The organism is Shewanella maritima (assembly GCF_043643735.1).
GTDB lineage: Bacteria > Pseudomonadota > Gammaproteobacteria > Enterobacterales > Shewanellaceae > Shewanella > Shewanella maritima_A.
In genome coordinates this window covers 1-44,166 of record NZ_JBHZSM010000023.1, presented here as the reverse complement: position 1 = coordinate 44,166, position 44,166 = coordinate 1, and the positions used below count along the sequence as shown (strand labels likewise).

The 44,166-nt window shown below is 41.3% G+C and carries 41 protein-coding genes, 2 tRNA genes and 1 rRNA gene; 16 read left to right on the top strand and 28 right to left on the bottom strand.

The window, feature by feature from the left end; translation table 11 throughout:
- Positions 1–193: 193 nt before the first annotated feature.
- The 10 genes from ACHUGF_RS17610 to ACHUGF_RS17565 form a co-directional block, all read right to left on the bottom strand.
- A tRNA-Lys gene (locus ACHUGF_RS17610) sits at positions 194–269 on the bottom strand.
- A gap of 55 nt (positions 270–324) precedes the next feature.
- Positions 325–400 (bottom strand) — tRNA-Lys (locus tag ACHUGF_RS17605).
- Positions 401–629: 229 nt separating this feature from the next.
- Positions 630–1,364 carry a tol-pal system protein YbgF gene (gene ybgF, locus ACHUGF_RS17600; RefSeq protein ID WP_394133195.1) on the bottom strand — a complete coding sequence of 245 codons (735 nt, stop codon included), beginning with the start codon at positions 1,362–1,364 and terminating at the stop codon, positions 630–632.
- Between the two features lie 48 nt (positions 1,365–1,412).
- A complete protein-coding gene (gene pal / locus ACHUGF_RS17595; protein ID WP_394133194.1) occupies positions 1,413–1,964 on the bottom strand; it encodes a peptidoglycan-associated lipoprotein Pal in 552 nt (183 codons plus the stop codon).
- 21 nt (positions 1,965–1,985) lie between these two features.
- Positions 1,986–3,314: a Tol-Pal system beta propeller repeat protein TolB gene (tolB, locus tag ACHUGF_RS17590; protein WP_394133193.1), complete on the bottom strand. Its 1,329-nt coding sequence runs from the start codon at positions 3,312–3,314 to the stop codon at positions 1,986–1,988.
- 25 nt (positions 3,315–3,339) lie between these two features.
- A complete protein-coding gene (gene tolA / locus ACHUGF_RS17585; RefSeq protein ID WP_394133192.1) occupies positions 3,340–4,272 on the bottom strand; it encodes a cell envelope integrity protein TolA in 933 nt (310 codons plus the stop codon).
- Positions 4,273–4,701, bottom strand: coding sequence for a protein TolR (gene tolR / locus ACHUGF_RS17580; RefSeq protein WP_394133190.1), 429 nt, complete (start codon positions 4,699–4,701; stop codon positions 4,273–4,275). It abuts the gene before it with no gap.
- Positions 4,701–5,390 carry a protein TolQ gene (gene tolQ, locus ACHUGF_RS17575; RefSeq protein WP_394133188.1) on the bottom strand — a complete coding sequence of 230 codons (690 nt, stop codon included), beginning with the start codon at positions 5,388–5,390 and terminating at the stop codon, positions 4,701–4,703. Before tolQ ends, tolR begins: the two co-directional genes overlap by 1 nt.
- The gene (ybgC, locus tag ACHUGF_RS17570; protein WP_394133187.1) at positions 5,380–5,781 is read right to left on the bottom strand and encodes a tol-pal system-associated acyl-CoA thioesterase; all 402 of its coding nucleotides are present in this window, start codon (positions 5,779–5,781) and stop codon (positions 5,380–5,382) included. The genes tolQ and ybgC overlap by 11 nt, the downstream gene beginning before the upstream one ends.
- Positions 5,782–6,790: 1,009 nt before the next feature.
- On the bottom strand, positions 6,791–7,660 hold the full coding sequence (locus ACHUGF_RS17565) for a flagellar protein MotY (RefSeq protein ID WP_394133185.1): 870 nt from the start codon (positions 7,658–7,660) through the stop codon (positions 6,791–6,793).
- 181 nt (positions 7,661–7,841) lie between these two features.
- Between ACHUGF_RS17565 and rnt the strand changes: the two genes are divergently transcribed.
- Positions 7,842–8,531: a ribonuclease T gene (gene rnt / locus ACHUGF_RS17560; protein WP_394133184.1), complete on the top strand. Its 690-nt coding sequence runs from the start codon at positions 7,842–7,844 to the stop codon at positions 8,529–8,531.
- 131 nt (positions 8,532–8,662) lie between these two features.
- Here rnt and ACHUGF_RS17555 read toward each other — a convergent pair whose 3' ends face one another.
- A complete protein-coding gene (locus ACHUGF_RS17555; RefSeq protein WP_394133183.1) occupies positions 8,663–9,268 on the bottom strand; it encodes a peroxiredoxin in 606 nt (201 codons plus the stop codon).
- 338 nt (positions 9,269–9,606) lie between these two features.
- Between ACHUGF_RS17555 and ACHUGF_RS17550 the strand changes: the two genes are divergently transcribed.
- Positions 9,607–10,929, top strand: a complete 1,323-nt coding sequence (locus ACHUGF_RS17550; protein ID WP_394133182.1) for a Na+/H+ antiporter family protein — start codon at positions 9,607–9,609, stop codon at positions 10,927–10,929.
- A gap of 118 nt (positions 10,930–11,047) precedes the next feature.
- Here the strand turns inward: ACHUGF_RS17550 and upp are convergent, their stop codons facing one another.
- On the bottom strand, positions 11,048–11,674 hold the full coding sequence (upp, locus tag ACHUGF_RS17545; protein WP_394133180.1) for a uracil phosphoribosyltransferase: 627 nt from the start codon (positions 11,672–11,674) through the stop codon (positions 11,048–11,050).
- Between the two features lie 241 nt (positions 11,675–11,915).
- On the opposite strand from upp, the gene purM reads away from it, so the two are divergent.
- Together purM and purN are read left to right on the top strand one after the other, a co-directional pair.
- The gene (gene purM / locus ACHUGF_RS17540) at positions 11,916–12,953 is read left to right on the top strand and encodes a phosphoribosylformylglycinamidine cyclo-ligase (RefSeq protein WP_394133179.1); all 1,038 of its coding nucleotides are present in this window, start codon (positions 11,916–11,918) and stop codon (positions 12,951–12,953) included.
- A gap of 1 nt (position 12,954) precedes the next feature.
- Positions 12,955–13,599: a phosphoribosylglycinamide formyltransferase gene (gene purN, locus ACHUGF_RS17535; protein ID WP_394133177.1), complete on the top strand. Its 645-nt coding sequence runs from the start codon at positions 12,955–12,957 to the stop codon at positions 13,597–13,599.
- A 74-nt stretch (positions 13,600–13,673) separates the two neighbouring features.
- Here purN and cysB read toward each other — a convergent pair whose 3' ends face one another.
- Positions 13,674–14,648 (bottom strand): HTH-type transcriptional regulator CysB, encoded by a 975-nt coding sequence (cysB, locus tag ACHUGF_RS17530; RefSeq protein WP_394133176.1) that lies wholly within the window; start codon positions 14,646–14,648, stop codon positions 13,674–13,676.
- A gap of 337 nt (positions 14,649–14,985) precedes the next feature.
- Here cysB and ACHUGF_RS17525 point away from each other — a divergent pair, with 337 nt between their 5' ends.
- From ACHUGF_RS17525 to ACHUGF_RS17515, 3 genes are all read left to right on the top strand, one after another.
- On the top strand, positions 14,986–15,768 hold the full coding sequence (locus ACHUGF_RS17525; protein WP_394133174.1) for a hypothetical protein: 783 nt from the start codon (positions 14,986–14,988) through the stop codon (positions 15,766–15,768).
- Positions 15,769–16,110: 342 nt separating this feature from the next.
- Positions 16,111–17,778, top strand: a complete 1,668-nt coding sequence (gene asnB, locus ACHUGF_RS17520) for an asparagine synthase B (RefSeq protein ID WP_394133173.1) — start codon at positions 16,111–16,113, stop codon at positions 17,776–17,778.
- A 149-nt stretch (positions 17,779–17,927) separates the two neighbouring features.
- Positions 17,928–18,431 (top strand): GNAT family N-acetyltransferase, encoded by a 504-nt coding sequence (locus ACHUGF_RS17515; RefSeq protein ID WP_394133172.1) that lies wholly within the window; start codon positions 17,928–17,930, stop codon positions 18,429–18,431.
- Between the two features lie 220 nt (positions 18,432–18,651).
- Here the strand turns inward: ACHUGF_RS17515 and ACHUGF_RS17510 are convergent, their stop codons facing one another.
- The 3 genes from ACHUGF_RS17510 to ACHUGF_RS17500 form a co-directional block, all read right to left on the bottom strand.
- Positions 18,652–19,002, bottom strand: a complete 351-nt coding sequence (locus tag ACHUGF_RS17510) for a VOC family protein (protein ID WP_394133170.1) — start codon at positions 19,000–19,002, stop codon at positions 18,652–18,654.
- Positions 19,003–19,100: 98 nt separating this feature from the next.
- Positions 19,101–19,799, bottom strand: a complete 699-nt coding sequence (locus ACHUGF_RS17505) for a DUF445 domain-containing protein (RefSeq protein WP_394133168.1) — start codon at positions 19,797–19,799, stop codon at positions 19,101–19,103.
- A 93-nt stretch (positions 19,800–19,892) separates the two neighbouring features.
- A complete protein-coding gene (locus ACHUGF_RS17500) occupies positions 19,893–20,270 on the bottom strand; it encodes a GNAT family N-acetyltransferase (RefSeq protein ID WP_394133166.1) in 378 nt (125 codons plus the stop codon).
- A 263-nt stretch (positions 20,271–20,533) separates the two neighbouring features.
- Between ACHUGF_RS17500 and ACHUGF_RS17495 the strand changes: the two genes are divergently transcribed.
- The 4 genes from ACHUGF_RS17495 (at position 20,534) to ACHUGF_RS17480 (ending at position 25,418) form a co-directional block, all read left to right on the top strand.
- Entirely contained in the window at positions 20,534–23,836 is a 3,303-nt protein-coding gene (locus ACHUGF_RS17495) for a DUF748 domain-containing protein (RefSeq protein ID WP_394133165.1), read from the top strand.
- Between the two features lie 74 nt (positions 23,837–23,910).
- Positions 23,911–24,267 carry a glutathione S-transferase N-terminal domain-containing protein gene (locus ACHUGF_RS17490; RefSeq protein ID WP_394133163.1) on the top strand — a complete coding sequence of 119 codons (357 nt, stop codon included), beginning with the start codon at positions 23,911–23,913 and terminating at the stop codon, positions 24,265–24,267.
- 122 nt (positions 24,268–24,389) lie between these two features.
- Positions 24,390–24,839 carry a hypothetical protein gene (locus tag ACHUGF_RS17485; protein WP_394133161.1) on the top strand — a complete coding sequence of 150 codons (450 nt, stop codon included), beginning with the start codon at positions 24,390–24,392 and terminating at the stop codon, positions 24,837–24,839.
- Positions 24,840–25,172: 333 nt separating this feature from the next.
- Positions 25,173–25,418, top strand: coding sequence for a DUF2986 domain-containing protein (locus ACHUGF_RS17480; protein ID WP_394133159.1), 246 nt, complete (start codon positions 25,173–25,175; stop codon positions 25,416–25,418).
- Between the two features lie 113 nt (positions 25,419–25,531).
- Here the strand turns inward: ACHUGF_RS17480 and ACHUGF_RS17475 are convergent, their stop codons facing one another.
- Together ACHUGF_RS17475 and ACHUGF_RS17470 are read right to left on the bottom strand one after the other, a co-directional pair.
- Positions 25,532–27,091, bottom strand: coding sequence for an MATE family efflux transporter (locus ACHUGF_RS17475; RefSeq protein ID WP_394133158.1), 1,560 nt, complete (start codon positions 27,089–27,091; stop codon positions 25,532–25,534).
- A gap of 8 nt (positions 27,092–27,099) precedes the next feature.
- Positions 27,100–27,948: an ion transporter gene (locus ACHUGF_RS17470; protein WP_394133157.1), complete on the bottom strand. Its 849-nt coding sequence runs from the start codon at positions 27,946–27,948 to the stop codon at positions 27,100–27,102.
- 231 nt (positions 27,949–28,179) lie between these two features.
- On the opposite strand from ACHUGF_RS17470, the gene ACHUGF_RS17465 reads away from it, so the two are divergent.
- On the top strand, positions 28,180–28,623 hold the full coding sequence (locus tag ACHUGF_RS17465; protein ID WP_394133200.1) for a L,D-transpeptidase family protein: 444 nt from the start codon (positions 28,180–28,182) through the stop codon (positions 28,621–28,623).
- 84 nt (positions 28,624–28,707) lie between these two features.
- The gene (locus ACHUGF_RS17460) at positions 28,708–29,283 is read left to right on the top strand and encodes a VOC family protein (RefSeq protein ID WP_394133156.1); all 576 of its coding nucleotides are present in this window, start codon (positions 28,708–28,710) and stop codon (positions 29,281–29,283) included.
- A 96-nt stretch (positions 29,284–29,379) separates the two neighbouring features.
- Here the strand turns inward: ACHUGF_RS17460 and ACHUGF_RS17455 are convergent, their stop codons facing one another.
- From ACHUGF_RS17455 to ACHUGF_RS17440, 4 genes are all read right to left on the bottom strand, one after another.
- On the bottom strand, positions 29,380–29,817 hold the full coding sequence (locus ACHUGF_RS17455) for a YtoQ family protein (protein ID WP_394133155.1): 438 nt from the start codon (positions 29,815–29,817) through the stop codon (positions 29,380–29,382).
- Positions 29,818–29,946: 129 nt separating this feature from the next.
- Positions 29,947–30,771 (bottom strand): hypothetical protein, encoded by an 825-nt coding sequence (locus ACHUGF_RS17450; protein WP_394133154.1) that lies wholly within the window; start codon positions 30,769–30,771, stop codon positions 29,947–29,949.
- A gap of 69 nt (positions 30,772–30,840) precedes the next feature.
- Positions 30,841–31,503, bottom strand: coding sequence for a hypothetical protein (locus tag ACHUGF_RS17445; protein ID WP_394133153.1), 663 nt, complete (start codon positions 31,501–31,503; stop codon positions 30,841–30,843).
- 680 nt (positions 31,504–32,183) lie between these two features.
- The gene (locus ACHUGF_RS17440; protein WP_394133198.1) at positions 32,184–33,446 is read right to left on the bottom strand and encodes a metal-dependent hydrolase family protein; all 1,263 of its coding nucleotides are present in this window, start codon (positions 33,444–33,446) and stop codon (positions 32,184–32,186) included.
- Positions 33,447–33,827: 381 nt separating this feature from the next.
- On the opposite strand from ACHUGF_RS17440, the gene ACHUGF_RS17435 reads away from it, so the two are divergent.
- Positions 33,828–35,894, top strand: coding sequence for a S9 family peptidase (locus ACHUGF_RS17435; protein ID WP_394133151.1), 2,067 nt, complete (start codon positions 33,828–33,830; stop codon positions 35,892–35,894).
- A gap of 84 nt (positions 35,895–35,978) precedes the next feature.
- On the opposite strand, the gene ACHUGF_RS17430 is transcribed toward ACHUGF_RS17435, so the two are convergent.
- From ACHUGF_RS17430 to ACHUGF_RS17415, 4 genes are all read right to left on the bottom strand, one after another.
- Entirely contained in the window at positions 35,979–36,824 is an 846-nt protein-coding gene (locus ACHUGF_RS17430; protein ID WP_394133196.1) for a M23 family metallopeptidase, read from the bottom strand.
- 18 nt (positions 36,825–36,842) lie between these two features.
- On the bottom strand, positions 36,843–37,724 hold the full coding sequence (locus ACHUGF_RS17425; RefSeq protein ID WP_394133150.1) for a 6-carboxytetrahydropterin synthase: 882 nt from the start codon (positions 37,722–37,724) through the stop codon (positions 36,843–36,845).
- A 149-nt stretch (positions 37,725–37,873) separates the two neighbouring features.
- Positions 37,874–38,569 carry a response regulator gene (locus ACHUGF_RS17420; RefSeq protein ID WP_394133148.1) on the bottom strand — a complete coding sequence of 232 codons (696 nt, stop codon included), beginning with the start codon at positions 38,567–38,569 and terminating at the stop codon, positions 37,874–37,876.
- A gap of 3 nt (positions 38,570–38,572) precedes the next feature.
- Positions 38,573–40,048, bottom strand: coding sequence for an ATP-binding protein (locus ACHUGF_RS17415; protein ID WP_394133146.1), 1,476 nt, complete (start codon positions 40,046–40,048; stop codon positions 38,573–38,575).
- 200 nt (positions 40,049–40,248) lie between these two features.
- Here ACHUGF_RS17415 and ACHUGF_RS17410 point away from each other — a divergent pair, with 200 nt between their 5' ends.
- Together ACHUGF_RS17410 and ACHUGF_RS17405 are read left to right on the top strand one after the other, a co-directional pair.
- Positions 40,249–40,518 (top strand): hypothetical protein, encoded by a 270-nt coding sequence (locus ACHUGF_RS17410; RefSeq protein ID WP_394133144.1) that lies wholly within the window; start codon positions 40,249–40,251, stop codon positions 40,516–40,518.
- Positions 40,519–40,549: 31 nt separating this feature from the next.
- Positions 40,550–40,873 carry a hypothetical protein gene (locus ACHUGF_RS17405; RefSeq protein WP_394133142.1) on the top strand — a complete coding sequence of 108 codons (324 nt, stop codon included), beginning with the start codon at positions 40,550–40,552 and terminating at the stop codon, positions 40,871–40,873.
- A gap of 97 nt (positions 40,874–40,970) precedes the next feature.
- Here ACHUGF_RS17405 and ACHUGF_RS17400 read toward each other — a convergent pair whose 3' ends face one another.
- On the bottom strand, positions 40,971–43,403 hold the full coding sequence (locus ACHUGF_RS17400) for a putative bifunctional diguanylate cyclase/phosphodiesterase (protein ID WP_394133140.1): 2,433 nt from the start codon (positions 43,401–43,403) through the stop codon (positions 40,971–40,973).
- A 686-nt stretch (positions 43,404–44,089) separates the two neighbouring features.
- Positions 44,090–44,166, bottom strand: a 5S ribosomal RNA gene (gene rrf, locus ACHUGF_RS17970); the annotation flags it as partial.

Below are 44,166 nucleotides of genomic sequence, written 5' to 3'. Positions count from 1 at the left end.
CGAACCTTCGACCAATTGGTTAAAAGCCAACTGCTCTACCAACTGAGCTAACGACCCATCTAGGTTTTGTATCATGTGAATGATAACTGGAACAAAAGCCAACTGTCTGTCTATAAAGACCAACTGAGCTAACGACCCATCTAGATTTGCATTCTGAATTAAAGCCTAACAGGCAATCTCACTTTCAGAAAAGTGGTGGGTCGTGAAGGATTCGAACCTTCGACCAATTGGTTAAAAGCCAACTGCTCTACCAACTGAGCTAACGACCCATCTTGTTTTGCATTCTGAATTAAAGCCTAACAGGCAATCTCACTTTCAGAAAAGTGGTGGGTCGTGAAGGATTCGAACCTTCGACCAATTGGTTAAAAGCCAACTGCTCTACCAACTGAGCTAACGACCCATCTTGTTTTGCATCATATAAATGATGACTGGAGCAAAAGTCAACTGCCTGTCTCTAAAGACCTACTGAACTAATGACCCAACATGTTATATAAATAACACTCAGCAGCGTGCCGTGCTGAGGGCGCTTATAATACCGTTTTCATTTTCGCTTGCAAGTGCAATTTTCTAATTTTTTGCCGTTTGCATGAAAAACGGCCTAATAGGCCGTTTATTGACTTTCCAACAACTTATAGTGAAGCTAATTGTTGTTTAGCCAGACGAGCAGAAGCACTGTCAGGGTATTCTTTCATCACCTTATTATAGAGTGCTTTTGCGCCAGCCTGATCGTTTTGTTTTTCGGCTATCATGCCAAGCTTCACAATACTATCCGCTCGTTTGCTTGAGTCAGGGTATTGTTCAACCACCACAATGAATGCAGTTTTGGCTTCATCCAATGTTCCACGGTTATACAATAACTGTGCTAACCAATAGTTAGCATTAGCAGCATAGCTTGACTGAGGGTATTGCTTGATAAAATTGCTAAACGCTGGAATGGCCTCTTCGTACTTACGTTCTTTAAGTACTAAGTTGACCGCTGCTTCATAGCTAGCAGTTTCACCCAGTGTCGAAGTGACTGGCGATGTAGCAGTATTACCAGTGCTGGCGGGTAACACAGCAGGAGTAGCACCTTGAGAGCTGAGGTTAGCAATATCTTCAAACAGCTGGCGCTGTCTTTGTAACATTTGCTCAATTTGATATTGCTGCTGCTCCGATAAACCACGCAGTTCAAGCACTTCACTTTGCAACTGGTCTAAACGACGCTGCATATCAAATTCACTTTGCTGCTTGGCTTGAAGTATGCGTTCAAGCCTAGCAATGCGATCGCTGTTCGAACCACCAGCGATTTCTTGCACCGGCGCAGGAGCAGCAACAGCTGTTCCGATTGTCATCAGCATTGCGGTCACTAAAACCGTATTTCTCATCTTCTACTCCTGACTTTTCCCATCATCACGGAAAATAACTGTGATTGATTAGTAAACTAATACACCACGACGGTTTTTAGCAAAACCAGTTTCAGTACGTGAAAAATCTAATGGCTTTTCTTCACCGTAACTCACTACACTCATTTGGCTTGGCATAACACCCATGCTTTGCAAGTACTTAGCAATGGCTTTAGCACGACGCTCGCCTAGTGCAATGTTGTACTCTGGTGTACCGCGCTCATCAGCATGACCTTCAATCAACACACGTACATTAGGATTTTCAACTAAATAGTTTCCGTGTGCACGTAAAATCTCAGCATTTGCTGTTTGCACTTCACTGCGGTCAAAGTCGAAATAAATAATGTTCTCACGACGCAGTTCTTGTTCTTTTAAGCGTTGTTGTTCTTGAGGAGTCAATACTGGCTCAGCACCACCTGTTTGTACACCACCATTGGCATATTCACCGCTTTGTCCAGACGTTGACCCAGAAGATGTAGAACTAGACGAGTCTGTTTCTGATTGTGATGTAGAGCCACAAGCAGTTAATGCAAACATTGGAACCGCAACTAACATCGCTTTGAATAATTTATTCAAATCCATGATAAATCCTTAATGTAATAATTATAAAAATGGAGACCAAGCCGGAGACTTAACTGCACCTTGACCCGCTGGCAATCTAGCCTTGAATCTTCCATCCGTTGAAACTGCTGCTAGCACCTGTTGGCCATTATGAGTCGTGCCATAAATAACCATAGTGCCATTAGGAGCCACACTCGGTGACTCATCTAACTGTGTTGACGAAAGAACTTGCATGAAACGCGTTTCCAAATCCATTCGAGCAATATTAAATCGGCCATTGGTACGATTAACAAAAATCATACTGCGGCCATCAGGTGTAATCGAACCACCTAAGTTCCATTCTCCCTCAAAAGTGAGACGAGAAATTTTGTTGGTTTGTAAATCAACCTTATAAATTTGTGGGCGTCCGCCACGCTCTGAAGTGAATAGCAGCGCTTTCCCATCCGGAAACCAAGATGCTTCAGTGTCAATCGCGTAGTGATTCGTTACACGGCGACTTGCCCCACTCTCAATGTCAATAATATAAATTTCTGGCTGGCCATCCTTAGATAAGGTGACCGCAAGTTTTTTACCGTCAGGCGAGAATGATGGCGCCCCGTTAATACCGTTAAAGCTGCTAACTTTCTTGCGTTGTTGAGTATAAATATCTTGAACAAAAATCTCAGCTTTACGGTTTTCAAAACTGACATAAGCTAAGCGACGTCCATCTGGTGACCATGATGGAGACATAAGTGGTTCAGGCGAACGTAATAACATTTGCTCATTATAGCCATCGTAATCTGCAATCATGAGATGATACGGCGACGCTTCACCTTGCTTCACTACCACATAGGCGATACGAGTTAAAAACGCCCCTCTAACACCGGTCAATTTCTCATAGACAATATCACTGATCCTATGACCATATTGGCGAAATTGATTAGCACTGATTACTGTTTCACGGTTTTCCAGAAGAAAACTATCAGCGCTTACAGGACCTTTGTTTGCTTCAAGCTGAGCTTTAACAATATCAATTAACTCAAACGACACTAAGTATTGGTCGTTGCCGTAAGGCTTAATTGACCCAACTACCAACGCATCTGCGGTAATGTTTTGCCAGCTGTTAATGTCAAACTTGCTGACTGAATCAATGTTGTTTTGTCCTAGCTCTCGTACATCTAACGGCGTAAAAGCACCGCTTCGAGCTAAATCAGACATCACCACATCGGAGATTGCTTCAGGCGCAGGGCCTTCACCTTGCCAAACAAACGGCACCACAGCAATGGGTCTTGCCGCATCAACACCTTCGGTAATAATAATATCAAGTGCTGCTCGCACGGGTAATGTAATGACGGTTAATGCCAATACAAAGCCTATAGCCAGTTTTTTCATGGGACTCCTTGTAAATGAATCTGCCCTAGTTGAACTCTGGAGACACGGTTAAATTAATTTCTTTAAGCTTTTCATAAACGTCAGCTTCTTGCGACACAGGTAAACGCCCAGCCTGATTAATTGCAGCTTTTGCAGCGCGGCACACCACTTGATCGCCATCAAGGGTTTGACTCGCTGTAACAAAGCCATCTCTGGCTAAACGAATAAACACCCGACAACTTTTTCCTCGCATCGACTCATTTACCACTAAGTGTCTTTGAATAGTTGAACGAATCATTGCCTGATAGCGTTGGGTCTCTGTCAACACTTGTTGGTTACGCGCTTTTGATAATGCAGCTTGCTCAGCAGCTAATGCCTCAGCCATTTCACGCTCTTGCTGTGCCTTAGCTTCTGCAGCAGCCTTACGTTGTCGCTCTTCTTCCGCTTTACGTTTACGCTCTTCTTCAGCACGCTTGGCCGCCGCTTCTTCTTGTTTGCGTTTTTCTTCAGCTTTTCTCGCTGCTTCTTCAGCTACTTTACGCTCTTGCTCTTTTTGTTTGCGCACAGCTTCAGCTTTTGCTGCCGCTTCTTTTTCCTGTTGCTGCTTTAATTTTGCAGCTTGAGCAGCATCATTGGCACGCTTGGTTTCTAACTCTTTTTGCTTACGTTCTGTTTCGAGCTGTTTAAGTCGTTGTTGCTCACGTTCGCGTGCTTTTCTCGCTTCTTGCGCCTGTCGCTCAAGCTCATCTTGTCTGGCTTTTTCTTTTCTGGCTTCATCTTCACGTTGTTGCTTAATGCGCTCAACGCGTTCATTAACTTGCTTTTGGTCAATGACCACTGCCTGCACCGCTGGCGCACTAGCCTGTGACACAACTTTTGGCTTGTCATCAAAACTAACGCTAGCGGCGAGCACGACTATCGCACCAATGTGAATACCAGCAGATATGCCTAGTGGCCATGTAAAATCAGACTTCGCCAACTATTTATCCTCCGGAGAGTCTGTCATTAAGCCAACGGCTGGAACGCCGGAACCTTGCAATGTCACCATTAACTGAATCACAAGCTCATAAGGAATCGCTCTATCCGCTTTTACAACAACCGGTCTATCTGGCTCTAACTGAATAAGCGCACCCACTTCGATACCCACTTGCTCTAATGCCATAGGCTGAGAGTTAGACCCTGTACCGACATTTAAAAAGTAATCACCCATAGCATCAATTGACGCAACAATAGGAGGCTTGCTTTCCGCTGGTAACGGCTCGGCTTCACCTTGTGGCAAATCGACTTTAACCCCTTGAGAAACGATGGGTGCTGTTACCATAAAAATGATGAGCAACACCAACATGACGTCGATATAAGGTACAACGTTTATCTCAGCCATAGGGCGACGACGTTTACGTTGATACATTAACTCGCTTCCCTCCCAGCATAGGCCTGACGTTGAAGAATGTTAGAAAACTCTTCCATGAAGTTAGCATAAGCTCCTTCAAGTTTATCAACCTGTGTCGAAAAGCGGTTATAAGCAATCACGGCTGGAATAGCAGCAAATAAGCCCATAGCGGTTGCAATCAATGCTTCAGCAATACCAGGTGCAACCATCGCAAGCGTCGCATTTTCAACCGCACCTAATGCGATGAATGAATTCATGATGCCCCATACTGTACCGAACAGACCAATATACGGGCTAGTTGAACCAATAGTGGCCAGCAATGGAATATTATGTTCTAGCTGCTCCATTTCCCGTGACAAGCTAACACGCATAGCTCTAGAGGTGCCATCCATCACAGCTTCTGGCGCTTGGCTGTTGACCTTACTTAAACGAGAGTACTCTTTAAAACCGGCTACAAACATCGCTTCAAGGCCCGTTGTTGCATCCCCTCTGGCATTGAGCTCTTTGAATAAGCGATTCAAGTCAACACCAGACCAAAATGTATCTTCAAATTTTGCAGAGCGCACTCTAGCATGGTTGAGTAACTTTCTGCGTTGCAGGATCACTGCCCATGAAACGATAGATAGGCCTAAAAGCGTAAGCATCACTAGCTTTACTAGAATACTGGCTTCAAGGAAAAGACCGATGAATGAGATATCAGCTTGCACGCGTAAACTCCTGAACTAAGGTAGAAGGTAAGGCTCTTGGGCGCATTTTTGAAAGTGAAATACACGCAACAGTAATAGTGGCTTCACAATAAAGCGTGCCGTTATCATCAATAAGTTGTTGCTTAAAGATTAACGACGCTTTCTTTAGCGATAATAAAGATGAGGTAACAATGAGAGATTGTTCGAAACGAGCAGCCATACGAAAATCAATATCAGCATGTTTCACTACAAATGCGATGTCTTGTTTGAGTAATGCCGTTTGGTTGATTGACAAAGATTTAAGCCATTCAGTACGGGCACGTTCAAAAAAGTTAAGATAATTTGAATGATAAACGACACCACCGGCATCAGTGTCTTCGTAGTAAATAGAAATGGGCCAATCAAAGGTCATTAGGGTCAACATTATTATTTATCAATTTTTGGCTTACTATACCGAGTCACTCTGAACTTGTGAACATGGTTAAGCTGTAAATGCAACTTTAAGCCGCTAAAATACAACATTCACAACGCACACGACTTATATATGAATGATTATTAATCTATATAATGGACTTTTTGACAATGGCTAATGAGAAGTGTTCCAACATCATTAACAAAAGCTAGCATAGAACCCCTTTCATATTTGGCTAAATCGACTCCAACATACTCAACTAACTTACCGCCGCTAGCTGAGAGTGATAAATATTGACTGCTATAAATTGGGTATGACAAGTTTTCTTATCTAAAAAACACCACTTCCTTAGTTTATTTCTATTGCTTCTGCCGCTAACTGCCACAATTGTTAACAAATTGAGCAAGATAAAACTTAGCCTAGAATCATTTATCCGAATAACTATTCACAAAACCTGATTAAACCCAAGATTTAAGCTTCAAGCCCCGCATAGAGTCATGCAAGCTTATCAACAGTTAGAGCTATAGATTAGATTATCTAATGCAAAAGTAAAATTTTTCTAGTTTGATTTAGTAGAGTAAAACTTCTATTATTCTTCCCGTCCTCAGAAGCCAAATGATTCGGGTTTCTGAGTGCTAGAATCTTTAATTGGTGTTCAAGCAACATCAATTTAACTTTGGTTCTTATGCTTGACTTCCTTCCTTCAATTTGTTGATTGCAAATTATTTTAGCCTGCTAATTTAGCAGGCTTTTTTTTTATCATTTTATAAGCCATTGAGTCTCTAGAGTGTATAGAGCGGCCGGCTAATCCAAGACACATTAACGCTAACTATTAACGTTTAAGCTGCCTTCTACATTCTATGTGCGATTTTCTATACATTGCACAATCGGCACATATGGGGATCAGCCTAATCTGTGACAGCTTAAAAGAGGGAAATAAATTGTCGAATAAAAAACCGAAGCATCAGGCTTCGGTATGATTAAAGTCGACTATTGAGAACGGTTTCGATTAGATATCTTTGGTAATTCTAATGACAACGCGGCGATTAATTTGACGCTCATCAACTAGGGCATTACCTGTTACATGACGACGTTTACCATGACCTGAAGTTTGAATGCGTTGCTGGTCAATACCGCTCGCAACAAGAATATCTTTCACTGATTGCGCTCGTTGTTCAGATACTCGTTGGTTAACTGTTTTACCACCGTAACTATCTGTATAGGCATCCACTAGAACCAACTCAACATCAGGGTCATGACTTAAATATTCTTGTACACGATTTAGCTGTTGTTGTGAGAAACGCGTTAGCTTAGTGCCACCTTCTTGATAGTTCAGTACTGTAAAGGCAATTTCATCAAATCCGTAGGGTAATAGATTGGCTAGACACGCACGGAACTTGCCATAAGTAGATTGAAAGTTAGCAGATGAAATACCCACTGCAATTTCCAGAGAAGGATCATACCAGTCAGCATAATAAAAAGTTGGCTCCATACCACGGCTTAATTCGTTTAGCATTGTCCAAGCCGCTTGCTTAGGGACTTCACCATTAAAGTATCTATGATAGGTGAGATCCGTAATCGTACGGGAATTCACGCCTGGTCGCCATTGTGGCGCACGGCTGATCAGTTTAGCCTCAGTCGTTCGCCCTGGTTTCATCCACATATCTAATGTGAATTGCATATTGAGTTCTTTGCCAGAACGGCTTTTAAATACTGCGGTTCCATAGCTAGGAATGTTATGCTCAAGTCGACACTCTACAGGTGAATCTTTCGCTACAGACCATGTTGAATTGTCAAGTGAAGCAACATAATGGCGCAGCTCAGCCTGTGCTGGCATGCACATCATTAACCCAGTTACTAATAACACCTGTCGCCACATGATCTCGTCCTCTAACTGACATTCAATATAGATATCGGCGTTTGCCTTAATTCCTTTAGACTATTTTAGTGTGGATGCTGATAAAACCAACAAAGCCACATGACAGCTCAAGTCAGATTGCGCATAATAGCCAGCTTAGTTACCTAAGCGGCTAGGTAATGCTGAAATAGGATGCAATTGCATGACCGAAATTTGCGACAATAATAAGTTCAAGAATCGCTTTCGTGGCTACTTTCCAGTGGTTATTGATGTTGAAACTGCAGGTTTTAACGCGAAAACAGATGCCCTGTTAGAAATAGCTGTGACCATGCTGAAAATGAATGATGAAGGTGTCATCGAACTAGATAGAACGCTGCATTATCATATTGAACCTTTTGAAGGCGCAAACCTTGAACCTGATGCTTTAGCATTTAATGGCATTGACCCAACTAACCCACTTCGCGGTGCAGTAGAAGAGAAACAAGCCTTTCTTGAAATCTTCAAAGAGGTGAAGAAAGCACAGAAAGCTGCTGATTGCCATCGCTGTATCATCGTCGCTCATAACGCTGCTTTTGATGTTGGCTTTGTAAACCAAGCTATCGAACGTAATAATTTAAAACGCTCGCCGTTTCACCCTTTTGCTAGCTTTGATACCGCCACATTAGCGGGTTTAGCCATTGGCCAAACTGTACTTGCAAAAGCCTGCCGCATGGCTGGGATTGATTTCGATAATAGTGAAGCGCACTCAGCGCTATATGATACTGAGCGCACAGCAGAGCTATTTTGTCATATTGTCAATAAGTGGAAGGCGTTGGGTGGGTGGCCACTTGAGACTGAAAATGTTGAGGAGTCTGAAGAATCAGCTTCCAACAATGAGACCAAAGCAGAGTAAATACAATGGTGGATCTAGCCACAAAAACTCAACCACGATTAATGCTGCTAAGTTAAATTCATCGACCAATTTGCACAATAAAAAAGCTGCCATTAGGCAGCTTTTTTATTGTTAATTCACTCTAGGCTTAATTAAAGCTTTTCAGAGTTATCTTTCAGGTAAGAAGCTACGCCTTCTGGGCTTGCATCCATGCCTTCATCACCTTTAGACCAACCAGCTGGACAAACTTCACCGTGCTCTTCGTGGAACTGAAGCGCATCAACCATGCGGATCATTTCATCAACGTTACGACCTAGTGGTAAATCGTTGATAACTTGGTGACGTACTTGACCTTCTTTGTCGATTAAGAAAGAACCACGGAATGCAACACCAGCTTCTGGATGCTCAACGTCGTAGGCTTTACAAATTTCGTGCTTAACGTCAGCAACCAAAGTGTATTTCACTTGGCCAATACCACCTTGGTCAACTGGGGTGTTACGCCATGCATTGTGAGAGAACTGAGAGTCAATAGATACACCAATGACTTCAACACCACGCTTAGTGAACTCTTCCATACGGTGATCAAAAGCGATTAGCTCTGATGGACATACGAAAGTAAAGTCTAGTGGGTAGAAGAAAATTACCGCTGGCTTACCTTTAATTGCAGTTGCTAAGTTAAAGCTATCAACAATCTCACCATTGCCTAATACTGCTGCAGCTGTGAAATCTGGGGCTGGACGACCTACTAATACGCTCATTTTTATCTCCATTAATGGCTAAATTAACCTGGGCTAATACCCAATTGGGTATAAAACTGTGACATACAATACATCTTATTTTTGTCAGCTGTAAGACATTTCAAATGAATTTTTATTAAATGGTGAAAAATAACTCAGGCGACTGTGAGTATATTGCTAAGTTCACGCCACAATTAAACTATGAATACATTACATTTCCCCCAAGGATAGCTCAAACTCTCAATATTTTTATCAACATCTGTTGTCTCAGTAGTGAAAAATACTACTAAAGCTAGACAAACAGACGAAACACAGTCATAAATAACGGCTTTAAACGTAAAACTAGAAATATAATTATTATGAATGCAGTTGTGATTGCAGTTAGCTTAATGCTGATTTTAAGCTTCGCGAGAGTCAATGTTGTTATTGCGTTGACGATTAGCGCAGTAGTGGCAGGTTTAGTTGGTGGCCTTGATATTAATCAAACCATTTCAGCCTTCAATGAAGGTTTAGGTGGTGGAGCGCAAATTGCGCTAAGTTATGCACTTTTAGGGGCTTTTGCTGCCGCCTTGTCGCATTCAGGCTTAGCTACTTTGATTTCGCACTCAATCATCAAGAAAGTGGGAAAAAGCCCTGATAGTACCAATACTAAAATTGTAAGATGGTCGCTACTATCAGCTATTCTTGCTATGGCCATTTCCTCTCAAAATCTACTGCCAATTCATATTGCATTCATTCCAATTCTCATTCCGCCACTATTACATGTGATTTCTAAACTGCAAATTGACCGTCGGTTAGTCGCATGTTTACTAACTTTTGGCCTTGTGACCACATACATGATCTTGCCTGTTGGTTTTGGCGGGATATTCCTTAACGATATCTTATTAGCAAATCTTAATAGTAACGGCTTAGATGCAATTAGCAGCCAAATACCTAAAGCCATGTTATTGCCTGCACTTGGAATGATTTTTGGTCTACTCGTGGCATTTCTATTTACTTATCGTAAGCCGCGGGAATATAAAGCTGTTGAAGAGCAAGCTGAAACCGAGCAACAAGTCACTGTAAATAAGAAGAGCATTGTCGTGTCTCTAGCTGCGATTGTTGCGACACTGGTGATTCAGCTGCAAACCGGTTCAATGATCTTTGGTGCGCTAACTGGCTTTATGATTTTCAGCTTCTCAGGCATATTGAAAAACGCATCAGGACAAGACTTATTCAATCAAGGCGTCATTATGATGGCCAACATTGGATTTATTATGATTGCCGCAGCTGGCTTTGCTGAGGTAGTGAAGTCTACCGGCGAAGTCACCACACTCGTGAGTTCTTTAGGGGAGTTCATTGGTGATAACAAACCATTAGCAGCAATATTAATGCTCGTTGTTGGGCTATTGATCACCATGGGCATTGGCTCGTCTTTCTCAACAATTCCAATCATTGCCACCATTTATGTCCCACTGGCATTAAGCTTTGGTTTCTCAATACCCGCTACCATTGCTTTAGTTGGCACAGCAGCAGCCCTTGGAGATGCAGGTTCTCCAGCGTCAGACTCAACACTTGGTCCAACTGCTGGTCTGAACGTTGATGGCCAGCATGACCATATTCGTGACAGTGTTATTCCAACCTTTATCCACTTCAACTTGCCACTATTAGCATTTGGTTGGATTGCTGCAATGGTGCTCTAGTTAGCACAGTTGAGAGCAGACATAAAAAAGAGGAGCATTTGCTCCTCATTTTTATTGATTTATTAGCGGTTAGCTAAATAAGCTCTTCACTCGGTATTCTATACGCTTATATTGCTATTTATTTAGTGCCGAAAATCTTATCACCTGCATCACCTAAACCAGGTAAAATATAACCTTGTTCATTTAAACAATCATCAATTGATGCGGTATACAGTTCGATATCCGGGTGTGCTTCTTCTAATGCTTTAATGCCTTCAGGTGCTGCTACTAACACAAGAGCTCTGATTGAGACACAGCCACGCTTCTTCAATAAATCGATAGTCGCAATCATTGAACCACCCGTAGCCAGCATAGGGTCAACGATCAATGCCACACGCTCATCAACATTGCTAACCAACTTATCGAAATAAGGTACGGGCTCTAGCGTTTCTTCATCACGGTAAATACCCACAACTGAAATCTTCGCACTAGGCATGTGCTCTAGCACACCATCCATCATACCTAAACCAGCTCGTAAAATAGGAACAACGGTGACCTTCTTACCTTTAATTTGTTCTACATCAACCGGGCCGTTCCAGCCATTTATCGTCACAGTCTCGGTTTCAAAGTCTGCCGTTGCTTCATAGGTTAATAAACTGCCTACTTCTGTGGCTAACTCACGAAAACGTTTAGTACTAATATCGGCTTCTCGCATTAACCCGACTTTATGACGAACTAACGGGTGTTTTACCTCAACGACTTTCATCCTTTTCTCCTTAACATGACGAGATTTTTGCTATTCAACTACAAATGTTAGAAGATTTATCCCTTATATAAAACATAAAGTTTCATAAAAAAAGTAAATCGTGAACTAAAGCAATATAAATCAGCAGAATATTCGTTTTATTCACCGGATAAGCTCAATTCTTGCTTTCGAGCTAAGGGACAAACTGATAGAATATCGCCGCATAAAATCCCATATAACGATGTACCCGAGAGGATCCTCCGTGAGCACCCCTACCCCACTAAGTTACAAAGATGCTGGTGTTGATATTGATGCTGGTAACAAGTTAGTCGACAACATTAAATCTGCGGTAAAACGTACCCACCGTCCAGAAGTCATGGGCAACCTAGGTGGCTTTGGTGCGCTTTGCGAATTACCTACTAAATACAAGCAACCTGTTCTGGTTTCAGGTACTGATGGTGTTGGTACCAAGCTACGTTTAGCGATTGATTACCAAAAGCATGACACTGTTGGTGTTGATTTGGTTGCTATGTGCGTTAACGATCTTATCGTTGCGGGTGCAGAACCATTATTCTTCCTTGACTACTACGCCACTGGCAAGCTGGATGTTGAAACGGCTACATCGGTAGTGAACGGTATTGCTGATGGTTGTCATCAATCTGGTTGTGCATTAATCGGTGGTGAAACTGCTGAAATGCCTGGCATGTATGAAGGCGAAGACTACGACTTAGCCGGCTTCTGTGTTGGTGTTGCTGAGAAGGCTGACATCATTGATGGCACTAAAGTAAAGTCTGGTGATGCCTTAATTGCTTTAGGTTCAAGTGGCCCTCATTCAAATGGTTACTCACTAATCCGTAAAGTATTAGAAGTAAGTAAAGCAGATCCTCAACAAGATTTAGCTGGTAAGCCACTGATTAACCACCTTCTTGAGCCGACTAAAATTTACGTTAAGCCACTATTGAAATTGCTTGAACAAGCAGATGTGCATGCCATGGCGCACATTACTGGTGGTGGCTTCTGGGAAAATATCCCACGTGTATTACCTGACACTAGCAAAGCTGTCGTTAAAGGTGATTCATGGCAGTGGCCAGTCGTATTCGACTGGTTAATGGAAAACGGTAACATTGAACAATTTGAAATGTACCGCACATTCAACTGTGGTGTCGGTATGATTGTTGCTCTTCCTGCAGACCAAGTTGAATCGGCACTTGAGCTGCTAAAAGCTGAAGGCGAAAACGCTTGGTTAATCGGTGAGATCGCTGAGCGCAATGGTGACGAAGAGCAAGTGGAGATCATCTAAGATGTCTCAAAGATGTCGCGTTGTTGTGCTAATTTCCGGTAATGGCACGAATTTACAAGCCATTATCGATGGATGTGATGACACGTTAACCACAGAAGTGGTTGGTGTTATCAGTAATAAACCTGATGCATATGGATTGATCAGAGCGCACCATAGCGAGATCGATACCAGTTGCGTGATCCCATATCAACAGGAGTCACGCACTGAATATGATGCAAGGCTAAAAGCTGCATTAGACAAATATCAACCTGATTTGGTGGTACTTGCTGGATTTATGCGCGTGTTGAGTGACGAGTTTGTCAATCATTATCTTGGTAAGATGATCAACATTCACCCATCACTATTGCCTAAGTATCCAGGCTTGCACACTCACCAGCGTGCTATTGAGGCTAATGATGCAGAGCATGGCGCTAGTGTTCACTTTGTAACGCCGGAACTGGACTCTGGTCCTGTGATTTTACAGGCAAAAGTGCCACTTTATGCTGATGATACTGCAGAGGTGCTTGCAGAGCGGGTTCACGAGCAAGAGCATGCCATATACCCACTGGTAGTGAAATGGTTTGGCCAAGGTCGATTATCTATGAAACAAGGTAAAGCTTACTTAGATAACAGTGAAATTGGTCCTTCTGGTTATGCGCCAGATTAGCCTTTCATCTTGGCTTACCGCTTCCAAAAAAAATCTCGCCTAGGCGAGATTTTTTTATGATGAGAACAGCCAGTTTAGCGCACTGGCAAAGTGATATTATCAAACATCTCATCAATCAATTGTTGATCACGCAGAGCAACTGCTTTTTCAACCACTTCACGGGTCAAATGTGGCGCAAAATGATACATGAAATCATACATATAACTGCGCAAGAAGCTGCCACGTCTAAATCCGATTTTTGTAGTGCTATGACCAAACAAGTGACTGGCATCTAACACCACTAAATCACTATCAATCTCTGGGTCGACAGCCATTGTCGCGATAACACCAACGCCTAAACCTAAACGAACATATGTCTTCAGTACATCTGCACTCGTTGCACTAAACACGACACGCGGGTCTAAATTAGCGCGGTTAAAAGACTTTTCAATTTCAGATGCTTTATCAAAACCAAATACATAGGTCACTAATGGGAAGTGCGCTAAATCTTCAATCGATAACTTTCCTACAGAGGCAAGCGGATGACCTTTAGTCACCACAACTGAACGGTTCCAGTGATAACAAGGCAACATGATCAAATCACTATATAAATGCATGGCTTCAGTCGCGATGGCAAAGTCTGCATCACCACGAGCAGCTTGTTCACTAATTTGCGATGGCGTGCCCTGATGCATATGAAGGTTTACTTTAGGGTAGCGTTTAATAAAATCTTTAATAATCGGAGGTAAAGCGTAGCGAGCTTGAGTATCTGTTGTGGCAATATTAAGTTCGCCTTTGTCGGGCTGTGTATACTCTTCAGAAACCTTCTTAATGCTTTCTACTTTGCCTAAAATATCATTGGCAATATCAATGACCTGTTGACCAGCTGGTGTCACGTGCGTCAAATGTTTACCACTTCTACCAAAGATTTGAATACCAAGTTCATCTTCTAGCATACGTACTTGCTTACTGATCCCCGGTTGAGAAGTATATAAGCTCTCAGCAGTGGCTGACACATTTAAATTATGCTTTACGACTTCAGCAATGTATCTCAGTTGTTGTAATTTCATATGGACCTCGGTACCACGACCAAAACGCGTTTCACACGTTTTCACTGCGCATAAAAACAAATTAAGTATAATTATTTGTTATAGTATACCCTATATTTTAATGCAAATTGTAATAACAAATAGTAGAAGTTCGAAACAAGACAGTGTTATATACAGAATTAAGTTAAAACTTTTGCAAGGCTAGCAAAAAAGTCATAATTGGCTGATATTTCAAGGACAGTTGATATAAGTTAAGTTAAGATATAATTAATCGTGATAAAAATAACACACTTAATCAGTTAACTTGTTCAATCAATAACGTTGCCGATTAAGCAATGAATAACAAAATGGAAAACCTATGTCATTGATTATGATCCTGGTGCTGATAGGCGCACTCCTCTTGCTCATTATTGGCTATAGCATTATTCAACAGCAAAAAGAGCGAGCTGAAGCAGAACGACGCCTTGAGATCTCCCGTCACCGCGCCATTATTGATGAAACAGAAAATGTGCTTTCTAACACAGGTATGGTGCCTTGCTCAGGCAATATCATGTTAGTGCTATATAAGCGTATCCAAGACGCACTCGCACAGTCCATCGCTTTTGCTTCCGGTCAGTCTCGTAATGAATACGAAAAGCGCCTGATAGACATAAACGGTCAGGTAGAGTCTCTAAAACTAAACCCACCTACGCCGCCATCCATTGAAAACTTTCGTCTACCTGACAATGATAAGCAAATTTTGGAGTTGGTTAGAACGCTTAAAAAAATGAAAGCAATTTTGAGAGCGGAACATAACAAAGGTAAAGTTGACCCGACGGTCTTTGCTGAAGAAGAAATGCGCATCGACAGCCTACAGCTACGTATCAATGTCGAATCAATGATCAGTCGTGCTCGTGCAGCTTGCTTTATGAAACAATATGGTTCCAGTAAACAAATGGTCACCAAAGCACTCAACACGCTGCATACCATTAAGGCGCAAACACCTAATGATCCATTTATTGCCAAAAAAGTTGAAGAAGCAAAACAACTTTTGGATGAAATCATGGGCGCACAAAAACTATCTAGCCCTCATCAACCAATCTCAAACAGCAAAGATGGTGATGATCTCGATATGTTATTCCAGCCAAAGAAAAAGTGGTAATCCACTATAGGTTACTCGCCTTTAAACAACTAAAGCCGCATTTGCGGCTTTTTTATTACCTCGAGTTAACCCCCTTATATTCACAAATTTAATTGAAAGAATCACTTTAACCGCTGACACTCAAGATCCGTTAAACTAATCCAGCCTAAAGCCAGCGCAATTGAATAATCACTATCAAAAACACCAAAATATTAAATAAACAATAATTTTAAACCCCAAAAACCTGTAAAATACACAACCAAAACCCCTAAAAAACTAAGATTTCAATAAAATCAAATTTGCTATAAAAAGCGAATACTGTCACAGTGCAATCATTAGATTTTATTGCTTTGGAGTTACATTATGTGTTCTATTTTCGCCATTCTTGATATTCAGTCGGATGCAAGCCAGTTAAGGCCTGTTGCCCTTGAAATGTCTAAACTGCTCAGACATCGCGGCCCAGATTGGTCTGGTATCTACACTGACGACCATGCCATTCTTGCCCATGAACGTTTAGCGATTGTCGACGTTGACCACGGTGCTCAACCATTGATCAGCCAAGATGGCAATGTAGTGTTGGCCGTTAATGGCGAGATTTACAACCATAAGCAACTAAAAGCTGAACTAGGCGAAAAGTACCAATATCAAACAAACTCTGATTGTGAAGTTATTCTGTCTCTATACCAAGAGTATGGTCTTGACTTCCTTGATAAAATTAACGGAATCTTTGCTTTTGTTCTCTACGACAAAGCCAGCAAAACCTTTCTAATTGGCCGTGATCATATGGGGATTATCCCTATGTACACCGGATATGATGCTGAAGGTAACTTGTATGTTGCTTCAGAAATGAAAGCATTAATGCCAGTGTGCAAAACCGTGTCAGAGTTTCAACCAGGACACTACCTTAGTTCAGCTGATAAAGAGCCAGTACTTTATTACCAACGCGACTGGCAAGACTATGAAAGCGTTAAAGATAACCCAGCCAGTGTTGATGAATTAAGAGATGCGTTGGAAGCAGCAGTTAAAAGACAGCTTATGTCAGATGTACCTTACGGGGTATTACTATCAGGCGGGCTCGACTCTTCGGTAGTTTCAGCCATAACCCAAACTTATGCCAAACACCGTATTGAAAATGATGGTCAAACAGAAGCATGGTGGCCACAGCTTCACTCATTCGCTGTCGGATTGAAAGAGTCGCCTGACTTAAAAGCAGCTAAAAAGGTCGCTGATGATATAGGCACGATTCACCATGAAATCACCTTTACTTTCCAAGAAGGTTTAGATGCTATTAAAGAAGTGATTTACCACCTAGAAACCTATGATGTCACGACCATTCGTGCGGCAACGCCTATGTATTTAATGGCACGTAAAATTAAGGCTATGGGTATCAAAATGGTGCTATCTGGCGAAGGTGCTGATGAGTTGTTTGGTGGCTATTTATATTTCCATAAGGCCCCGACAGCACAAGCTTTCCATGAGGAGTTGGTTAGAAAACTCGACAAACTGCATCTGTTTGATTGCTTACGTGCTAACAAAGCCATGGCAGCTTGGGGGCTGGAAGCCCGTGTACCATTCTTAGATAAAGAGTTTATGGATGTAGCCATGCGCATCAATCCAGAGGCAAAAATGAGTAAAGATGGCCGTATTGAGAAACACATTCTGCGCCAAGCATTTGAGCATAAATTACCAGCGGAAGTGGCTTGGAGGCAAAAAGAGCAGTTCAGCGATGGTGTGGGTTACTCATGGATTGATGGCTTGAAGGATCATGCCGCGGAACAAGTTGATGATTTGCAATTAGCAAATGCTAAGTTCCGCTTTCCATACAACACCCCTGAATCAAAAGAAGCCTATTTTTATCGCGCCTTCTTTGACGAGTTTTTCCCACTGGAAAGCGCTGCTGAAACAGTACCAGGTGGTAAAACGGTTGCTTGCTCAACACCTGAAGCTTTATTGTGGGATGCAAGTTTACAAGGCATCAATGACCCTTCAGGGCGAGCCGTTAAGAACGTCCATGACAGCGCATATGAATAACTCATTAAATACTAAATGACGTCTTTAGCTTTCTCATTTTTTAAGATTTGAAGGCTTGAAAATAAAGGCTTTAGAGACCAAAACAAACATCACCTTTCGGGGTGATTTTTGTTAATCTGTCACCATCAAAAATCAATTAAAAAGAGATCATGACTGAGACAACAATATTCCACTTAGAAATGCTAACTCCAGATGCTTTGAAACCGAAAACAAACTCAAATGGTTTAACGGTCAATAAAGTGTTGTTTAAACAATTTGAATATAATCGATTTTTATATCAGTTTGTCGGTGCGGCATGGCAATGGACAGATAAGCTCAACTGGACAGAACAACAATGGCAGCAATACAGTGAAGCCGGCAACCTACATTTATTTGTTGCAAGCTATCAAGGCTCTCCCGCTGGATATTACGAATTGCAGCAGCAAGAAGAGGGTAATGTCGAGATAATGTATTTTGGCTTGGGTACGCGATTTATTGGTAAAGGGATGGGCGGTTACCTTCTATCACAGGCAATTGAATCAGCTTGGTCACTCCCCGGCACACGCAGAGTGTGGGTGCATACTTGCTCGTTAGATCACCCTAGTGCATTGAAAAATTATCAAGCACGTGGTTTTAGTCTGTTTAAAACTGAAATTGAATCAACAGTAAGTTAAGTCAGTGACTTACGTTCTCAATAGATTAGGACACCGAACAGAAGTTGCAGCTTTAGCGGATAGTTGATTTAGTAGAAAGTCGATTTAACAAACAATAATGCAGCACCGATAAGTTATATTAAGGGGCTGCACGATATTTACAGCGGATCTTTTAAGAAGCTTGGCTATTGAAAATAGTTAACTCTTGAGCGTTTTCTTTCTGTAAAGCAATGCAAATTAATTATTCAGACCAAACTGCAAACTCATTACCATTTGGATCGGCAAAATGAAAACGTCTGCCACCCGGAAATGAAAAGGTGTCTTTTATGATTTCGCCACCAGCATCAAGCACAGCAGCCATAGTATCTTCTAGTGATAGGCTATATAACACAATTAGCGCGCAGCCTTTATCTAAGTTAAACGATTCTTTTGCAGTGTAGAAACCACCGTCTATCCCCACATCCAAAAAACAGGTGTACTCAGGGCCATAATCTTGAAAGCGCCAACCAAACACACGATTGAAAAAAGCCTTAGTGCGTTCAATGTTCTTCACAGGGATCTCTAAATAATTAATGCTGTTATGCTGAGTCATAGTCAATCCTCGTTATTTGGCCAAGTACTTACAAAAGCTTCATGCTGTAATCTATATGGTGCTATGAAACTAAATAATAAGTTAATAAAGCTAATAAGCTACTGTATAAGAGCGGCAATCAAACCAATCAAACCACCAAATACGCCCCCCCAAACAACCAGCCAGCCTAGATGGGTACGGATCATATCTTGTACGATTTGTTTCACCAACTCAGGCGTTAATTCATTAAGACGCTGTTCAACAATATTGGCCACTTTTGCTTGCATGTCAGCTAACACATCAGGGCGTTCCAGTTCATTAACTAAGATGTGATTAAACTCTTCGCTTTGAGTCAGCTCCACCAAAGACTGTTTCATCTTGTCGATAAATGGCTCTTTTAATGGTGTAAGCGCTTCGGCACCACCGAACATTGCCAGCATATTACCCAATGATGATTGTTCTACTGTGCTAACTAACGCGTCAAACGATGGCTCTAAATCCACTTTATCAATCACGGGCGTTAAATCGATAGTTTTCGCATCAGATGAATTTAAAAAACGGTCAATATTTTCCTGAGTAAAGAACTGATTCATCATCAAGTGATGAATACCTGCTTTAAACTCTTCAAACCGTGAAGGCACAACACCTGAGCCATATAAACCAGGCACTTTTTCGAAAAGCATATGAATTGCTAACCAATTAGTTATGGCTCCAGATAAGGCAAACATGCCTACGGTTAACACGATAGGTTGCTGCAATCCATACCCGAGCGCAACGCATGCTGCCGCGAGAAAGTTTGTCACTACACTTTTATTCAACTCAGTTACCTCAATAAAAAAACTCAGACATTTTATCAAAACTATCTGAGTTTGTGAGTGAAATTGGGGCTATTGTACTCTTTTAAAAGTAACTTATAACAACAACTCTTCTTTATGCTTATGATCGCGAGTCACAAACATGACTTCAGTGCCGTCGGCTAATTGCTTCGCCTTGTCCATCATGCTCCTTGCCACTCCACGCCCTCTATACTCTTCCACGACAAAAGTATCTTCAAGGTACCAAACAGGCTTTAAGTAAACAGACGAAAAAGAGGGGTAAAGCTGGATAAAACCAATGATATTGCTGTCTTGGCAAGCAACGAAAATGATTGTGTCATTTTCAGCTATGCGATTAATAAGAAACATTCGACAGGCTTGAAAATCTTTTTCTTGCCCTAGTTGGTGCCTAAATTGGTTCAACAAATGGCTCAACGGCTCTATATCAGTACTAGCAGCGAGGCGAATTTGCATTTTTCATCCTTGAATAATCATTAGAAAGCACAACATACTCTAATTCGTGTATGCAGAAAAGAAAACAGTAAAACTTTGAATATATTGACGATATATTTTTCACAACTCATTTTACGGGGCTATCCATTAGATGTTGTGCATTAACCGAATACTAACCAATCGATTAACATTTGTCCACGTAAAAACTGTACAACAATTTTGCAGCGTTTTAGGTTACATTTGTTTAAACTACCTACTCTACATGGATAATTTTGGCCTAGGCAATGAAGCAGTTTCTAGTGAATCTTTCCGCTAATTTTTTTAATCGACCTCGTTACCAACGTTGGTTGAGTTATTTTGCAGTAACCTATTTAGTATTTGTGAGCACTGTTGGACTTATTTTACCTTATATAGTCACGCAGCAATTACCTAAGCAACTCTCGCAAATGCTGAATCGTGATGTAAGCATTGCATCAGTCAGTGTTAACCCCTTCACGTTTGAAATCACGGCCAATCAATTCTCGATAGCACAAGGTCAGCTTTACAATAGCAACCAAGCATTGTTTGAATTCAACCGCCTCTATGTTGATATTGGCTTCTGGCGTTCACTTTCTAGCTTTTCAGTCGTTGTAAATGAGGTTTACCTCAATCAACCAGCGATAAAAGTCGCGCAGCTTTCATCAACAACACAATTTAGCTTCAGTTTTGATGACATCATCAAGCACCTAGCCAATCAAGCTGAAACAAGCACAGAGGCATATGCTTCAGACGAAAATACATCCATTTTTCCATTAACTGTGCAGAAACTGAATATTAACGATGGCCAATTAGAAATTGAAGATAAGCATTCTGCAACTCACTTACGCTACCCTCAAATCAATTTATCAGTGAGTGAGTTTAATACGCGTGCAGCAATAAAACCTCAAGACAAGCCATCTTCAAATACCCAAACTTTGTCAGCATTAAATGCATTTTCATTTCAGCTCCAAGATGCAGCAAACAGCCAATTAGTATTGGATGGTCAACTGCAGCTAGCCCCATTCATCCTTGATACAAAGCTTGAATTGACACAATTTGATTTAAGCTATTATTTCGCATTAGTAGAGCAATATGTAGATGTTCAGCTGACCTCTGCGAAAGCCAATTTAACCAGCAACATATTACTCAAAGAATCCAGTTTACTCGCACAAGAAACCAAGCTGGCAGAGCAACCATCGGTTGAGAAAACAATAGAGCATTCTTCAGCGACGGTATCGAAACCAGACAAGCAGATATATGCCTATATCACCAACACTGACTTTTCCATCAATCAAATGGATTGGCAGGCACAATCTCAGCCTAAATCTGTAATCACCATTGATTCATTCGGCCTTGATAACCTTAACCTCAACAATGAAACACAAAATATTGAGATTGAGCGTTTCTACGTTAACAACAGTCAGGTTAATACCCAGATAGATGACTCAGGCGTAAGCCTAGTTAAGCTATTCACGCCTAAATGGCCTAATTCAAATGACCCCGTTACCCGCTCTTCGGCAAAGGCTGAAGTTAAAACAAATGCGAAGAAGAACAGCGAAGAAAAGACGAAGGATGGAAGTAAGCCTGATAGCAGCCCATGGCTTATAAGTCTTGCAGCTGTTGAGTTAAGCAACCAAAATATGAGTATTACCGAATCAGTCGCAACTCAAAACCCCATCATTTGGGATATCGAAAATATCAATGTTACTACAGGCGAAATTCACTCTGATTTAGCCGCTGCAATTGACTATCAATTATCAGCCCAAATCAACCAACAGGGAACATTGAACGTCACAGGTAACATAGAGCCGAGTTCGCTCGCAGGACAAGTCAATTTTGAACTAGCATCATTTGCACTGCCCGACTTACAAAGATACATCGCTCCTCATATCAACATCACATTAAGTGATGGCGCTTTCTCAACTAAAGGGCTTGTCACTCTATTACCTGCCACAAACCAAGACCAAACAGACAATGTGAAGGTAACAGGCGACCTTCAAATTGAACAACTCAATATTGATGATAACTTATTGAAAACCAGACTGGTTAATTGGCAAAACATGACGATAAACCAGTTTGATTTCGACCGACACGCAAACCAACTATTGATTGACCAAGTGAATTTTGAAGCGTTATTTGGTCGCTTTGTTATTGCAGAAGATGGCACGACCAATGTAAATCATTTATTTGAAGATCCTGCTCAACAAGCAACTGAAGCAAAAGCCTCTGAACCAAAAACAACGGAGTCCGAAGAAACTGAAAATAACGCCACACAACATCAGAACAGTAATTCAGAGGTTGTTGCTTCAGCCACTTCTACTAGCAATGTGCAGGGTGAAAGTAAGCCTGTTGCACTGTCGATAAATGACATCAACATCAATAACAGCTCAGCCTTTTTTGCGGATAATAGTTTAACCCCTAACTTTGCCTCAGCTATCGAGATGCTAAATGGTAAAATATCTAACTTGACGACCCAAACAGATAGCAAAGCCAAAGTCGATTTAGAGGGTAAAATTGATAAATACGCGCCGATGAGCCTTAAGGGTGAAGTCAATCCTTTGCTAGAGAAACCCTACGTAGACCTCAACCTCAACTTTGATAGAGTTGAGCTCACTTCTGCTAATCCATATTCAGGTACTTATGCCGGCTATTACATTGATAAAGGCCAGCTTTCAATAAACCTGAAATACCAAATTGAAGACAATCAATTGCAGGGCAGTAATCATGTGGTAATTAATCAATTGGAATTAGGTAAACCTAGCAATAGTTCACTTGCAACCAGCTTACCTGTGACCTTAGCGATTGCCTTATTACAAGACCGGCATGGTGTCATTGATTTAGGTGTTGATGTTGAAGGTGATATGGATTCGCCAAGTTTTAGCTTCGGTGGTGTTATCTTACAAGCGATGACCAATGTGATCACCAAAGCCGTCACTGCACCATTTTCATTATTGGCGGGCCTGATTGACGGTGATGAAGATGATTTAAGTCAGGTTCAATTTGCAGCAGGACAAGTCACACTGGATGAAGATCAACAACAAAACCTAACCTCACTTGCCGGTGTGCTGGTTGACCGCCCATTATTAATGTTGAGCTTAAAAGGGGCCGTCGATAGTGTGAATGACAGTCAGGCTCTCAAACGTCAAAAGCTTGCTAACCAATTAGCTCAGCAAGCTCAAATAAAAGATAACAATGTTGTGTTGCCAATGGCAGCCAGTCAAATCCCGGAATCAGGGCCAATTGTTGATGCATTAGAAGCCTTATTTAACCAGCAAATAAGCGATAACTCACAAGATGAAATTCAGCAAGCCATACAGACTGAAATACCAGATATTGACGCTAAACAACTGGCTGAGCGAACTCGAATCACCATGTATAACCTATTATTGAAAGCGACTGATGTAACAGAGTCAGAATTAGGCAGCCTTGCTCAGCAACGTGCTGATGCCGTTAAGGCGTATCTTGTTGACACGAATCAAGTGGATCCTAGTCGAGTGTTCATCGTAGAGAGTAGAATTAACTACGCCACTGATGCAGCAATGGTTAACATCACCCTAGATGCCAATTAACCGGCGCCACTTTAAAGTGTGACGAACATCAAGTAGAATCCGCCTTTAAGATAGATAACACTTAAAGAGACCACATGTTTATTATTCGTTGGATACTAGGAAAGATTATTTTATTGCTAAATTTTATCTTTTCACCAAAGCAACGCCAAAGACCTGTAACAGAGCAACAAACAATTGATCTTCAGACGAAAAACATGTCTTTATATCAGTATCAGGCTTGCCCGTTTTGTGTAAAAGTGCGTCGAGAAATGCGCCGTCAGAGTATCAATATAGAAATCCGTGACGCAAAAATTGAAACTATCAAGTCTGAGCTAGAAAAAGAAGGCGGCAAAGTACAAGTCCCTTGCTTGAAAATTGTTGAGAATGGTCAAACTCAATGGATGTATGAATCTAAAGCAATCATCGATTATCTCAATCAAAGATTTGCATAAAGACATAGCACCTTTCGAATAGTGTAAATAAACTTAAAGCCGAACATATGTCCGGCTTTGTTATAGGCAGCTAAATTAATTTTAGGTATGCTTAAACCTCACTAATAATAAGAGACACCACTTTGCGCAATCTAATTAGTATACCTATTGTCTGTATCTTGCTTTCAGCTTGTAGTTCAAGCCCAATAGATCCTGAAGAATTCGCAGGTCAGTTTACCGATAGATTTACCACCCAAATAAAAGGCAAAGAAATCAAGCTGTTCACCTATACTGCACGGCTAGCCACGTCCACAGAAAGAAACCTTGATGAAGGTTTACCCCACTCTCAACGGGTGAACCGTCGTAAACAAGACGCCAGAAGTTATGCACGTGAGCAAGCTCGAAGAGAAGAACAAAGAGAAGCTTGGGAAGAAAATGTGCAACTCGGTTTGGATAAAACCTTAGCCATGACAGGTTATTGCCGCACAGGATATATTGAACTTAGTCGCTATGTTGTCACTGACCGCGCTGAAATTAGAGGTGAGTGTAATGAAGGTGCCACTGAGCAAGATATACAAAAGTTCGCAGATTAACTATGCCCATCATTAAGCTGCCTAACTAAGCCTAACTAAGGTTAGTTAAGCAGTTAATTGCTCCTCTTTACTAAAACACCTATTAATCATTTTTAAAGGCAAAGATTAAACCACGGGTTAACTCAATTACCGTCTACTTACCCACTTCGCCCTATTGCGTGTTACAATTTACCGATTATCTTCCAGCAATTGCACAGGTTACAAAAAAAGAGTCATACTCTTTTTGGCTTTCACATTGACGCTTCAAAGACACGTCACCCATAGTCATAATATCTGATGCATTTATAGCGATGACCACAGCGTCTAGCGACCGAAATTTAGAGAGTTGTACACATGAACAGAAAACAGCAGATGAATAAAAAGATGGCGAAGCGTGCCAAAGCCAAAAAGAATAAAGTGTCGCAACCTAATCCTTCAAATAAGCCTGTAGAAAGATATATTTCTAAAGCTGAGCGCGCAAAGATGGAGCAAGCTGAACAACAGCCTGTAGAAGTCGCACCTGCTGCAGAAGCAGAAACAGAAACAGAAACAGAAACAGAAACAGTAGACTCAGAAACGGCCTCTGAAACAAACTCATAAATCGCCTAGTCTACTAATCGAAATAGACTAATCAAAATCGAATGACAAAATCGACTAGCTTATATAAAAGCACCTTAGGGTGCTTTTATTGTTAGTAGAGTCCTTAAAAGTAACTACTTAGTGCCGTCTTTGTCTGGCTTTGTTGTTTGTTCTTGCTCGGCTTCATTAGCCAATTGCTCACAATAAGGCTTTTCATCTAATTGCGCCATTTGCACACAGGCAGAAGACAAAGGAGACGATGTCACCACAGTCTCTGGTGTCTTAAGCGGATCGACATTGGTTGTTGTAGCACCATCGTCGTTAACCGCTTGCTTATTATCCTGCTGATCAGGTGTTGTAAACTCACTGGCATGCTCACTTAATTTATCCACTAATCGATAAGCGACAATGACCCCAATGACACCAAACAAAATAGAGCCGATGACTTGACCAATCAATACACCGTACACACCACCTAATTGAGCGCCAACATACACAAACGGAATGGTACCAACCGTAGCCTTACCCACGTTAAACAATGTGGAGTACTTGGCTTTACCCAAATTATTGAAAGACGCATTGGCGACAAATAAAATACCTGAAAACACAAAGAAAACAGCCATATACTGGCAAAAGAAAATAATCAGTTCAGCCGCATCACCTTGCATATCAAATACCGACACAATTTGATGTCTCAATAAGAACAACAGCACAGTCATCACTAACACATAAACGGTACAAAACTGTATTGCTTTAGTGAGTGTTTGTCTCACTCGCTGATAGTTATTCGCCCCATAATTTTGCCCGACAATGGGGCCAATGGCGCCAGATAGCGCGAAGATCATACCAAATGTCACTGGGATAAGTCGGCCTAATACAGCCCAACCAGCAACATAGCTGTCACCAAAGTCAGCAATCGCTCTGGTCACTACCGCATTACCAATGGGTGTGGCTATATTGGTTAACATTGCAGGGCCAGCAATAGCAAAAATAGTCGGTAAATCCTCAACAAACTCGTTGAAGTTAAACTTGCCCATGAGTTGATGTTTCACCACCACACCATGACCTGAAATCACTAACACGGCAATTCGAGCGCACACTGAAGCCCATGCCGCGCCTTCAATGTCCATCGAAAACATAAAGATAAATATCGGGTCTAAAACGGCATTCACCCCACCACCCGCTAAGGTAGAGTACATAGATAACTTCGCATCTCCCACCGCACGTAACGCGCCGCCTAATGCCATGGCCAACGCAATAATGGGTAATGAAGGGATTAATATATAAAGATAACTTTTGGCCAGTTCCGCGGTATAACCGGTGGCACCAATTAATTGCAATATTTCTGGAATGAACATCAATACAATTACGGCAACCAGTACACTGGTGATTAAGGTCACCACGGCGCTGTTTAAAAATAGTCGCTTAGCGAGAGCCGTTTGCTTTGCACCAACAGATTTTGATACTAACGCGCCCAAGGCAATGGATAAGCCAATACCAATTGATGTGGTAAAAAATGATATGGTTCCCGCGTACCCCACTGCAGCAGCAAGCTCTTGCTCACCCAGCAAACTTAAGAAAAAGATATCCAGTAAATCAACAACAAACAGGGCTGATATGCCAACGGCTGCAGTTGAGCTCATCACCAGTATGTGACGTAATATTGAACCTTCAACAAACTTGGCAGTGGTCATTATTTTCCTTAATCTTGCTCACTTAATGGCGATGTTTCTAATTCTGTGCCGCAATGATTGCAATACTCGGCGTCAGTATCATGGCCACGATGACCACAGTTACTGCACTTTCTCAAATCTCGTTCTCTAACCATCTCATTAGACAATTCTGCGGTAAGAATGCCGGTCGGGATCGCTAAAATAGAATAACCTATCAACATAGTGACCGACGCAATCGCCTGTCCCAGTGGTGTTTGCGGCGTAATATCTCCGTATCCCACGGTGGTGATGGTCACAATTGTCCAATACATTGATTTAGGTATTGAAGTAAACCCTCGCTGTGGCCCCTCAACCACATACATGATGACACTTAACACTAAAACGATCAGGCTGACGGAAAAGAAAAAGATAAATATCTTACGGCTCGACATCACCATTGCTCTAAGCAGGATATTGCCTTCACTTAAATACCTTAATAATTTGAGTACCCTGAAAATCCTAAATAACCTAAGTACTCTTATCGCCAAAGCAAAATTTGCACCCGGGAAAAATAACGCCAAATAGCTAGGTAGAATAGACACAAGGTCGACCACACCAAAAAAACTGCGCGCATAATGCCAGCGGTTAATTGAACAATATAAACGGACGATATACTCAATGGTAAATATGCCAGTAAACACCCACTCTGCAATACGTATGACATCGCCATATTGTTTATTAACCGCTTCGATGGTGTCGAGTAAGACCAAGCTGACACTCAGCACAATACAAATCATTAAAACAATATCGAACTTTCGCCCTGCAGAGGTTTGCGTGCCAAAAATGACCTGTCGTAAAGTTTGTTTTAATTGCGTGTCGTTTTCAGCTGGACTTGGCATAGTGACTCACTATTTACTCGAAAAATAACCTAAAAAATGATCTTATTAATTTCAATTATATGCACACATCGGTAAAATCATTACCAGATACACGATAAAATCGATTTTACTCTTACAAATTAATTAATAACAATAAAAAATCGATTAGGAGAAATAATGCGCCACCTTAGTTGTTTGTTTTACCTTTGTTTTCTATTTGCATGCTCGCTTTATGCTACATCTGCCCAAGCAATGTCAGCCATACAAAACACCAAGGTTGACCTCGTCATCGTTAATAAATCTGCATCAGAAATGAAAGTGCTAAAGCAAGGCAAAGTCATCAAAACTTACCGAATTGCCATGGGCGATGCTCCCCAAGGGCATAAGTTAACTGAAGGTGATCAGCGCACACCACAAGGTCGATACATTCTTGATTACAAAAAATCAGACAGTGCTTTTTACCGCTCGATTCATATCTCCTACCCTAACGATGAAGACAAATTAAGAGCTAAAGCATTGGGGATCAGTCCTGGCGGATTTATCATGATCCACGGTGAAAACCCCAATTCAAAATTATCGCCAATTGAGCAACAAAAATATAATTGGACCAATGGCTGTATTGCCGTCACCAACAAAGAAATGGACGAGTTATGGCAGATGATTGAGCCTGGCACCCCCATTGAAATTTGGCCTTAGCTTGTAAATAGCTATAAAAACTGTCTAATGAATCCAATTGTCGATACTGTTAAACAACAGCATTGAACCAAGCAAAACTATCATATGGAACACTCGATGAACTATGCCCAACTGCAAGCAACATGGCCTGCATTCTCAAGTCGTATCAATGCTTTTGTGACTGAGCTTGGATTAGATAAACTCAAACTAGACTGCGATCATACCGCGTTACGCGTCAATCAATTAAGCACCGCTGAAGCGTTGGCAGAGGAATTTAGCCAGCACGGTGAAATCATCTCTAACAATATGATTAATGGCAGACCGATATTAATCATTAAGCTTAATACGCCATTACAACTTGAGTCAGGCGCTACGGATTGTGTTGAACTGCCCTTTCCTTCAGATAAGCATTACCCACAAGAAGGTTGGGAACACATTGAACTGGTATTGCCATCGAGCGCACAAACCTGTGAACAACTGAGCCAAGCACTCATAGCAGCAGTGCCAAATTTAGCCGATGTTATTACAGGAAAAACAGCAATCAAAGTGAAGCTCAGCTCCCCACAAGGCGACAATGAACGCCTAGCAAACCCCACCATTGCTTTTAAACACCAAGGTTTGTGTGTCAAAGTTCACCCTCATAGTATTGAAGCGATTATAGCTAGTGAACAAGAGCAGTAAGGTGTGAGGTTAATGCCGCATTAAGGTACGGAATACCTAGACCTACACTTGAGCGAAGCGAAGCCAGCGCACTTGCTCTTAAACGCTTTTTGGGGCTTACAGCGCCCCAGTTGTATAAGCTATCAGCTCAACAATTTGCTCTGTCGATGTCGCCCAAGCCTGAGCTGAGGCGTCAACTTCCTTAAGCGCGTGAATTAGAGTTTCATCGTGCAAGGTAATATAAGGTTTGCTTAGTGCTGCACAAAAACCAGCATCGAAAGCTGCGTTCCATTGTTTGTATTTATCGCCAAATCGAATAATGGCTAGATCACATGATTTAATAGCAGTTTGAATACGGATCGCATTGACTTTCGCAGACTTGTGGTCTCGCCAATATTGCTTACTTTCCGCACCCAAGCAGTCGCCAGCAGCATCACTAGACGCATGATCTGTGTTCGCAGATATGAAGGTCACGTTTAGGTTTTTCTCCTCACAACCGGAAATAATCTTATTGCGCCAATCCGTGTGAATTTCTCCTGATAAATATATTTTCAATTTTCTATTACCTTGGTTAATTATTCTGTTTCACAATGCTAACGCCTCACAAAGAGGCAAAAAAGTGTTGGCAAAAATCAGCGAGGCACGAGCACGGCCAGCTGTTTTTTTGTCCTTTTAAGTGACTTGTTAGCACTTTTTATCGAACATAGTGACTACAGAGTAATCCTTATCATATTTTTCTTCAATTTGTTCTATGACTGCCACGAGATCCTCATTTTCTAAAACCTCATTTACATTTGAAACAAACTTATCTTCAATTACTAACTCTGAAATATCCAAACGGTATCTAGCTTCTTCAATCTCAGTAACGCTTCCTATAACGACAAGAAACAAACCAAAATAATGACTTCCTACAGGTGCGTTAATCAGGAATATACACGCGCACGATTTCTCTTTATCGAAACCTTCACCATTGACTCCAAATTCAACCTTTAAGCTTTCGTTAGGCACATTTAACAGTTGTTCTAACTGACATATTTCTTGAGAATAGTTTGATATTTCATCAAACGTTATATCAACAACTTCCGTTACATCAAACTCAGATATTAGTTTAACTGAAGAGTCTAATGCTTTTATTTCATTAGAAAAGTCAAAATTTTGATTTGAGCAACCGACTTTAAATTCAAGTCTAGGTAAATTGGGAAAATGAAATTCAGCTAAAATATTTTCGCCAGAAGAGGATAATAGCGACAATAGTTTGATAGCATTTCTAAAATCATGAACAGGGAGTCTCACTCCTTCACCGAAAGAAAATGAGTACGTAGCCTCACCTGTAAAAGGATTAAATTTTAAATCAAAGAAATCACCTTCAACTCTCATTTTCCAAAGCTCTTTTGAGGCGAAAGAGTTAAATGGAGAATTAAATAAACGACATTTAAAAGAGAGTCCAGGTGACAATTTTTTTTCTTTAAACTTAATAATCCCAACTGAATTAGGTTTTAAGTTGGGCATTTCTAGCTTTCCATCTATAGAATCAATAAATGGGCTTTTACTTAATATGCCAAAGCGAGTTTTAGTTCCTTAAAAGGTACTAATATCAACAGATTTTTCAGCTCCAATCGAAACATCAATTAACTTTTTAAGGTTTTCTTCACCGGTTGTTGTAAAAATCATTTGAGCAAACCCATCTTCAAAGCCCGATTTTTCTAAGTGTTGCTTTTTATTTGCAACATATGCGGCCATATTGGAACCAATATATTCTTCAAGTTTGCTTTTTAAACATTCCCCATCTAGAGAGTTTAACTTATGGCTCTCATCATAATTGATTGTCATTGTTCTTTTGTTAAAGTTGTTTTCTTTATCGCTTTGCTCTAATTCATGCAGTCTTTTTAATACTTTTGAAATTAACTCATTATCCACATGAACTACGTATGCATCTTGTGCTGAAGGAGCTCCTCCAAATTCAATAAACACAAAAAAAGAAGGCATTTGTGCCGTAATTAAACGCCTGAGATTAGATAAAGTTATAGAGAGTTTTCGTTCAGTTTTATCTGTTGCCTTGACTTGAACTTTGCATTCTAAAGCTGCGTTGTGAACTTTGTCTGAATCGTTTTCATTTTTGAAGGGGAATTCTACAAAAAAATCCCAACCAGTTTTATCTATTTGAGAACCATTAGGAATTATTCCTGCATCGCCACACCAAAGAGAAAAGGCACTTTCTCCCATTAACCCCAAATCTCTCATGACTCCTCCTGAGTGCTAACATTTGTATAGTGCGCATGCGCACATAATGGGATTAATGCGCATTAATTCTGAATACCTTGAAATATGCGCACGGTTAACTATTTGTATTTCATTAAGTTAACAAAGGTTGAACCAATACACCATCTGGTAAAATGCGCAAAGTGTGAAAACTTGGTGTATTCAAGTTTTTATCCATATCAATTAACGTCGTGGCGCTTCCAAGGGAATCAGTTGAACCTGCAGGTTATTCTTTAATAGTAGAATGCTAACCGTGAAGATAAGTGTTACATTTCAACAATGTCGCAGTCTACAGTTATTCCCCATTCCAAGTTGCTGAAATACGTAGGCAAAAATTCCGTATAACCATCATGGATGATGGTTAAGGCTCAGGGGCACATGGATGTGCCATCTGAGCTGTTAGGTATTTTTATTGGAGTATGAAGCTTATTCGCTTTGAAAGAATAACTTGGTTGGGGCGCTGAGGGTTTGTTAAGGGAGGCAAGCGCTTCCTCCCTTGACTCGGGTGTGGGCGAAGCGCCACGACGTTAATCCAAACGAAGTTTGAAAAGGATACACTGTGGTGCTAAATCGAAAGTATCAGCATTTCACTCTTACCAATAAAAGAGGTGACCAAAGCAGTCTCCAAAATAAGTTAAGAATAAACTAAAGCTAAAATAAGCTTATTGTTTATAAACCGTCCCAGATTTCATCACAAAACTCACATCCAATAATGCACTGATATCCTCTAGTGGACTCACTTTGAGCGCAATAATATCTGCATATTTCCCAGGTTCTAACGTCCCTAATTTGTCACTCATACCGATGAGATCAGCGCCATTCACTGTCGCTGTTTTCAAAATCTCAGCTGCCGGCATACCCGCTTGGTTCATCAGAACGGCCTCATGGGCATTTAAGCCATGGGTGGATACACCTGAGTCTGTACCGAAGGCAATCTTCACCCCTGCTTTATAGGATTTAGAGAAGTTCTCTAGCATATCCGCCCCGACGCGAATGGCTTTTGCTTTAATCGCAGGAGACATAAAGTCTGAAGTTTCAGCCATTTCAACCACAGTTGCACCAGCAAGCAAAGTCGGGACTAAGTAAGCGCCGGTTTGCTTAAATAGCTTAATGGTTTCTTTATCGGCATAGCTGCCGTGCTCAACACTATCAACGCCAGCACGTAATGCTGCGTTAATACCCGCGGTTGCATGAGCATGACTGGCTACTTTACGCCCAAGACCATGCGCTGTTTCTACAATCTCTTTCAGCTCTAAATCTGTCATCTGTTGTCCAGTACCTGTATCGGTATCTGAAAGTACACCACCTGTTGAGGCTACCTTAATCATGTCTGCGCCGTACTTAATCGCATGACGTGTCGCTTTTCGGCACTCATAAGGCCCATCACATAAGGTATCAGGTGACTTCATTGCTAATAAATCAGGTGCCATACCATCGGCATCTAAATGCCCGCCGGTAATAGAAATACCTGCAGCAGCAATAATGCGTGGGCCTTCAATCCAACCTTTTTCAACACCGTCTCTTAAGGCATACATTTGCTCGGGTTTACTCAATAGATCACGCACTGTAGTAAAACCGGCATGCAATGTCGCTTTGGCGTAGCTAACACTTTGCATAGCGTAATCAGCATCAGATAACTTAACTGTTTCTTCTGTATTATGTGGGCCAAACTCCATCTGCAAATGCACATGCATATCCATCAAACCAGGCATAACAAAACTGTCTGACAAATCAATTAACTTGGCATCTGCACCATATTTATCCGTTTTCACATAACCTTTTTCAATTGCCACAATTTCATCATTTTCAATAACAACAGTGCGCTGCTTTAAAGGTGATTTTCCCGGAATAGTGAGCAACTCACCCGCATGGATCACCTTAGTTTCAGCGATGGCGCTGCCGCTCACCAAAGGGCTCATTACCATAATACCAATAGACAATGCCACCGAAGTGAGTGATAAGCCTTTATTGTTGAACGATTTCTTTTTCTGCATCTTGTTCTGCATTTTGTCCGCCATAACCTGAAAATTGAAGATATAACTGCTTTAACACATCAAAATGAAGTTAACATTTTCATGCTGAGTGTTGACTGTGGCTGTCATTGTGACTCTAGTCGTAGTTGTGATTCTAGTCGTAGTTGTGATTCTAGTTTTAGCTGCGATTCACAAAGCACCAGCCTGGTTAGTAATATACTGATAGCAAATTAAATGTAAATACAAATTCACATCAGTTTATTAAGTAAGCTTGCTTTGTTAGCTTAAACACGTTAGCAAATATGCCTTCACTCATATGCATGGAATTCCATAATGAAAACATTATGCTTAGCTGTACTTCTTTCTGGCCTTACAGCCGCAACAGTTGCAGTATCACCACCGTTAAACGCCGCCGAAAAGCAACACCCCGCCTTACCTGAAACCTTGCAATTGCAAGATGTGTTTACTCTTGAGTATGCATCTCACCCTGTGATTAGCAATGATGCTGAGCAGGTGTATTTTGTGCGCAACTATATGGATATAAATAGCGACAGAAAGTTGGCCAACATCTGGTCTGTGGATCAAGATGGAGACTTGCGCCCTATTACTACTGGGTTAAAAAATGACTATGCCCCAGCGTTATCGCCAAATAATCAACGTTTGGCGTATATTTCAGATGAAACAGGTTCGGCGCAAATTCATATAAAATGGCTTGATAGCGGCCATAGTGCAAGAATCTCTCATCTATCAAGTCGACCAAGCCCTGTCGTGTGGTCACCTGATGGTAAACAGTTAGCGTTCACCATGTTCGTTCCGACTGCCACTAAACCCGTTGTGACCTTACCAGGAAAACCTGCCAATGCAGATTGGGCCAAGCCCGCGGTATTTGTCGATAGTGTTTATTATCGATTTGATGGTGTCGGTAATCTTAAAAATGGTAATCAGCAAATTTTTGTCATGTCAGCTGATGGTGGCAGCCCTAAACAAGTCACTTTCGCCAACACGGATCACAACAGCAATATTAGTTGGAGTGCTGACAGTAATACGATTGTTTACGCCATCAATGAGCTAGATGAAAGCGAGCAAGAGTGGACTAACAGTAATATTTTTAGTTTGAATTTAATCAATGGAAAAGTGCAGCAGCTAACTCAGCAATTAGGTACAGATACAAGCCCGATAGTATCGCCAAATGGCCAGTACATTGCGTACCTAAGTTCAAAGCAAAACTACAAAAACTATGAAAACACAGAGCTGTTTATCATGAATAGTGATGGCAGTAATAAGCGTTCTTTGACTGAAAACCTTGATAGAACAGTCAATAGCATCACTTGGGCAAATAACAGTAAAGGGGTTTACTTTAGTTATCATGACCATGGTGAAACCTATGTAAACTACCAACCTATTTCAGGTAAGCGCAAACAAGTCGCCAAGCAATTAGGTGGCTTAGCATTTGGACGACCATACAGTGGCGCGCAATTTGATGTATCCCATAATGGCACTGTTGCATTCACCTATTCAGATCCACAACGTCCTGCAGATATTGCCATTAGCCGTAAAGGTAAAACCAAAAAACTTACCCAACTAAACCAAGATGCATTAGCGCACAAACAACTGGCCGACATTAAACCGTTAACGGTTAAGTCATCTTATGATCAACAGCCAATCCAAGCGTGGGTGGCACTTCCACCTAATTACCAAACGGAAAAAGCCAAAGGTAAAAGCTTCCCGCTGATTTTAGAAATCCATGGCGGCCCCGTCACCAATTACGGGCCACATTTTTCTGCTGAAGTACAACTTATGGCAGCGCAAGGCTATGTCGTCGTCTATGCTAACCCTCGTGGTAGCGACAGCTATGGCAAAGCATTCGCACAAAGTATTCATAATAATTATCCTAGCCAAGACTATGATGATCTGATGAGTGTGGTTGATGGCGTGATAGCCACTGAGGCCATCGACACTAGCAAGCTTTATGTCACGGGTGGCTCAGGTGGTGGTGTACTTACCGCGTGGATTATTGGCCACACTGATAGATTTAAAGCTGCTGTGGTTGCCAAGCCGGTGATTAACTGGATTAGCTTCACCTTAACGACTGATATCCATAGCTTTGTTATCAAAAACTGGTTTGAAAAAATGCCATGGGAAGACCCTGCACATTATATGAAGCTTTCTCCAATCAGCTATGTGGGTAAAGTGAACACACCGACGATGTTGTTGACTGGAGAAGCAGATTTAAGAACACCTATCGGCGAAACTGAGCAATATTACCAAGCGTTAAAGCTAAGAAACATCGACACGGCTATGGTCAGAATTCCCGATGCACCTCATGGTATTTACAAACGACCAAGTAACTTGATGTCAAAAGTCGCTCATATCTTGTGGTGGTTTGAGCAATATCCATAAGTTTATAAATTGAGATACAAAAATTAGCAAATAAAAAAGGCGCGAATCACTCTGCGCCTTTGTTTTTTCTATCGTTTCTCGTGATTACTGACTAGCCGCTTTTTCTGCCGCAAGCACCTGCGACATTGGCGGCACAAGCGTTACGGGATCTAAGCGCATTTGAAACCAATTCAAGCGCCAATCAAGGTGTGGCCCTGTTGCACGCCCTGTTGCACCAATCTCAGCCAGAGGTTGGCCTTGCTTAACTTGCTCACCGTCTTGCACATACAATTTACTTAAGTGTAAGAATGTCGAGCTTACACCATAGCCGTGATCAATAATCATGGTTCCGCCGGAGTAAAACATATCTGGTACAGACAAGGTAATCACACCATCGGCAGGAGAGACAACAACGGTACCTGTCGGCCTAGCAACATCAACACCAAAATGAGGATTACCAGGCTTACCGTTATACACTCGCTGTGAACCATAAACACCAGATATACGGCCAGTGACAGGCCAAATAAAGTCCTGCATGAAAGCGTCTGACTCAATAAACTGCCCTCTAGCTTCTCGCGCTTGTTTGGCATCTTTAGCCGCTCGCTGCTGAGCTTCAGGGTTAGGCTTCATGATTTTTTTGGGAATGCCTTCAACGCGATCAATTTTATAGTCTCGGCTAGCAATCTTAAGGCGTTTAATTTCAGTTAGCCCGTCAGGGTAAGTGAGTGTTAGCGCTTGTTCAGCTTTGGCTTCACGCTCAAATCCTATCGCAAACTGACCTTGCGGCGTAACACGCACATCGTCACCATTCAGCGTCACCTTGGTGCCAGGAGCCACCGTTCCTCTCACGAGGGAGCCTTGCTCAAACTTGCCCTGAAAACTGACCTGAGCAAATGATTGATTAGCGGCCAACAACAGTAATACTGCAACGAAAGCCATAAGCTTATTCATCATGATGTATTCCTTTAATTAACTGACAGCTTGTTTGCTGCTGATAGCACCCTTACCTATCCCTTCAAACGCAATCACCTTGAAATCACTAGTTGGCGTCATTTCAAGCAAACTTGTCGCCATAAACTCGGCGAGTAATTCTACTGTCGTATCATGTGGAATTATGTCGCAGCAATCTTTTGGCATTGCAAGCTGAAAATCCCCTTGGGGTGCTTGATAATGAAAACCATAATGGGAGCTATCTGTTGCAGTAGCTTGCGCCGACAATGACAGTGAATCTACGGCAACAACGTCTTCAGTGGAGGCTAAATAGATATCATGCCAACGTTTTGCCCAATATTCGTCCCACTTAGGGGCGGCCACGCCATTTTCAAACACGGTAACAGGGCTGCGATGGCCATGCGCTATGCGTTGGCAATTACCATCATGCTTACGCAAACCGTGGCTGTAATGATAATACGGCGTATCAAGCACTTCATTTCGCAGGGTCAAACTCACGCCTTGAACATTATCAGGTAGGGCTTCTTTTAATGCTTTTTGAAGAAAGGTATTAACACTCTCAAAGTCAATGACTTCTGTAGGGATTAATGCAAATGCTTGAGAAGGGCAAGCGAGATGAATTGAACCTTTGTCACTTTCAAAATCCATCCACACTCTTTCACCTTGCTGTTGCCAGCGTACATGATTACATGCTGTTGGAATGAGTAAGCGATGATCGGCCACATCATCAATGGTATTTTTGATGGTTTTTTTAACTTTGGAGAAATCTAACAGCATGTTCTGCTCGTCTAGTCCGCCATCTAGCAGAACATCGACGATCCAACTTTCTCCTACCATCCCTCTGAGTGGGCAAAGGTAAGAAAAATCAATTACGGTTAGGTCTTTTACAAACAGTTGCATACATGCTCCTAGGCAGAAAAACAGTCCACCTTAGTGTGTGTTCCCAAATAGCAAACGGCTAAAGGGAATCTGAAATCATGGCTATTCTAAACAAAAGCAGCTCAAGGAGCGAGTTTTCAAGTGGCTAAAATGAAATTCAGTTATGACGATTACTCCATCTTATAGCCAACGCCATAGATAGCGTGGATTAGCTCCCCGTTAATTTCATCAACCGCTAACTTAGCGCGTATGTTTTTAATATGACTATCAATTGTGCGAGCGCTAACAATCCGATCGTCTGAGTAGCATAGTTGCATTAAGTTATCCCTTGAATGCACTACACCAGGTCGTTTCAGTAGGCTGTGCAGTAACCTGAACTCGACAGGGGTTAAATCGATTTCTACATTAGCGGAGTAACATTTAAATCGATTGATATTCAGTTGAACATGTTTGTAAGTCATCACACTTTCTTTGTTCTGAGGTTCAGTTTCTATTCTACGAATAATGGTTTTCACTCTCGCGACGACTTCTCTAGCTGAAAAAGGCTTACAAACATAATCATCAGCCCCAAATTCTAATCCAATTAACCGATCAATCTCTTCTACTCTCGCCGTCAACATTAAAATTGGAATGGTAGAAAACTGCCTCACTTCTTTGCAGATAGTTAAGCCATCTTTATGTGGCAACATCAAATCAAGAATTGCAAAATCAACTTCACCAGATTTAATGACATCAACAGCGTCCGCACCGTCATGTAAAACTCGCGTTTTAAAGCCATCGAGCGACAAAAAGTCGACTAAAATTTGCGCTATCTTTTGCTCATCCTCGACGATTAATACAGTAATATTGGAATACGTGGAACTCATTTATTAGTGCTCTTTCGATAAAGGTAAAGTCATCTTGATACACAAACCACCTAAGGTTGAAGGCATTGCCAAGATACTGCCACCGTGTGCTTCGATGATCTGTTTGCAAATAGTAAGACCTAAACCAGCACCATTGGTTCTCCTGACTCTAGCACTATCTTGGCGGTAAAGAGGGGCGAATAATAATTCACAATCCTCAGTAGCGACACTTGGTGCACTATCATTGAATACGATCAATAATTGGTTACCTCTAGTCGTCAACTCAATCATGAGTTGACCGGGACTATCTGTATAAGCTAGCGCATTTAAAATCACATTATTGACCAATTGGTGTAAGCGCATTTTATCACCGCTCACTCTGCTCGGTGTGTGAGACTGATATCTCACTTCCATTGATTGAGTTGCAATTTGAGAACTTAATGCAACAAGCACCTCATTGATGCACTGTTCCATGTCTACTGGCTCAAAGTGATACTTTAAACCACCCACATCAGAAAGTGACAATTGATATAAGTCATCGACTAAATGCTTAATTCTAAGCACCTCAGCTTCTATTGAAGCCAGTTGCTGATGTTCAAAGGGGCGGATACCTGCGTTGATGGCATCAATTTCGCCACATAAAATAGTCAATGGAGTACGTAACTCATGAGATATATCAGCAAACCAGCGATTTTTAGCGGTGCGATTTTTATCGAGTATCATGGCTAGATGGTCAATATCATTCATTAATTGACCTAATTCATCTTGCCTTTCGACGCTAAATCGTTCTGAGAAATTCCCTTTAGACAGATGCGAAATACCATTAGCAACCTTTTGTACTGGCTCTAACAAAAATCGAGATAAACGCCAAGCAATGACACTTGCTAATAACAACGACAAGAAGCCAATTCCCAAGCTTGTCATTAGCTGTTGTTGAGAAAATGCTTGAGCAGAAATACTATCTGTTTTCGCCATAGGGTCGCTATACAAATACGCTACAGCTTGCTGGTTAAATAGAACAGGGACGCTAATACTCTCTTCTAAATCTAGTATCTTGTTACCAGCCAGCCTCATTCCATCAATATTATATATTGCTGTAGGGGGGCCAAATCTACGTGGAGGTAACCCGAGATCCCCCCTCAAGTGTGGTGGTGGACCTCGCCGGATATTAGGTGCTGTTTCAGCAATATCCTCAAGACTGCTATCTGAAGGTGAAGCTGCCTGACGTGGCCCTCGCCTAGGCAGTTGTCGTCCCCCTGGCGCAAACGTACGTAAAATCTCACGATATTGAGTAGATGAGACGTTGCTCCAATCTTCGGACGACTGCCCATACAGTTCACTAAATGATTCAGATAAGTCAGCGAGCCTCTCATACTCTAACGACTCAATGTAATTAACAAACCCAAGATCAAAGCTCCAACGTGCAAGGGATAGCGTTGCCACTAATACAACACTCGTTAATCCTACAAAGGCTAAAAATAGCTTTTGAGTTACATTCATTTGTGCTGTCCTTTGATGTGATTTCGCCCTTAGAAAGCTATGTATTAACCAAGGTATAAGGCTGCCTTGCTGATTTCATGAGTATTTCAATAGTTTTCAGCGCATTCAACAATAATTATGAAAATCCTTAATTTCTGCACAGTTTCTACTTATTTGATTGCTACATTGAATGTCAAATTGACGTTAAATAGGACAGCAAAATGCATAACAAACTAAGTCGACTAACAGTGTTTGGCCTCATATTACTCTGCCCAACGTTAACAGTGGCACAAGAGCAACAAAGACAAATGAGGAAACCGCCACAAGAGGCATTTGATATTTGTGTTGATAAATCCGAATCTGATCAAGTCACTATAACAACACCTAAGGGCGAAGAAGTTACTGCCACTTGCCAACTTATGGGGGACGATCTAGTCGCGGTTCCCGAGGGGCATTCAAGACCTAGTCGTTCAAAAAATAATAGAGGTTAGTATGCAAATCAACTCAAGCTCAATAAATGTTATGAATACAAACACTCAAATCGCATCAGAATCAGCTCAAAGACCACAAGGCGGCCCACCGCCACCACCTCCTCCAGGGGCAACGCCGCCAGGCTTAGAGGATGCGGTTTCGGCATTGACAGATGAAGAACAACAGCAAATTTCGCAAATGCTGAGTAATATGACTAAAGAGCAGCATGAAGAGTTAAAAATGGCATTGGATGAATTGAAGCCACAAACACAATCATTATCAAATAAAGATATTGGCAATGTATTTCTGGAAACGCTAACGCAGATTACCCAAGCAACCAGTGACAGTAACGACGGTATAGATACCTATGCTTAATACACGCTAAAAACGATTCTATTGAGTATATTAGCCAATACTAGATACAAAGCGACAATGAAAAACTGTCGCTTTTTTACTATTTGATATCAATGGGTTAAATTAAATAGTCGCCAATTAAACTGGCCTTTACAGGTTTACTATACAAATATCCTTGAGCGCAATCACAGCCTAAACCACGCAGAAAATCAGCTTGTGCTTCAGTTTCAACCCCTTCAGCAATCACCTGTAAATTCAATGCATGTCCAAGTGCCACGACAGCTTTTGCAATCGCTGCATTATGAATATCTTGGGGAGTATCTTTTATGAAAGACTGATCGATTTTGAGTATATCTATGGGTAACTTTTTTAAATAACTCATTGAAGAATAGCCAGTACCAAAGTCATCTACACTCAGATTGATGCCCAATTGCCCCAAAGATTTTAAATCACGAATAATGGAATCTGGATCATTCATCATACAAGATTCGGTAATTTCAATCTCAAAATACTCAGCTGGCAATTGAGCCTGCAGCAATATTTCACTTACTTTATCAACAAAACCAGCTTGCTGAATTTGCAGACTTGCCACATTAACCGATATTCGACCAAAGTGTTTTCCTTGTTGCAGCCATTGCGCAGCTTGTCGACAAGCCTGTTGCATCACCCAATCGCCAATATCAGATATTAGGCCAATTCTCTCTGCAATAGGAATGAATTTTGCCGGTGAAATACAACCGAGCTTAGGGTGTTTCCAACGCAAAAGTGCTTCAATACCAACCGTTGTTCCTGTCATTAAGCACACTTTAGGTTGATATACCAAAAAGAACTCTTGATTATTGAGGGCATGATGCAATGCGTTTTGAAGTGTTAGCTGCTCAATTGACTCAAGAGTCATTGCGTCAGTGAAGAAAGCATAACAGTTACGACCATTCGCTTTAGCACGGTATGTCGCTGAAGCTGCATGGCTCATTAATGTATTGTGATTATCAGAATCACCAGGAAACAAGGCTATACCCATGCTTGCGGTCAATTTGATTGACTGCTCTTCACCAAGATCAAATGGTTGCTTAAAAACCTTCCGTAAGGATGTGATATTGCTTAGTACATTTTCAGCATTAGGTAACAGAATATTGAACTCATCACCACCAACACGACCTAGCGTACTGTGTTCCGGAATGACAGAGGCTAAGCGCTTTGAGAGTTCTGTGATGACTTCATCACCGACAAGGTGGCCAAGACTATCATTGACTTGCTTAAAGAAATCTACGTCTACACTAATAACAGCTAAGCTCGTTTCATTGCGTCGGGCAACATTTACCTCTTGTTCTAACGTGGATGTAAACTTCACACGATTGGGTAATTGGGTCAGCGCATCGAAATAGGCTAGATTAGTAAGCAGCTCCTCATTTTTCTTTTGATTTGAAATATCTGAAAACACGGCAAAATAATATTGGACACAGCCTGAATCACCATAAATTGCAGTAATTGTTGATGTTTGAGGATAAATTGAACCATCTTTGCGACGGTTCCAAAACTCACCTTGCCATTTACCTTCTTCAATGAGCGTCTGCCACATTTGCTGATAAAATAAGGCATCTTGTAAGCCTGATTTCAGTATTCTAGGGTTTTTACCTATTATTTGTTTCTTTGAATAGCCTGTAATCTGAGTAAATGCGTTATTAACATCAGTAATAATGCCTTCACAATCTGTAATAACCACCGCCTGTGATGCATTTTCTAGAACACTTGCAGCTAAAAAAAGCTGATCTTGAACTTCCTTATATTGCTCAATATTTCGTGTCATTCCAATGATGCCGACCGTTTTACCTTCTGGATCTTTTAATGGCGCCTTAAGTGTCTCAGTCCATTGCTTTGTATGAGAGTATTGCTCTGAGACAATTGAGCTGTTTCCACTTAGCAGAGTTTGACGATCACTATTGATAAACTTTTCAGCTTCATCAGGCTGGAATATCTGGTCATCTGTTTTCCCCACAATACAATTATCAATATGGGCAAATGTTTGCAAAGCACTTTGATTACAAGCGATATAGACGCCTTTTAGGTCTTTAATCCATATTTGCTCATGAAATGAATCAATAAAAGTCTGCAGTTGAATTGAATCAACACTATTACTCCCAATCAAATTAAATTTAGGTAAATCACCATGACTATTAAATGCAGATAAATAATGTTGAGCCTGATTTGATAATGCCGTTAATTGTTGGATGATGGCATGCTGACAAGCATTACCTTGAGTAGCTTCTATTGCATAAGTGATACAGCCTATCAGCTCATTTGTGCTAGAACGTAGATCGATATGATGTAAGAATCTGGATGATGATTTAGATTGCTGTTTATAATTTCCCTGCAAAATCTGACACGCATATTCATCATGCTGTGACTTTTCTGCGACAGAAGACAAAGAGTTGCCTAATAATTCAGCTTGCTGGCTACGTTTATTGAACTTATAAATTGCAACGGATAAGAGTGAGGACTCAATTGATTCTGCAATCAAATTTTGCCAATACCCATCGTAAAACATGTTCATAAACAAATACCTAAGAAATTCACTAAAATAACAAAGTGTCAAACAATCAAAAAATGTCATACATTATAAAGGGTGAACCTTTAAATAAGCTTTATTTTGATCAAGGTGCCTGCAGGTAGATGCGAATATTATGAGTTGATTAAGTAAACTGAGACAGGCTTCGCTTATTCAGCGATTTTGAGCGCTTTATCACTTATTGATAGCAAAAGCTTGAGTGACTAACGATTATCAGACTTCTAAGCAAATACAAACGATAACAGAAACTGCAGTACAAGAATGAACTCACCTATTATGTTGCAGTGTTCAAAAGAATAAAATCTTGGACAAAATGACACTAAAATTATATTTGCAGCATAAACGAAAAATCCCTAACACGAAGTACTAGGGATTTATCCCATCTCACTCGAGATAAATTAGGCGCCTGGAAATGACCTATTCGTATTCCCGAAGGGAACACATGGGGTTAATTAAGTCCGCTATGGAAGCGAAACTTTCAGGGCTTTATTAACGCGAAGAGAGGTACTCGCGAAGCTGGGAGCCAGGCTTAGCCTCGGGCGACCGCCATGGATGGCGGAAGTGTCGAGATAGAATGGATAATTATCGACGGACATCGGGATTAGTCATCGCGAAGCGTATATACGAAAAAAGCCCGTTGCGTTAGCAACGGGCTTTCTCATAAATTAGGTGCCTGGAAATGACCTACTCTCACATGGGGAAACCCCACACTACCATCGGCGATACTGCGTTTCACTACTGAGTTCGG

Bases quoted from the DNA above. Each gene is read 5' to 3' on its own strand.
- ybgF (WP_394133195.1), bottom strand. From the start codon at position 1,364: ATGAGAAATACGGTTTTAGTGACCGCAATGCTGATGACAATCGGAACA.
- pal (WP_394133194.1), bottom strand. From the start codon at position 1,964: ATGGATTTGAATAAATTATTCAAAGCGATGTTAGTTGCGGTTCCAATG.
- tolB (WP_394133193.1), bottom strand. From the start codon at position 3,314: ATGAAAAAACTGGCTATAGGCTTTGTATTGGCATTAACCGTCATTACA.
- tolR (WP_394133190.1), bottom strand. From the start codon at position 4,701: ATGTATCAACGTAAACGTCGTCGCCCTATGGCTGAGATAAACGTTGTA.
- ybgC (WP_394133187.1), bottom strand. From the start codon at position 5,781: ATGACCTTTGATTGGCCCATTTCTATTTACTACGAAGACACTGATGCC.
- ACHUGF_RS17565 (WP_394133185.1), bottom strand. From the start codon at position 7,660: ATGTGGCGACAGGTGTTATTAGTAACTGGGTTAATGATGTGCATGCCA.
- rnt (WP_394133184.1), top strand. From the start codon at position 7,842: ATGACCGAAATTTGCGACAATAATAAGTTCAAGAATCGCTTTCGTGGC.
- ACHUGF_RS17555 (WP_394133183.1), bottom strand. From the start codon at position 9,268: ATGAGCGTATTAGTAGGTCGTCCAGCCCCAGATTTCACAGCTGCAGCA.
- ACHUGF_RS17550 (WP_394133182.1), top strand. From the start codon at position 9,607: ATGAATGCAGTTGTGATTGCAGTTAGCTTAATGCTGATTTTAAGCTTC.
- upp (WP_394133180.1), bottom strand. From the start codon at position 11,674: ATGAAAGTCGTTGAGGTAAAACACCCGTTAGTTCGTCATAAAGTCGGG.
- purN (WP_394133177.1), top strand. From the start codon at position 12,955: ATGTCTCAAAGATGTCGCGTTGTTGTGCTAATTTCCGGTAATGGCACG.
- cysB (WP_394133176.1), bottom strand. From the start codon at position 14,648: ATGAAATTACAACAACTGAGATACATTGCTGAAGTCGTAAAGCATAAT.
- ACHUGF_RS17525 (WP_394133174.1), top strand. From the start codon at position 14,986: ATGTCATTGATTATGATCCTGGTGCTGATAGGCGCACTCCTCTTGCTC.
- asnB (WP_394133173.1), top strand. From the start codon at position 16,111: ATGTGTTCTATTTTCGCCATTCTTGATATTCAGTCGGATGCAAGCCAG.
- ACHUGF_RS17515 (WP_394133172.1), top strand. From the start codon at position 17,928: ATGACTGAGACAACAATATTCCACTTAGAAATGCTAACTCCAGATGCT.
- ACHUGF_RS17510 (WP_394133170.1), bottom strand. From the start codon at position 19,002: ATGACTCAGCATAACAGCATTAATTATTTAGAGATCCCTGTGAAGAAC.
- ACHUGF_RS17500 (WP_394133166.1), bottom strand. From the start codon at position 20,270: ATGCAAATTCGCCTCGCTGCTAGTACTGATATAGAGCCGTTGAGCCAT.
- ACHUGF_RS17495 (WP_394133165.1), top strand. From the start codon at position 20,534: ATGAAGCAGTTTCTAGTGAATCTTTCCGCTAATTTTTTTAATCGACCT.
- ACHUGF_RS17490 (WP_394133163.1), top strand. From the start codon at position 23,911: ATGTTTATTATTCGTTGGATACTAGGAAAGATTATTTTATTGCTAAAT.
- ACHUGF_RS17480 (WP_394133159.1), top strand. From the start codon at position 25,173: ATGAACAGAAAACAGCAGATGAATAAAAAGATGGCGAAGCGTGCCAAA.
- ACHUGF_RS17475 (WP_394133158.1), bottom strand. From the start codon at position 27,091: ATGACCACTGCCAAGTTTGTTGAAGGTTCAATATTACGTCACATACTG.
- ACHUGF_RS17470 (WP_394133157.1), bottom strand. From the start codon at position 27,948: ATGCCAAGTCCAGCTGAAAACGACACGCAATTAAAACAAACTTTACGA.
- ACHUGF_RS17465 (WP_394133200.1), top strand. From the start codon at position 28,180: ATGTCAGCCATACAAAACACCAAGGTTGACCTCGTCATCGTTAATAAA.
- ACHUGF_RS17460 (WP_394133156.1), top strand. From the start codon at position 28,708: ATGGAACACTCGATGAACTATGCCCAACTGCAAGCAACATGGCCTGCA.
- ACHUGF_RS17450 (WP_394133154.1), bottom strand. From the start codon at position 30,771: ATGCCCAACTTAAAACCTAATTCAGTTGGGATTATTAAGTTTAAAGAA.
- ACHUGF_RS17445 (WP_394133153.1), bottom strand. From the start codon at position 31,503: ATGAGAGATTTGGGGTTAATGGGAGAAAGTGCCTTTTCTCTTTGGTGT.
- ACHUGF_RS17440 (WP_394133198.1), bottom strand. From the start codon at position 33,446: ATGGTAATGAGCCCTTTGGTGAGCGGCAGCGCCATCGCTGAAACTAAG.
- ACHUGF_RS17435 (WP_394133151.1), top strand. From the start codon at position 33,828: ATGAAAACATTATGCTTAGCTGTACTTCTTTCTGGCCTTACAGCCGCA.
- ACHUGF_RS17430 (WP_394133196.1), bottom strand. From the start codon at position 36,824: ATGAATAAGCTTATGGCTTTCGTTGCAGTATTACTGTTGTTGGCCGCT.
- ACHUGF_RS17425 (WP_394133150.1), bottom strand. From the start codon at position 37,724: ATGCAACTGTTTGTAAAAGACCTAACCGTAATTGATTTTTCTTACCTT.
- ACHUGF_RS17420 (WP_394133148.1), bottom strand. From the start codon at position 38,569: ATGAGTTCCACGTATTCCAATATTACTGTATTAATCGTCGAGGATGAG.
- ACHUGF_RS17415 (WP_394133146.1), bottom strand. From the start codon at position 40,048: ATGAATGTAACTCAAAAGCTATTTTTAGCCTTTGTAGGATTAACGAGT.
- ACHUGF_RS17410 (WP_394133144.1), top strand. From the start codon at position 40,249: ATGCATAACAAACTAAGTCGACTAACAGTGTTTGGCCTCATATTACTC.
- ACHUGF_RS17405 (WP_394133142.1), top strand. From the start codon at position 40,550: ATGAATACAAACACTCAAATCGCATCAGAATCAGCTCAAAGACCACAA.
- ACHUGF_RS17400 (WP_394133140.1), bottom strand. From the start codon at position 43,403: ATGAACATGTTTTACGATGGGTATTGGCAAAATTTGATTGCAGAATCA.